The 57,671-nt window shown below is 41.2% G+C and carries 43 protein-coding genes and 1 pseudogene (1 of these 44 only partly in view); 27 read left to right on the top strand and 17 right to left on the bottom strand.

The window, feature by feature from the left end:
• Positions 1-216 carry the start of an amino-acid N-acetyltransferase gene (gene argA, locus SJY39_RS26770; RefSeq protein WP_010438993.1) on the bottom strand. 1,122 nt of this gene lie to the left of the window's left edge, so the window shows 216 of its 1,338 coding nt (coding positions 1-216); its start codon is at positions 214-216; its stop codon lies beyond the left edge, outside the window.
• Positions 217-377: 161 nt separating this feature from the next.
• Here argA and SJY39_RS26765 point away from each other — a divergent pair, with 161 nt between their 5' ends.
• The 4 genes from SJY39_RS26765 (at position 378) to csdE (ending at position 3,438) form a co-directional block, all read left to right on the top strand.
• Entirely contained in the window at positions 378-851 is a 474-nt protein-coding gene (locus tag SJY39_RS26765) for a DUF2850 domain-containing protein (RefSeq protein WP_010438996.1), read from the top strand.
• A gap of 81 nt (positions 852-932) precedes the next feature.
• Positions 933-2,045 (top strand): murein transglycosylase A, encoded by a 1,113-nt coding sequence (gene mltA, locus SJY39_RS26760; RefSeq protein WP_016784792.1) that lies wholly within the window; start codon positions 933-935, stop codon positions 2,043-2,045.
• Positions 2,046-2,158: 113 nt separating this feature from the next.
• Positions 2,159-2,968 carry a tRNA cyclic N6-threonylcarbamoyladenosine(37) synthase TcdA gene (tcdA, locus tag SJY39_RS26755; protein ID WP_016768337.1) on the top strand — a complete coding sequence of 270 codons (810 nt, stop codon included), beginning with the start codon at positions 2,159-2,161 and terminating at the stop codon, positions 2,966-2,968.
• A 41-nt stretch (positions 2,969-3,009) separates the two neighbouring features.
• A complete protein-coding gene (gene csdE / locus SJY39_RS26750; protein ID WP_016768336.1) occupies positions 3,010-3,438 on the top strand; it encodes a cysteine desulfurase sulfur acceptor subunit CsdE in 429 nt (142 codons plus the stop codon).
• Between the two features lie 83 nt (positions 3,439-3,521).
• Here csdE and csdA read toward each other — a convergent pair whose 3' ends face one another.
• The 3 genes from csdA to SJY39_RS26735 form a co-directional block, all read right to left on the bottom strand.
• Complete coding sequence (csdA, locus tag SJY39_RS26745; RefSeq protein ID WP_010439023.1) at positions 3,522-4,733, bottom strand: cysteine desulfurase CsdA; 1,212 nt, start codon at positions 4,731-4,733, stop codon at positions 3,522-3,524.
• An 87-nt stretch (positions 4,734-4,820) separates the two neighbouring features.
• Positions 4,821-5,714: a 2-dehydropantoate 2-reductase gene (gene panE, locus SJY39_RS26740; RefSeq protein WP_016768334.1), complete on the bottom strand. Its 894-nt coding sequence runs from the start codon at positions 5,712-5,714 to the stop codon at positions 4,821-4,823.
• Positions 5,715-5,824: 110 nt separating this feature from the next.
• Positions 5,825-6,616, bottom strand: coding sequence for an outer membrane protein OmpK (locus tag SJY39_RS26735; protein WP_010439030.1), 792 nt, complete (start codon positions 6,614-6,616; stop codon positions 5,825-5,827).
• A 583-nt stretch (positions 6,617-7,199) separates the two neighbouring features.
• Between SJY39_RS26735 and SJY39_RS26730 the strand changes: the two genes are divergently transcribed.
• Entirely contained in the window at positions 7,200-8,546 is a 1,347-nt protein-coding gene (locus SJY39_RS26730) for a DUF4397 domain-containing protein (RefSeq protein WP_016793093.1), read from the top strand.
• 68 nt (positions 8,547-8,614) lie between these two features.
• On the opposite strand, the gene SJY39_RS26725 is transcribed toward SJY39_RS26730, so the two are convergent.
• The 4 genes from SJY39_RS26725 to SJY39_RS26710 are packed head-to-tail and all read right to left on the bottom strand — an operon-like array spanning position 8,615 to position 12,353.
• Positions 8,615-9,973 carry an AmpG family muropeptide MFS transporter gene (locus SJY39_RS26725; protein WP_010439036.1) on the bottom strand — a complete coding sequence of 453 codons (1,359 nt, stop codon included), beginning with the start codon at positions 9,971-9,973 and terminating at the stop codon, positions 8,615-8,617.
• 53 nt (positions 9,974-10,026) lie between these two features.
• Positions 10,027-10,575, bottom strand: a complete 549-nt coding sequence (locus tag SJY39_RS26720; RefSeq protein ID WP_010439038.1) for a peptidylprolyl isomerase — start codon at positions 10,573-10,575, stop codon at positions 10,027-10,029.
• A complete protein-coding gene (locus SJY39_RS26715) occupies positions 10,575-11,144 on the bottom strand; it encodes a YajG family lipoprotein (protein ID WP_010439040.1) in 570 nt (189 codons plus the stop codon). The genes SJY39_RS26720 and SJY39_RS26715 overlap by 1 nt, the downstream gene beginning before the upstream one ends.
• Before the next feature lie 57 nt (positions 11,145-11,201).
• On the bottom strand, positions 11,202-12,353 hold the full coding sequence (locus SJY39_RS26710; protein ID WP_010439042.1) for a methyltransferase: 1,152 nt from the start codon (positions 12,351-12,353) through the stop codon (positions 11,202-11,204).
• Between the two features lie 173 nt (positions 12,354-12,526).
• Between SJY39_RS26710 and bolA the strand changes: the two genes are divergently transcribed.
• The 9 genes from bolA to nqrM all read left to right on the top strand — a co-directional run bounded on the left by bolA (position 12,527) and on the right by nqrM (position 20,643).
• Positions 12,527-12,835 (top strand): transcriptional regulator BolA, encoded by a 309-nt coding sequence (gene bolA / locus SJY39_RS26705; protein ID WP_010439043.1) that lies wholly within the window; start codon positions 12,527-12,529, stop codon positions 12,833-12,835.
• Between the two features lie 519 nt (positions 12,836-13,354).
• Positions 13,355-14,695: a Na(+)-translocating NADH-quinone reductase subunit A gene (locus tag SJY39_RS26700; protein ID WP_010439044.1), complete on the top strand. Its 1,341-nt coding sequence runs from the start codon at positions 13,355-13,357 to the stop codon at positions 14,693-14,695.
• Between the two features lie 5 nt (positions 14,696-14,700).
• Positions 14,701-15,945: an NADH:ubiquinone reductase (Na(+)-transporting) subunit B gene (locus SJY39_RS26695; RefSeq protein ID WP_390243133.1), complete on the top strand. Its 1,245-nt coding sequence runs from the start codon at positions 14,701-14,703 to the stop codon at positions 15,943-15,945.
• Positions 15,935-16,702 carry a Na(+)-translocating NADH-quinone reductase subunit C gene (locus SJY39_RS26690; protein ID WP_010439050.1) on the top strand — a complete coding sequence of 256 codons (768 nt, stop codon included), beginning with the start codon at positions 15,935-15,937 and terminating at the stop codon, positions 16,700-16,702. The genes SJY39_RS26695 and SJY39_RS26690 overlap by 11 nt, the downstream gene beginning before the upstream one ends.
• On the top strand, positions 16,702-17,334 hold the full coding sequence (locus SJY39_RS26685) for an NADH:ubiquinone reductase (Na(+)-transporting) subunit D (protein WP_010439052.1): 633 nt from the start codon (positions 16,702-16,704) through the stop codon (positions 17,332-17,334). Before SJY39_RS26690 ends, SJY39_RS26685 begins: the two co-directional genes overlap by 1 nt.
• A 7-nt stretch (positions 17,335-17,341) precedes the next feature.
• Complete coding sequence (gene nqrE, locus SJY39_RS26680; protein ID WP_009848375.1) at positions 17,342-17,938, top strand: NADH:ubiquinone reductase (Na(+)-transporting) subunit E; 597 nt, start codon at positions 17,342-17,344, stop codon at positions 17,936-17,938.
• Positions 17,939-17,967: 29 nt separating this feature from the next.
• A complete protein-coding gene (nqrF, locus tag SJY39_RS26675; protein WP_010439056.1) occupies positions 17,968-19,194 on the top strand; it encodes an NADH:ubiquinone reductase (Na(+)-transporting) subunit F in 1,227 nt (408 codons plus the stop codon).
• Positions 19,195-19,367: 173 nt separating this feature from the next.
• Positions 19,368-20,372, top strand: a complete 1,005-nt coding sequence (locus SJY39_RS26670; protein WP_010439058.1) for an FAD:protein FMN transferase — start codon at positions 19,368-19,370, stop codon at positions 20,370-20,372.
• Positions 20,373-20,388: 16 nt separating this feature from the next.
• Positions 20,389-20,643: a (Na+)-NQR maturation NqrM gene (nqrM, locus tag SJY39_RS26665; RefSeq protein WP_010439061.1), complete on the top strand. Its 255-nt coding sequence runs from the start codon at positions 20,389-20,391 to the stop codon at positions 20,641-20,643.
• Between the two features lie 94 nt (positions 20,644-20,737).
• Here the strand turns inward: nqrM and SJY39_RS26660 are convergent, their stop codons facing one another.
• A complete protein-coding gene (locus SJY39_RS26660; RefSeq protein ID WP_016793092.1) occupies positions 20,738-21,988 on the bottom strand; it encodes a response regulator in 1,251 nt (416 codons plus the stop codon).
• A 317-nt stretch (positions 21,989-22,305) separates the two neighbouring features.
• Between SJY39_RS26660 and SJY39_RS26655 the strand changes: the two genes are divergently transcribed.
• Genes SJY39_RS26655 through SJY39_RS26640 form a run of 4 tightly spaced genes read left to right on the top strand, consistent with a single transcriptional unit; the run spans position 22,306 to position 29,120 of the window.
• Positions 22,306-23,538 carry a site-specific integrase gene (locus SJY39_RS26655; protein ID WP_390243129.1) on the top strand — a complete coding sequence of 411 codons (1,233 nt, stop codon included), beginning with the start codon at positions 22,306-22,308 and terminating at the stop codon, positions 23,536-23,538.
• On the top strand, positions 23,531-25,783 hold the full coding sequence (locus SJY39_RS26650; protein WP_390243127.1) for a hypothetical protein: 2,253 nt from the start codon (positions 23,531-23,533) through the stop codon (positions 25,781-25,783). The genes SJY39_RS26655 and SJY39_RS26650 overlap by 8 nt, the downstream gene beginning before the upstream one ends.
• A 9-nt stretch (positions 25,784-25,792) precedes the next feature.
• Positions 25,793-28,576 carry a hypothetical protein gene (locus SJY39_RS26645; RefSeq protein WP_390243125.1) on the top strand — a complete coding sequence of 928 codons (2,784 nt, stop codon included), beginning with the start codon at positions 25,793-25,795 and terminating at the stop codon, positions 28,574-28,576.
• Complete coding sequence (locus SJY39_RS26640; protein ID WP_390243123.1) at positions 28,569-29,120, top strand: hypothetical protein; 552 nt, start codon at positions 28,569-28,571, stop codon at positions 29,118-29,120. Before SJY39_RS26645 ends, SJY39_RS26640 begins: the two co-directional genes overlap by 8 nt.
• Positions 29,121-29,195: 75 nt before the next feature.
• On the opposite strand, the pseudogene SJY39_RS26635 reads toward SJY39_RS26640, so the two are convergent.
• Both SJY39_RS26635 and SJY39_RS26630 read right to left on the bottom strand, forming a co-directional pair.
• Positions 29,196-30,022 (bottom strand): annotated as a pseudogene (locus SJY39_RS26635) (integrase core domain-containing protein); the annotation flags it as partial.
• A gap of 345 nt (positions 30,023-30,367) precedes the next feature.
• Complete coding sequence (locus SJY39_RS26630; protein WP_280555340.1) at positions 30,368-31,399, bottom strand: IS110 family transposase; 1,032 nt, start codon at positions 31,397-31,399, stop codon at positions 30,368-30,370.
• Between the two features lie 610 nt (positions 31,400-32,009).
• Here SJY39_RS26630 and SJY39_RS26625 point away from each other — a divergent pair.
• On the top strand, positions 32,010-37,859 hold the full coding sequence (locus SJY39_RS26625) for a hypothetical protein (RefSeq protein ID WP_390243120.1): 5,850 nt from the start codon (positions 32,010-32,012) through the stop codon (positions 37,857-37,859).
• A gap of 379 nt (positions 37,860-38,238) precedes the next feature.
• Here SJY39_RS26625 and SJY39_RS26620 read toward each other — a convergent pair whose 3' ends face one another.
• The gene (locus SJY39_RS26620; RefSeq protein ID WP_390243118.1) at positions 38,239-38,940 is read right to left on the bottom strand and encodes a hypothetical protein; all 702 of its coding nucleotides are present in this window, start codon (positions 38,938-38,940) and stop codon (positions 38,239-38,241) included.
• 1,595 nt (positions 38,941-40,535) lie between these two features.
• Between SJY39_RS26620 and SJY39_RS26615 the strand changes: the two genes are divergently transcribed.
• The 5 genes from SJY39_RS26615 to dinB (SJY39_RS26595) all read left to right on the top strand — a co-directional run bounded on the left by SJY39_RS26615 (position 40,536) and on the right by dinB (SJY39_RS26595) (position 48,786).
• Positions 40,536-41,495: a radical SAM protein gene (locus SJY39_RS26615; RefSeq protein ID WP_390243116.1), complete on the top strand. Its 960-nt coding sequence runs from the start codon at positions 40,536-40,538 to the stop codon at positions 41,493-41,495.
• Positions 41,492-41,884 carry a DUF6375 family protein gene (locus SJY39_RS26610; protein ID WP_390243114.1) on the top strand — a complete coding sequence of 131 codons (393 nt, stop codon included), beginning with the start codon at positions 41,492-41,494 and terminating at the stop codon, positions 41,882-41,884. Before SJY39_RS26615 ends, SJY39_RS26610 begins: the two co-directional genes overlap by 4 nt.
• Positions 41,885-41,887: 3 nt before the next feature.
• Entirely contained in the window at positions 41,888-45,973 is a 4,086-nt protein-coding gene (locus SJY39_RS26605; RefSeq protein WP_390243112.1) for a hypothetical protein, read from the top strand.
• Between the two features lie 581 nt (positions 45,974-46,554).
• A complete protein-coding gene (gene dinB, locus SJY39_RS26600; RefSeq protein WP_390243110.1) occupies positions 46,555-47,604 on the top strand; it encodes a DNA polymerase IV in 1,050 nt (349 codons plus the stop codon).
• Positions 47,605-47,784: 180 nt separating this feature from the next.
• A complete protein-coding gene (dinB, locus tag SJY39_RS26595; RefSeq protein ID WP_029189287.1) occupies positions 47,785-48,786 on the top strand; it encodes a DNA polymerase IV in 1,002 nt (333 codons plus the stop codon).
• A gap of 95 nt (positions 48,787-48,881) precedes the next feature.
• On the opposite strand, the gene SJY39_RS26590 is transcribed toward dinB (SJY39_RS26595), so the two are convergent.
• Entirely contained in the window at positions 48,882-50,816 is a 1,935-nt protein-coding gene (locus tag SJY39_RS26590; RefSeq protein ID WP_010439066.1) for an ATP-dependent DNA helicase RecQ, read from the bottom strand.
• A gap of 145 nt (positions 50,817-50,961) precedes the next feature.
• Between SJY39_RS26590 and SJY39_RS26585 the strand changes: the two genes are divergently transcribed.
• The 3 genes from SJY39_RS26585 to SJY39_RS26575 all read left to right on the top strand — a co-directional run bounded on the left by SJY39_RS26585 (position 50,962) and on the right by SJY39_RS26575 (position 53,974).
• A complete protein-coding gene (locus tag SJY39_RS26585) occupies positions 50,962-51,435 on the top strand; it encodes a GreA/GreB family elongation factor (protein WP_016784781.1) in 474 nt (157 codons plus the stop codon).
• An 87-nt stretch (positions 51,436-51,522) separates the two neighbouring features.
• Positions 51,523-52,299 (top strand): YggN family protein, encoded by a 777-nt coding sequence (locus SJY39_RS26580; protein WP_016793090.1) that lies wholly within the window; start codon positions 51,523-51,525, stop codon positions 52,297-52,299.
• Between the two features lie 313 nt (positions 52,300-52,612).
• Entirely contained in the window at positions 52,613-53,974 is a 1,362-nt protein-coding gene (locus tag SJY39_RS26575; RefSeq protein ID WP_016768331.1) for a sodium-dependent transporter, read from the top strand.
• Between the two features lie 172 nt (positions 53,975-54,146).
• Here the strand turns inward: SJY39_RS26575 and lipA are convergent, their stop codons facing one another.
• From lipA to SJY39_RS26555, 4 genes are all read right to left on the bottom strand, one after another.
• Positions 54,147-55,112, bottom strand: coding sequence for a lipoyl synthase (gene lipA / locus SJY39_RS26570; RefSeq protein WP_010439078.1), 966 nt, complete (start codon positions 55,110-55,112; stop codon positions 54,147-54,149).
• 4 nt (positions 55,113-55,116) lie between these two features.
• On the bottom strand, positions 55,117-55,776 hold the full coding sequence (lipB, locus tag SJY39_RS26565) for a lipoyl(octanoyl) transferase LipB (RefSeq protein WP_010439081.1): 660 nt from the start codon (positions 55,774-55,776) through the stop codon (positions 55,117-55,119).
• Positions 55,777-55,970: 194 nt separating this feature from the next.
• Positions 55,971-56,249, bottom strand: a complete 279-nt coding sequence (gene ybeD, locus SJY39_RS26560) for a DUF493 family protein YbeD (RefSeq protein ID WP_026084358.1) — start codon at positions 56,247-56,249, stop codon at positions 55,971-55,973.
• A 231-nt stretch (positions 56,250-56,480) separates the two neighbouring features.
• A complete protein-coding gene (locus SJY39_RS26555; RefSeq protein WP_010439089.1) occupies positions 56,481-57,662 on the bottom strand; it encodes a serine hydrolase in 1,182 nt (393 codons plus the stop codon).
• Between the last annotated feature and the right edge of the window lie 9 nt (positions 57,663-57,671).

Below are 57,671 nucleotides of genomic sequence, written 5' to 3'. Positions count from 1 at the left end.
TAGCAGCTGATTTATCTGTGGTCTTGCCCCGTGAACGAGAACAATCTTGACTCCTAGGCTGTGGAGTAGGGCTATATCACTAATAATGTTGCCGAAATTTTTGTCAGCAACAGCTTCGCCTCCTAGCATAATGACCATGGTTTTGCCACGGTGAGCATTTACGTAAGGTGTTGATTGTCTGAAGCCTTTTACTAGCGCTGTACTTCTTAATTTCACAGAACAAGTCCATTTTGTTTATTTATTCGCTAATTTAGCATTTAAATTCAAATTTAAACAACATGTTTTTGGAATAAAGCGCAAACTATTCTCATCGAGACTTCATTATACAAACGGTCTCAGTGTAGAATATATACAGCATCTTTATGAGTAGTAACCGAATGCAGCAAGCGCCAGCAAGAAAGAACAAGATCGATGAGATAACGGAAAACCTTTACAGCGAAGCAGAACAACGCAATCAGTCTAAATTGAAGCGTAAGATCATCGAACGTTGCTTGATGGTATTGGCCCTAGTGGGTTCATTTGCTGTGGTTTCTTTATTCAGCGATGTGCTTTCACGAGTACAAGATGCAGCAACGCCTGACCACTTGTTGTATGGCACTTGGGTAGAGCAGGACGTTGCACATTATGTAACGGACGAATTTGTGCTCAATGCCAATGGTGTGTCAGTACGAGGATCTGTTGTGTCGACTAGTTTTGATTTCGATGGGAACTACTTCGAATATAAGACGGGAGATAGAGCCTATCGTTTTCGTATCACTAACTCTGACAACACAGAGATGGTGCTCGATTCAGACGCTCACTATAATCCTGTCTTCCGTCTTAAGGGACATATGGTTAATTCAGTTCGATAGGTTATCTTACTGTAAACTCTTACAATCTAAGATTGTGTTATCTGACCGTTTTTGTCATCCTCGATGCATAGAATTTTTAGGATGACTCTTGTGATTAAAAAATGGCTTCCCCTTGTTGCTGCCTCTTTACTATTTGGCTGTGCTCAACCCACCGATCGTGCTCAACAACACTTTGATGATGAATTTCCTCGTACCTTAAATAAGGTCGATCAGGTTGAATCCAACAAACCAAGAGACTACACCGCATTTGCAGAACAAGCTGAGATGGTGGTTTCTAAATCTCCTTCAATGGCTAAGATCTATGAACCGTTGTATCAGCAACTCAATGAGTGGGCGATGCTGAGTGGCGATCCTAGCGAATTAGCTAATTTCGGTGTTCAAACCGCTCAACTTGGTGGTGGCGATAAGCAAGGTAATGTTTTGTTTACTGGTTACTTTTCTCCAGTCATAGAATTACGCCATGAAGCGAACGAAGAATATCAATTTCCTGTCTATGGGCTCCCTGATTGCGGTAAAGAGTGTCCCACTCGCGAAGAAATCTACAATGGTGCGTTGGATGGGCAAGGCCTTGAACTTGGCTATGCAGCAAACCGTATCGACCCGTTTATGATGGAAGTGCAAGGTAGTGGCTTTGTGCATTTTGGTGACGACGACACGCTCAAGTACTTTGCTTATGCAGGAAAGAACAACAAAGCTTATGTGAGTATTGGTCGTGTATTGATCGATAGAGGCTTGGTTCCTCGTGAAAAAATGTCACTGAAAGCAATCAAAGAGTGGGTATTGGCGAATGAGCCTGAAGTGGTAAAAGAGCTACTTGAACAAAACCCTTCTTTTGTATTCTTTAGTTCTAGAGCAGATTTGTCGGTAATGGGAAGTGCTGGTATTCCATTGTTACCAATGGCTGCCGTTGCTGGAGATCGTTCGATATTACCTATGGGTACACCTATTTTGGCTGAGGTTCCATTGTTGAATGCCGATGGCACGTGGAGCGGCGCGCACCAACTAAGATTGTTACTGGTTTTGGATACGGGCGGCGCAGTTAAGCAGAACCATTTAGATCTCTACCATGGTATGGGGCCAAGAGCGGGTACTGAAGCGGGTCACTATAAGCACTTTGGTCGTGTATGGAAACTTGGCCTAGATGGCTCTGCAACCGAAGCGCCTTGGGCTTTGCCTCCTGAGAAGTTTGAGTAAACGACGATAAAATAGGGCATTGAAAGCGAATCGCTAATCCCCTAGACTTTTAATTCAAGAGTGCGTATAAAACGCACTCTTTTCTTTTTCTCAGAAATAAATTGGCGGCAATAATGCGTGAATTGACCACACCAGCTTCAGAAAACTATGACCAACGATTTGGTGGCACTCGCCGTCTGTATGGCAATAGTGAAGTCGACATACTTAGAGCGGCACATGTGTGTGTGATCGGTATTGGTGGCGTCGGTTCATGGGCGGTTGAAGCGCTTGCACGTACTGGTTTAGGTGAGCTAACGTTGATCGATATGGATGACGTGTGCGTGACTAACATTAACCGTCAGATCCACGCTATGTCGGGTACGGTTGGCAAGAGCAAAATCGAAGTGATGGCTGAGCGCGTTAAGTTGATTAACCCTGAGTGTAAAGTGAACCTGATTGATGACTTTATTGGTCCTGACAATCAGGCTGAGTATTTGTCGAAAGAGTTCGATTTTGTTCTCGATGCGATTGATAGCATGAAAGCTAAAGCTTCGCTGTTGGCGTATTGTCGTAGTAACAAAATCAAAGTGATCACCACGGGTGGTGCGGGTGGCCAAGTCGACCCAACTCAAATCAAAGTGGCTGATCTGACTAAGACGATTCAAGACCCGTTAGCGAAGAAATTGAAAGACACATTACGTCGTCATCACAATTTCCCTAAGAACCCAGCACGTAAGTTTGGCATCGATTGTGTGTTCTCGACTGAGCAACTTAAATACCCTCAAGCTGACGGCAGTGTATGTGCTGCGAAAGCGACCGCAGAAGGGCCAAAACGAATGGATTGTGCGACAGGTTTTGGCGCAGCAACGGTGGTAACGGCTACGTTTGGTTTTGTGGCGGTTTCACGTATCGTAGAAAAGATCGTTCAAAAGCATACTAAGTAACTCGTTACTTTGAGCTTACTAAGAATTTACTGGATATAAAAATGACGTCATTTCCAAGTTCTCCATTCGGCCAAGAAATTACCAGTGATGATATTGTCGCAAAGATGCAGACTTTCAGCGGTTGGGAAGACCGTTATCGTCAAGTGATTCAATGGGGAAAGAAACTGCCAACCATGCCTGACGAGCTGAAAAATGAGCAGGTTGTTGTTTCTGGTTGTGAAAGCCAAGTCTGGCTAGTTTCTCAGAACATCGACGGTGTTTGGTACTTTTGTGCTGATTCTGATGCTCGTATCGTTCGCGGCCTTATCGCATTAGTGATGTCTGCTTTTGATGGAAAAACATCAGCACAGATACAATCGTTCGATATTGATAGTTACTTTGAAAACATCGGTCTAATTACTCATCTAAGCCCATCTCGCGGTAATGGATTAAAAGCGATTGTTGCTCAAATCCAAGAGCTAAGTGCTTAGCATCTCTTAGATACACAGAAACAAAAAGGGTTGGCGCTAAACGCCAACCCTAAATAATTTCGCTACTCGTTATTCTTTACTATCTATAGCATATCAACGGCTTTTTCTATCGCCGCAACGAGCTTTTCAACATCATCCATGTTGTTGTAAATACCAAATGAAACTCGAACCGTTCCTTTTACATTAAGCGCATCCATCAATGGGTGAGCACAATGATGTCCTGCTCGAACCGCAATACCTTGTTGATCCAACAGTGTCGCAATATCTTGATGGTGAACACCGTCCATCACAAAAGTAATCACACTTGAATTGGGTTTGTAGCCAAGAACCTGGATATCATCCAATTGGTTGAGTGCTTGGTAGGTTTTCTGTTGTAGCTGGTGGATGTGAGTTTCCACATCGTGCTGCTCAAACTTATGTAACCACTCTATCGCTGTACGTAATGCGATGGCTCCCGCCACGTTTGGCGTGCCAGCTTCAAATTTACCAGGCAGTTCAGAAAATGTGGTGCCAGAGAAAGAGACGCGCTCGACCATTTTGCCACCACCATGCCAAGGTGGCATTACTTCGAGCAATTCAAGTTTGCCATAAAGGACACCGATACCTGCAGGGGCATAGAGCTTGTGCCCTGAGAAAACATAGAAATCCGCATCTAAAGAAGAAACATCAACTGGCTCATGAACGATGCCTTGTGCGCCATCGACCACAACAATCGCATTCTTCATGTGGGCTTTTTCTATGACAGCTTTAATCGGCTGACGAGAACCGGTAACGTTGGTTATCTGAGCTAATGCAACAATTTTGGTCTTATCATTAAGCAGATGATCAAAAGCTTGTAGATCAAATTCACAATCTGATGTCATCGGTACTTTAACGACTCTAGCGCCGGTTTGTTCTGCCACAATTTGCCAAGGTACAATGTTGGCGTGATGCTCCATTTCGCTAACCAAGATCTCATCGCCGGGCTGAAGCGTGCTTCTTGCGTAGGTTTGAGCAATTAGGTTGAGCGCTTCGGTGGCACCGCGAGTCCAGATGATCTCTTTTGACGATGTCGCGCCAATAAACTGAGCGACCTTATCTCTTGCTGCTTCAAACTGACTGGTCGCGTTCGCTGTTAAGCTGTGGCTACCACGATGAACATTGGCATTTTGCTTGGAGTAATACTGGCTAATGGCATCAATAACCACCTGAGGTTTTTGTGTCGTTGCCGCGCTGTCTAAGTAAATCAACGGTTGTTGGTTGATGGTTTGTGATAGCGCAGGAAACTGCTCTCGGATGTGATTGATATCAAGCATCTATTTTTACCTAAAATCTTGGAAATTGGTGCTAGCGTTATGCTGAGCGGTATCGTTATTTTATCGCGACTTGTGAACGGTTGCTGACTAATCTTGCTGATTCCAACTATTTTCTCGTTCTTTAACCTGATCGAAGAGCTTTTGGTTAACAGGAACATCTATCTGATGCTTAAGTGCCGTCTTTATTAGGTGTCCGGTAATGAAGTCGATCTCTGTCTTTCGTTGGTAAAACATATCTTGCTTCATTGAAGAGTTGTTCTTTGCTGTCGCTTGAATAACCTTGTTGACACTTGTCTCTAATTCGTCGAATGAACAAGTAATGCCTTCTGCCAGCATCACTTGTGTGATTTCTCTAATTATAGAACTCAAAACTTCGCTAAATCTTTGGTCAACAAGCTCTCCGTTTGTGATTTGTTCCAGCCCAGTCAATGGGTTGATGGCACAATTGATGGCGAGCTTAGTCCATAGCGCTGTTTTTATCTCTGGGTTCCAACTTACAGTAGGTAAGGCATGTTCCAACACATCGACTAAAAAAGTGCACTGTTGACCCTTGAGGTTAAAAGTCCCCAATTGTGTTTGGCCGATTCCTGTGTGAGATACATTATTGCGGTCGGGTTTGAATGCAGCTTGGGTGGTAGTCGCCAATACTACTGGGTGAGCATCAATTTGAGTTGCTATCTGATCGACCGCACCCATTCCGTTGTGCAGGAACATGAGAATGGTGTCGGGATCGAGGTGTTGAAGTAGCGGAGTGGTTGCTTCTTCTACTTGCCAAGCTTTGACCGTGAAGATGACTAAATCACTTTCAGATAGCTTTTCGATATTGTGATTACTGAAGGAAAGAGAAGCTTGCTCATCCAATGATAGTTCCATTGAGTTGTTAGCAGAGCGGCCCCACAAAGAGACATTATGACCCGCTTGAAGTAGTTTTATCGCCCACAAAGAGCCAATAGCCCCAGGCCCAACAATAGTAATGTTCACAGCAATACCGAGATAAGAAAGTGGTGCTGCAAGGATAGCGAGGCATTAAATGAAAGCAATAAAAAATGGCACCCGAGGGTGCCATTTAGGAAACTTTCTTAGAAGTTCGATTAGAACTTGTAAGTTACCGCTACGTAGTGACCGAAGCCTGTCGTTTTACCTGCTAGGCCGTCATCTTTAAGACCGTAAACGTCTTTGTAGCCTTTAAGGCCGTAACCAACAGCAAAGCGATCTGAGTGCCAGTAAAGGCCGTTGAACATAACGCCACCATTTGATGTATTCAACGCTTTGTTATCATCATCCATGCCGAATTGGTAATCGATGTAACCTTGGTAAGAGATGAATGAACCATTCTCGAAGAAGTAGAATGGTTTGAACCAGTTAGTCGAGATTTGGTAGCCGTTCCAATCTTTGTTGTTTGAATCGTATGTACCGTATAGGTTTAGGCCAATTTTGCCCAACCAAGGAACCATCACGTCAGAGCCAAGACCAACTTTTTGAGTGTTAACGCCAGAGTTTCCGCCCCATTCCATAAGTGTAGAAACATAAAGCTCTTGGACTGGACCGAAAGATAGATCTTTGCCAGTTAGGCCGTCAAGAGACATACGTGGCGCAAACTTCATAAAGATTTTTTCTTGGCCATCTTTATCACTGCCTGGATCAGAAGTTAGGTTGAATACATCAACGTAACCGTATAGGTCGAAGATTCCAGAGCGACCACCAAATTCCATCTCTAGGTAATCATGAGTTGATTCGCCTGGAAGTTCATCAATAGCACCCATAAGGTTGAACTGCATCCATTTGTAATCGTTCTTATGGATGTCGCCGTCAGAATAATCAGCCGCCATTACTGGAGCAGATGCTGCTGCAAGTAGGCCAAGAGTTAAAAGTGATTTACGCATAATGGAACTCTCTATGTTTGAAATAAGTAACCCGCTAATCCGTGCGTGTTTATATGTCCGAATGCCGAGCATAATAGCGATTTTGTTCTCAAATAAAAGTGAGACGGAGTGAAAACTATAATTATTATGGTGAGGTTGATCACACTAATGATCTAAATGACGGAACTTTAAGATGGCAATGCATCTTGATGCACCACTAATTCTATTGGTTTTGTGAAATTTGATTATTTTGTGGATAAATTGGCTAAATACCATCCTAAGCAAACGATTCTACTGAATAGAGTGACATGCATATCAAAATCAACAGTATTCCTTTCTAAGTTTTTTCTTCCCCAAAATGGGTTAAATCGTCTGTCTCGTTTTCTTTGCTTTGATCTATTTTTGACCGACTCCGTAATGAAGTTGGAGTTATTTAATGAAGAACTCTGGTGACGAGTAAATCGGATTACAAACCCTGTTGCTTACCACTAAAAAGAGATAACGAGACAGTTCTTTGCGCTATACACAGATTAAGTGTTGACAGACTTTTAAGAAACTTCCTTTTGTGCGTTGAGCTGTTCTAAATGTTTTGGAGAGAAGACTAATGAAATATTCACCAATTTTAGCAGTAGCAATTTCAGCGCTTTTTATTGTCGGCTGTAATGACGACGATGAGCCCACAACGCAAATTCAAGCGGTACATGCGTCACCAGATGCGCCGCTTGCGAATGTTTTGATTAACAGTCAGGCACGTTGGACGGGTGTCGATTATGCCAACGCATCAGGGTATACATCAGTGACAGCTGGGCAGACTTCCGTTCAAGTTGACGTTCAACTCCCTGGCGATGCCGTTCTAACTGTATTACCTCAAAACCAATTTGAATTGAGCAGCGATACTGATTATACAGTGATGGTAGTTGGTGATGCTGACGGTTCGAATAATCCAGTTGAAGCGTTAGTCGTGACGAGACCTGCGAGTGGTACAGCAACAAGCTCAAGTTTAGATGTGCAGGTTGTTCATGCGGCATCTGGTGTTGGGGTTGTGAACTTATACGTTACAGGTCCGAGTGATCCTCTAGGCACACCTCTCGGGACGTTAGGGTATAAAGATTTCACAGACGTTCTGAATATCCCTGCTGGGCAGTATCGAGTGAGACTAGAAACAGTGAGTGGTAGTGCTATTGCTTTTGATTCTGGAGAAATTACTCTGTCTGGCGGTAGTGAGTTGACTATAGCGGCGGTACCTAGAGCTGATTCAAACAGTGCGTCTCCAGTGAAACTTATGGTGATGGATGGTAAAGGCTCATCTTTGATTTACGATATGGCAGAAACCGCAGAAGTAAGAGTGGGGCACCTTGTGGATGGTGCACCAAATGTAGATGTGTATGTGAATTCAACCCAGTTTGCTCCGCTTGATGATTTGATGTTTAAAGAAGTTCGTGGGTTCTTAGATCTAGCGGCAGGGAGCTACGATATTGACATCTATGAAACTGCGACGACGTCTCCCACATTTATTGATGTTGATGGTTTAGCTGTGTTTACTGGTATGGATTACAGTGTGTATGCAGTAGGAACAGTATCGAATCTTAATTTGGAAGCTCTGGTTGTACCGGAAAATAGACGCCCTGTTGCCACTAGTGCGGTATTGAATATTACTCATGCAGCGGCTAACCCAATCGCAGCGTTAGTTGACATTTACTTAACCGAAAACGTGGGAATTTCAGGAAGTACACCGGCATTGAGTAACGTGAAATTCAAAGATTACGCGAATGGTATTTATGTGGCAGCGGGATCTTACTACGTGACGATTACTGTAGCAGGAGACCCAACTACTGTTGCCATTGACTCTGCGCCTGCAACCTTAGCTGATGGTGTCGTTTATCAAGTTGTGGCGATTGATGATGTGGCGGGAATGGGCTTCAACTTATTAGTGAGTGATACAACAGACTAGATCTGTGATGTCAGTAATCAGAAAACAAAAGAGGGCAGCTCAATGCTATCCTCTTTTTTCTTTTGCTCTTATTCTTGGTTGGTTTTAGCTTTCTCTAATAAATCAGTGAAAAAGTGGCGTAACGAATAAAGCATGATCAAGCTTGGAATGACCATTAATGAGGTCAGTATAAAGAAGGTTGACCAATCATTGAGGAAATCAACCAACTCACCACTGAAGGAAGCCAGCGTGGTGCGACCGAAGTTACCCAAGGATGCGAGTAATGCATACTGGGTTGCAGAGAAGGCTTGCCCAGTTAATAGTGTTAAGAAAGACACGAATGCTACTGTCGAGAATGCCGTTGTAAAGTTATCGACAATAATTGTTGCCAAGAACAGAGTTTCACTTGGGCCCGCTTTAGCTATCCATGCAAACATCAGGTTACTGGCTGCCATTGCTATACCGCCAATCATCAACCCGCGCACAATACCGAACCTGACATTGAAGATACTGCCTAACAAGGTGAAGAATATTGTTGCGCCCCAGCCAATTAGCTTGGAGTAGTGACCAATTTGTTCGTTGCTAAAGCCTATCTCTTTGTAGAAGGGGATCGACATTCGCCCTAAGAAAGCTTCGCCTATCTTAAATAGGAATACAAACAGCAGAAGAGTAATCGCTACCTGAACACCATTCCGCCTAAAGAAATCATAAAACGGTTCTAATACTGTGACACTGAACCACGCCACAACTTTTGAACCCACCACTTTATTATGACGTTGCAGAGCTTCTTTTTGTAGTGCTTCACGTTTGGTAATCGGCTCACCAACAAACAGCGTGAACAACATCAGAACGACGACGACACCAGCCATACCGTAATATACACCGTTCCAACCTATAGAATCGGCATTGATAAATGCCAGATAACCCGGAAGTGAGTAACCTGTCCACCATCCGACAACGGCCATAGCAGAAGCTTGTGGCAATTTTGATGATTCTGATTTTGGAAATGAATCAATACGGAAAGCATCAATCGCGATATCTTGAGTAGCAGAAGCAATTGCAATTCCAAGCGCAAGCATGGAAGTGAACATCAGATCATTGGCTGGGTTCACTCCTGCAATTAATAATGTGCAGATCAATACAAAGCTTTGACATAAAAATATCCAGCTGCGTCGTTGACCTAGAATGGAGTGCAGGATTGGCAACTTGACTCGGTCAACCAAGGGAGCCCATAAAAAATTAATGGCGTAGACTGCAAATACGCTACCAAAATAGCCGATTGCAGCGCGAGTTAAGCCCGCATCTTTAAGCCATCCAGACATGTTGGAGCCAATAAGAACCCATGGGAAGCCACTCGAACAACCTAACATAAACACCCAAAGTAAGCGTTTATCTAGGTAGCTGCGGAAAGTCTGCATCCAAGTAAGAGAGGGAGTGCCTGATGACATAGGGCGTCCTTGTATAGAAAAACGCCCTTAAGAAATAAGGGCGTTTGATGAGGTTACTTAAGAAGGGTTACGTTGGTGATGACGATTGGGTCGGTTGGGATGTCTGACATACGTCCCATTCGTTTAGTTGGAATGGTGGCCATCTTTTGAATGACATCAAACCCCTCAGTCACTTTGCCAAATACAGCGTAACCAGGATTACCGCCTTTCGCGTTTAAGAAATCATTGTCAGCAAAGTTAATGAAGAACTGACGAGTCGCAGAATCAGGCGCATTAGTGCGAGCCATAGCGATCGTTGCTGTATCATTCTTTAGACCGTTACTGCCTTCGTTCTTGATTGGAGCATAAGTCGCTTGTTGATTCATGTCCTGATCGAAGCCACCACCTTGTGCCATAAAGCCCGGAATAACTCGGTGGAAGATAGTGCCTTCGTAGCTGCCGTCTTCAACGTATTTTAGGAAGTTCTCAGCACTAATCGGTGCTTGTTCTTGGTTTAGTTCAATAGTGAAGTCACCTAATGTTGTTTCAACGTTCACTTTAGGACCAGCCCAAACGCTCACGCTCACCAGCATTAATGCGATAGAAGTAAGAATGCGGCTCATTAGAAACGTTCCTTCATGTAGTTTTGTAGTTCAGGGTCATTCGCGATTTCAGTAAGAACCAAGTTGATCACATCGTTAAGCACCATTGAGATGTCGTCGTTTGATGCGCTTAGTGCTCCGGTACGAGTCGCTGTACCGTTGAATGTTTTAACTAGCTTACCTTCAGGTGTTTCAGCAGTTACTTCAAGCGTCACTTTACCGTCCATTTGGTTTTCCATAATGGTGTGCTTGACGGTAACAAGTGCTTCTTGAATTTCTAAAACCACAGAGTTTTCACTGTTTACGCTTGCACGAAAACCTTGTGACTCTAGCTGTTGTGCTAAAGCATTTTCCAGAGAAATACGCATATTTTGCTTTGCGTGAATTGGTTGGATATTTGAACGTCCACTATCAACCAATGCAACATACTGAGCAGCACGTACATCTTTACTGGTTAACGTGTATGTTTTGCCTTGCACAAGGTTGCTTGAGCTTAATGAAGCTTCTGGCATTACGTTGATCTGTTCTTGCTGAGGGGCTGAACATGCTGTTAAAGCCATAATAGAGGCAGCCAAAATCAGTTTTTTCATTCCTTTATCCTTTCTAAATTCACACAAGAAGCTCGGTATTTTAAAGCGGTCTACTGCCTATTTGTTAAAGTTAGCAGGTTCTCTTGTTGCTTGTAATATCTCAAATTTTTGGTTCAATTCAAGCGTTTCAACGTTCGCTTCACCAAATAATCTCGCTAGTTTTACATCGTATCCGAGGTGACGGTTACCAATAACAATTAATTTGCCCCCATTGCTTAGAACATGCTTTGCATCACAGAACATTTGCCATGCAATGTGATCAGTAATCGCTTGTTGCTGGTGGAATGGAGGATTACACATAACCAAGTAAGTGCTGTTTTTCTTAAAGCCATCTAAACAGTTGTTAGCAATGAACTGAAAGTTGCCTTCTTCACCTAGGTTATCTATTACATTTTGTCGTGCTGATTCCACAGCCATAAAGCTCTCATCCACACAAGTGATACGAGCTTGTGGGTTTAATTGGCCTGCTTTTACACTCAATACGCCATTACCACAGCCTAAGTCGATGATATGACGTAGTTCAGGATCTTGAGGGATGTGCTCTAGCATATAACGAGCGCCTTGATCGAGTGCTTCCCCTGAGTAAACATTTGGTAAATTTTTCAGACGGATATCTTCACCGTCTACATCCCACTCAACGTAAGGTTCGACTTTTTGAATCGGCTGGCAATTTGGAGAAGATAAGACTAAGCGATGTTTTTTCTTTGCTAGCGATGTTTTTGTTTCGCCTAGATATTTTTCAAAAATGTTAAGCGTTGAAGTGTGTATCTCTTTCACTTTATTTACCCCAATGACTTGGCAGCCTTCAGGTAACGCTTGACGTAATTGGCTTAACTGCCAAATCAGGTGACGGTTTGTTTTCGGCAACTGCATAATCACAAGATCAATCCCGTGTGGGATCGCATCCATTGTGTTTAAGAAACTCACACGATTACTTTGATTACGTTGTAAGTTTTTCAGTGCGCCACGATGGGAGATAAAAGAATCACTCATCATCGTGACATCATGATCTTTGGAGAACCAAGTAGATAGAGCACCAAAGCTATCGTTCATGATTAAAATGTGTTTACCAGGTTCAAGATTCATCTCTTCAACATGGTTGATAATGTATTCGTCGCCCGCATCCCAAGCTTGAAGAGTTTCATTTGAACGTTTAGGGAAACGATGTAAGGTCAAAGTTCTATCGAGAAGGGTAAGATCGGTTTTCATACTTGAGGTGCTTATAATAAGAAATAACAGAGATATTGTCTCAAATGCAGGCTAAACAAGATAGAAAAAACTCAACCAAACCGATGCCGTCTGCAATGAAATACTCAGACAGTCGACCTGTTAGGGTTTATAATCACCTCACAGTAATGCCAATACGTTATTAAGGAATCACAATGATCCAAGAAGTTATCGAAACAAAATTGCACAATGAGTTTTCACCAAGTCATTTAAGCGTGGTGAATGAGAGCTATATGCACAATGTTCCGGCTGGTTCTGAGAGTCATTTTAAAGTGATTGTTGTCAGTGATGTGTTTGAAGGTTTGCGTCTTATTGCTCGTCATCGAGCGGTAAATAAGGCACTTTCAGAAGAGTTAGCCAATAATATCCACGCACTGTCTATTCACACTTATACAAAAGATGAATGGATGAAGCAGCTAGATAGCGTGCCAGACAGTCCAATGTGTATGGGTGGCGGAAAGTAAGAAGGCCTATATACAGAGAAAAGCGCCATGGCGCTTTTTTTGTCGTCAAACTTATGTATTTTTCGTTCTTATATCACCCAAACTGATGTCAAATTGAACGGGCTCAAATACCTACAATGAGTAATGTTTTTATTAACAGTGTTTCAACATAACTAGTAAAATATTAGTTTGTGACAGAGTATTAATCTCTTGTTTAAAACACGATTCAAAAGCCATTTTATCTGTGCGGCTCGTCAAATTTATACATATTTGAGAGGCCATATGCTTCAAATCTCACCAAATAAAGGCTGTATTCAAGTTATTGGTCATGGCATCGAGTTGTCAAAAAATGCTAGAATATCGCACCTGATAAATCTCACATGATTCGTGTGGTGATTTTATTATGAAAATGTTGCGATTTTGGTATCTCAAATTTACCAAAACCGGACACTGTAATGTCGTGTCTAAGGGCGAGTTTAAAACGTCCTGAATTTACGCAATTAAAAGAATCTTTTTCCCGATAAAGTAGTGCAAGTGCGTATGATTACAATAAATAAGGGTTTGGATCTTCCTATCGCAGGAACTCCATCCCAGGTGATTAATGATGGTAAGTCCATCACTAAAGTCGCCTTGCTTGGCGAAGAGTACGTTGGTATGCGTCCTACGATGCATGCTCGCGTTGGTGATGAAGTGAAGAAAGGCCAAGTTCTTTTTGCAGATAAAAAGAACCCAGGTGTTGTATTTACTTCTCCAGCAAGCGGTAAAGTTATTGAAGTGAACCGTGGTGCTAAGCGTGTTCTTCAATCAGTAGTGATTGAAGTAGCAGGCAATGAGCAAATCACGTTCAATAGCTATGAAGCTAGCCAACTAGCAGGTCTTGACCGTGAAACGGTTAAATCTCAGTTAGTTGAGTCTGGCGCATGGACCGCTTTGCGAACTCGTCCGTTCAGCAAGGTTCCAGCCATTGATTCTGAAACTCAGGCTATTTTCGTAACTGCTATGGATACTAATCCGTTGGCAGCTGAGCCAGAATTAATCATTAACGAGCAGTCTGATGCTTTCGTTGCTGGTTTGGATCTTCTTTCAACTCTGACTAACGGTAAAGTGTACGTTTGTAAAAAAGGTACTAGTTTACCTCGTTCAGCTCAGTCTAACGTTGAAGAACATGTTTTTGATGGCCCACACCCTGCAGGTCTTGCAGGCACGCATATGCATTACCTATACCCGGTAAATGCACAAAACGTAGCGTGGAGCATTAACTACCAAGATGTTATCGCATTCGGTAAGCTTTTCCTTACTGGTGAGATTTACTCTGAGCGTGTTGTTTCTCTGGCTGGTCCAGTAGTTAACAACCCACGTCTAGTTCGTACTCAAATTGGTGCTAGCCTTGAAGAGTTAACGGACAGCGAGTTGATGCCAGGTGAAGTTCGCCTGATCTCAGGTTCAGTGTTATCTGGTGTTCACGCTTCAGGTCCACATGCTTACCTTGGCCGTTACCATCAACAGGTTTCGGTTCTTCGTGAAGGTCGTGATAAAGAGCTGTTTGGTTGGGCAATGCCTGGTAAGAACAAGTTCTCTGTTACTCGTTCATTCCTTGGTCACGTGTTTAAAGGTCAGTTGTTCAACATGACAACGACAACAAACGGTAGTGATCGCTCTATGGTTCCAATTGGTAACTACGAGAAAGTAATGCCATTAGATATGGAGCCTACTTTGCTGCTTCGCGATCTATGCGCTGGCGACGTTGATAGTGCACAAGCACTTGGTGCGCTAGAGCTAGATGAAGAAGATTTAGCACTGTGTACCTTTGTATGTCCTGGTAAGTACGAGTACGGTCAGTTACTTCGTGAATGCCTAGATATAATTGTGAAGGAAGGGTAATTTTCATGGGCCTTAAAAAGTTTATTGAAGACATCGAGCATCATTTTGAACCAGGTGGTAAACACGAAACGTGGTTTGCGCTTTACGAAGCTGCAGCAACACTGTTCTACACACCAGGTACAGTTACAAAGAAAAGCTCACATGTCCGTGACAGCGTTGACTTAAAACGTATCATGATCATGGTTTGGCTTGCGGTATTCCCAGCAATGTTCTGGGGTATGTATAACGCAGGTGGTCAAGCTATCGCAGCACTAAACCACATGTATTCAGGTGCAGAGCTGGTTTCTATCATTGATGGTAACTGGCACTACTGGCTAACCGAAATGTTAGGCGCCTCCTTAGGGGCCGATGCAGGTTGGGGCAGTAAGATGCTCTTGGGTGCGACTTACTTCTTACCTATCTACGCAACGGTATTTATCGTTGGTGGTTTCTGGGAAGTACTGTTCTGTATGGTACGTAAACACGAAGTCAACGAAGGTTTCTTTGTTACTTCTATCTTATTTGCGCTTATCGTTCCGCCAACACTTCCTCTATGGCAAGCAGCATTAGGTATTACCTTCGGTGTTGTTGTTGCTAAAGAGATCTTTGGTGGTACGGGTCGTAACTTCCTGAACCCTGCGCTTGCTGGTCGTGCGTTCCTGTTCTTTGCATATCCTGCACAGATTTCAGGTGACGTAGTTTGGACTGCAGCTGACGGTTTCTCTGGTGCAACTGCGCTTAGCCAATGGGCTCAAGACGGTGGTAGTGCACTAATGAATACAGTATCTGGTGAGACGATCACTTGGATGGATGCGTTCATTGGTAACATCCCAGGTTCTATCGGTGAAGTATCAACGCTTGCACTTATGATCGGTGCTGCAATGATTGTATACATGGGCATTGCTTCATGGCGCATCATTGCTGGTGTAATGATTGGTATGATTGCTGTATCAACATTGTTTAACGTGATCGGTTCTGACACTAATGCAATGTTCAGCATGCCTTGGCACTGGCATCTAGTTTTAGGTGGCTTCGCATTTGGTATGTTCTTCATGGCAACAGACCCTGTATCAGCGTCATTTACCAACGGTGGTAAATGGTGGTACGGCATCCTAATCGGCGCAATGTGTGTAATGATTCGTGTAGTTAACCCTGCATACCCAGAAGGCATGATGCTTGCGATTCTATTCGCAAACTTATTTGCTCCTCTGTTTGACCACGTTGTAATCGAGAAGAACATTAAGCGGAGACTAGCGCGCTATGGCAAGTAATAACGATAGCATTAAAAAGACGCTGTTTGTTGTTATCGCATTGAGCCTAGTGTGCTCAATCATCGTTTCAACAGCTGCAGTTGTTCTTAAACCTAAGCAACAAGCTAACGCAGTTCTGGATCAGCAAACTAAGATCCTTGAAGTTGCGGGCATTGAACTTGCAGGTGATATTCCAGCACTGTACGCAGAGAACATCGAACCTCGTTTAGTTGATTTCGCTACTGGCGATTTCGTTGACGGCGATGCTGCTGCATACGACCAACGTAAAGCGGCAAAAGATCCAGCTCAGTCAATCAAGCTTTCAGCTGAAGATGACATCGCTAAGATCATTCGTCGTGCTAACATTGGTACGGTTTACCTAGTGAAAGATGGCGCTGAAACTTCTAAAGTTATCATCCCTGTTCACGGTAACGGTCTATGGTCAATGATGTACGCATTCGTTGCGGTAGAAACTGATGGCAACACAGTTTCTGGTATCACTTACTACGAGCAAGGTGAAACTCCTGGACTTGGTGGTGAAGTTGAGAACCCAACTTGGCGTGCTCAATTCGTTGGTAAGAAGTTATTCGACGACAACCACAAGCCAGCTATCAAGGTAGTTAAAGGTGGTGCTCCTCAAGGTTCTGAGCACGGTGTTGATGGCCTTTCAGGTGCAACACTGACCAGCGTTGGCGTTCAACATACATTTGACTTCTGGTTAGGTGAAATGGGCTTTGGTCCGTTCCTAGCAAAAGTTCGTGATGGAGGTCTGAACTAATGTCTAGTGCAAAAGAAATTAAAAAGAGCATCTTAGCGCCAGTGTTGGATAACAACCCTATCGCGCTACAGGTTCTTGGTGTGTGTTCTGCTCTTGCGGTAACCACTAAGCTAGAAACAGCATTTGTTATGACTATCGCGGTAATGTTTGTTACTGCTCTGTCTAACTTCTTCGTTTCTTTGATCCGTAACCACATTCCTAACAGTGTGCGTATCATCGTTCAGATGGCAATTATCGCATCATTAGTAATCGTGGTAGACCAAGTGCTTAAAGCATACCTATACGATATCTCTAAGCAGCTATCTGTATTTGTAGGCCTAATCATTACTAACTGTATTGTAATGGGTCGTGCTGAAGCATTCGCAATGAAGTCTGCACCAATCCCATCTCTAATCGATGGTATTGGTAACGGTCTTGGTTACGGTTTCGTTCTTATCACTGTTGGTTTCTTCCGTGAGCTTCTAGGCTCTGGCAAACTATTTGGTATGGAAGTACTACCTCTAGTGAGCAACGGTGGTTGGTATCAGCCAAATGGCTTGATGCTTCTAGCACCTTCTGCGTTCTTCCTAATTGGTTTCTTGATTTGGGCAATTCGTGTGTTCAAACCAGAACAAGTAGAAGCGAAGGGGTAAGGTAGTCATGGAACATTATATTAGTCTGCTAGTTAAATCGATTTTCATCGAAAACATGGCGCTTTCTTTCTTCCTAGGTATGTGTACATTCCTAGCGGTATCTAAGAAAGTTAAAACTTCTTTTGGTCTTGGTGTTGCGGTAGTTGTAGTACTTACAATCGCTGTTCCTGTAAACAACCTTGTTTACACACACATCCTAAAAGAAAACGCGCTTGTTGAAGGTGTCGATTTAAGTTTCCTTAACTTCATCGCATTCATCGGTGTTATCGCGGCACTTGTACAAATCCTAGAGATGGTTTTAGACCGTTTCTTCCCACCTTTGTACAACGCACTAGGTATCTTCCTTCCACTGATCACAGTTAACTGTGCAATCTTTGGTGGTGTATCTTTCATGGTAACTCGTGACTACAACTTTGCTGAGTCTGTTGTTTACGGCTTCGGTTCTGGTGTGGGTTGGATGTTAGCTATCGTTGCTCTTGCGGGTATCCGTGAGAAGATGAAGTACTCTGACGTACCTCCAGGTCTACGTGGCCTTGGTATCACGTTCATTACTGTTGGTTTGATGGCGTTAGGCTTTATGTCTTTCTCTGGTGTTCAACTGTAGGGTAAGCACCCAGTAATAAGGAATAACAAATGCAAAGCATTATTCTTGGCGTAGCGATGTTTACCATTATTGTACTGGCTCTAGTTCTAGTGATTCTTTTCGCTAAGTCTAAGTTAGTACCATCAGGTGACATCACTATTTCAGTAAACGGCGACCCTGAAAAGGCGATCGTTACTCAACCTGGTAGCAAGCTACTTGGTGCCCTAGCTGGCGCTGGTATCTTCGTATCTTCTGCTTGTGGTGGCGGTGGCTCTTGTGGTCAGTGTCGTGTAAAAGTTAAGTCTGGTGGTGGCGACATCTTACCTACTGAACTTGATCACATCACAAAAGGTGAAGCTCGCGAAGGCGAACGTCTTGCATGTCAAGTTGCTATGAAAACTGACATGGAGATTGAACTAGACGAAGATATCTTTGGTGTTAAAAAGTGGGAATGTACTGTTATCTCGAATAACAATGAAGCTACTTTCATCAAAGAATTGGCTCTAGCAATCCCTGAAGGTGAAGAGGTTCCGTTCCGCGCAGGTGGTTATATTCAGATTGAAGCTGAACCACATCACGTGAAATACGCAGATTACGATATTCCTGAGGAATACCGTGGTGACTGGGATAAGTTCAACTTGTTCCGTTACGAGTCTATCGTTAAAGAGCATTCGATCCGTGCTTACTCTATGGCTTCATACCCAGAAGAGAAAGGCATCATCAAGCTTAACGTGCGTATCGCAACTCCGCCGCCAAATAACCCTGATGTAGCTCCTGGTGTGATGTCTTCATACATCTGGTCTCTTAAAGAAGGCGACAAATGTACTATTTCTGGTCCATTTGGTGAGTTCTTTGCTAAAGACACAGACAATGAAATGGTATTCATCGGTGGTGGTGCAGGTATGGCGCCAATGCGTTCACACATCTTCGACCAACTTAAGCGTCTTAACTCTACTCGTAAGATGTCTTACTGGTATGGTGCACGTTCTAAGCGTGAGATGTTCTACATTGAAGATTTCGACGGCCTAGCGGCTGCAAACGAAAACTTCGTGTGGCACTGTGCACTGTCTGATCCTCAACCAGAGGACAACTGGGACGGTTACACAGGTTTCATCCATAACGTATTGTACGAAAACTACCTGAAGGATCATGAAGCTCCTGAAGATTGTGAGTACTACATGTGTGGTCCACCAATGATGAATGCTGCTGTTATCGGCATGCTTAAAGATCTTGGTGTAGAAGATGAAAACATCCTACTAGATGACTTTGGTGGTTAATCCATTTAAGTGATTGATATTATGGCTGACTCCTACGAGTCAGCCATTTGTTTTTCTAAGATAGCTTTTGACAATACAACGGCTTATATAAGAAAGAGTAAGGTGTTAAAAATACCTATTTATTCTCTTATTTTTCCTTATATAAATCCTCAACATTAAATAGGAGTAAGCAAGTGAGAATTTGGCTTGTTGCATTAACTTCTTTGATTTTTCTTGCTGGCTGTGAGCAGCCAAGAGAGCAAGTGCATTTAAGTGGCCCAACAATGGGCACCAGTTATAACATTAAGTATATCAATGGTGATGAGTTTCCTGAGTCAAATGAAGTTCATACCGAGATCGATCGTCTGCTTGAAGAAGTGAACGATCAAATGTCGACTTACCGTGAGGACTCTGAGCTGAGCCGTTTTAATCAACATCGTGGTGCTGACGCTTTCGAAGTTTCTGAACAAACTGCTCTTGTAGTGAAAGAAGCAATTCGTTTGAACGGTCTTACTGAAGGCGCGTTGGATGTTACTGTAGGTCCTCTGGTTAATCTGTGGGGTTTTGGCCCTGAAGCTCGCCCTGAAGTAGTACCAACAGATGAAGAATTAGCGGCTCGCAAGGCAAAGGTTGGTATTCATCATCTTAGCGTTGAAGGCAATAAACTGAAAAAAGACTTACCAAACTTGTATGTTGATCTTTCAACTATTGCAAAAGGTTGGGGCGTTGATGTTGTTGCAGATTATCTGGATTCAATTGGCATTCACAACTATATGGTAGAAGTGGGCGGGGAAATCCGCTTGAAGGGTTTAAATCGCGAAAGTGTAGGCTGGCGTATCGCTATCGAAAAACCAAGCGTTGAAGAGCGTAACATCCAAGAGATTATTGAACCAGGTGATATGGCGATCGCGACATCTGGTGATTACCGTAACTATTTTGAGCGTGATGGTGTGCGTTACTCTCACATCATTAACCCAGAAACAGGAAAGCCTCTTCACCATAAAGTGGTTTCTGTGACAGTTTTAAACCCGTCTTCAATGACTGCAGACGGCTTATCTACTGGCTTAATGGTCTTAGGTGAGGTTAAAGGAATGGAAGTCGCAAACCAACATGACATCCCAGCATTCATGGTGGTAAAAACAGCAGATGGCTTTAAAGAAATTGCTTCTGAAGCATTTAAGCCATACTTAGGTAAATAAGGTAAGCGAGAGAATTATGAATACATTTCTGATTACATTTGGTGTTTTTCTTGCCGTAATCACAGCAATGTCTATTGGCTATATAGTCCAAAAGAAAGTTGTGAAAGGCAGCTGTGGTGGCTTAGGTGCTGTTGGTATCGATAAAGTATGTAACTGCCCAGAACCTTGTGATGCGCGTAAGAAACGTGAAGCGCGCGAAGCATACCGTGAAGAAAAACTGGCTGAACGCCAACAAAAAGAAGCGTCTTGGAATAAAGACCGTATTGCTTAATTTGCGATATTGATTCTGGAGCTGGTGTCACCGAGCTCCTTAAAATGCAAAGAGCTCAAGGCCAATGGTCTTGAGCTCTTTTGTTTTGGTTTAGTCAGTTTAGTTGCGATTTTTCAATTTGTTGGTTGTTGCGAGCGAATATGAGCTGGTTTCTACCTTGCTCTTTTGCGGTATACAACAATTCATCTGCGGCTTTGATTTGTTCATCCAAACTGCCAACCAAGTCAGTAACACCGATACTCATGGTTACTTTAATCGATTGTGAATCATGCATTACGTTTTGGCTTTGTATCGCAACCCTCATTAATTCTAACTTCTCGACAAAGGCCTCAAATGGGCCACATGATTGAATACAAAACTCTTCACCACCGAAACGAACCGCTACGTCATCTTTAAAGTGGTCTTTGATGATCTTTCCTACTTCAATCAGCACTGCATCGCCACCGTCATGGCCGTAGGTATCGTTCACTTTCTTGAAGAAGTCGATATCCATCATCGCGATGCTTCGTTGCTCGCAACCTTTACATGTTTGATTGAATAGGTAACGACGATTCCAAAGGCCAGTTAAGGCATCTTCGTTGGCATGTCGAAATAGCTCGTTGGTCGCTTCTTTCATATCTAGCAACTGATGGATACGACAGAAAAACTCTTCTTGGTTAAAGGGCTTATAAAGGAAGTCGTTCGCGCCAGCTTTGAGGAAGCGTGCTGTCATGGTGCGGTCATCACTGCCAGATAGACCTAGAATCGCGAGTTGATTACGGTCGTGGTGAACTCGAATATCGCGGGTCATCGAAATACCATCTTTGTTTGGCATATCGTGATCAGTAACGACAAAAGTAATATCAGGATCGTTTTGGAGAAGCTTTAGTGCTTGTTCTCCGTCTTCGGCCTGGACCGTTTGAATGTATTGATGTTCTAAAAGTTGCACGATATACCGACGAACCACAGTTGAGTCATCTACGACCAGAGCTTTGTGATGTCGATTATTCGAGATTCTTTTGACGAGAGGGAGTAAATAACTTACCGATGACATGCTGTCTTTGAGGATGTAATCAAGCACACCTTTAGCGAGCACCTGCTCTCGAAGTGTGTTGTTGAACATGCCAGTGAGCACTATGATCTTTTGTTGGTAGCCAAGTACTAAATCAATGATCTCGCCATCTTGACCGTCGGGTAAGCAGTAATCTAATACCGCACACAAGAAGTCTGTCTCTTGCTCTAAGATAGCTTTCGCTTGTGCCACTGATTCGGCTAACTTTACGTCATAGCCATCGTTCTTAAGTTGTTGGTAAAGGTAGTTTCTGAATGCACGGCTATCTTCTACCACTAGTATTTTTTCACTCAAAAGCGATCCCTACTTATAGACTAAATACTCGTTAACAATACTATCAGAATTGTAGGTGGCTATTGAAGTGAAACCTGTTGAGCTGGACTCTATATCATTTTAAATTTGAGAATAATTGATTATACTGTTCATAGATACAGTTGTAAGGTTGAGTTATTTCTAGATGCGTAGTGCGGACCAAGAGAAAGTGAGAAAAATAATCCATGTTGATATGGATTGTTTTTAAACTTGAGGGTGTTAATTTATAATAAAATTTGTAAGTGTTTTTATTGTCTACTACCTTTTACTTATGGGTGGTAACTGTATGGTAAAAACGTATGCAAAGAATAAATGACAAAATTCATAACCAACACTGGATTTATCTTGATGATAACGATGTGCCACTTCTGTTACCTTGCCTTTATAATCGCTATACCAATTTGAATGGGCTGTCTGTTGTCCATGAAAAGCTAAAGAACCCTCAGACTGAACAATATGATTTCCAATTTAAAGAGGTTGAAATTGGTGAAGACGCTCAATATGTCCGAGGTGAGAAATTGGGCGTTTTTCTTGAGTGGTTAGAAGATTATACCAAAGGTTCAGTTCACCCTTTACTTACACTCGATAACCACACTGCTCTTCCTGCTGAATATATGAATACATTCATTAATGACCATCTAATACAAGCTATGGAAGCTAGTGAAATTGTTGTTAATCGAGCGGTGATGTCGCTAACTAGTTATTACAATTGGCTCTCTTACTTCTTTGACATGCCATATAAGAAAATCTTCATCTATTCAGAAAATAGAGAGTTAGTTCGCTCAAATAGCAAATCAAAACTCATCATAAAATATCTCCTTCCAGCGACAAGAGAATTGTTGTACAGCAACACTAAAACTATTTTGGAAGAGGTTGTTTTGCGTAATGGTGGAGAACTTGGTTGTAGAACCAAAGAGAACCAAGGGTTTTACGTAGATGATTTTAAAGCTGACGGCTCTACTCAAAAAGGTTTGTTGACTCTTTTTAAAGATATGGTGGACAACCCAGATAAAGAGGAGTTCGAATACCATCTAGCTTCTTTTCACGCAAAATATGGTTCAAAAAGAAAGCTTTATATTAAGCGCAACCACCTTGCGTTAATGAAGCGATATTATGATTTGGAGCGACCTGAAACTGAGTGTAATCAGCTTTTAGTATCAAACTCAACCAATAGTAGCCGAGGTAGAGCTGTATCCGAGCGATTTGGAAGCGATGTTTTTGCTGATGTATTGGAGAAAGTTCGACAATTAATGCAAGGGAGTCCAGAGGCTTATTTGGGTTATCAAGATCTGGACAAGGCATTAAGTTACCATCATTTAAGACACTCATTTGGCACTGATATTTTTTATGAAGGCTGCCAAAAAGCAAAGAAAAATTACGAATCAATCACCACCGAATCAGCGGTGTATATTGAAACCGCAAGGCGTTTGGGACACAAGGTAGATAGCAAGTATTCAAACCAAACCACCAAAGTTTACATTCATGCGTGTGGTCAGAGGGAGCAGTTACTAAAAGAGGTGGTCCATGGATAATTTAGAGACGCTTTCAAGCGCTGAGATAGAAAAGGCACTATCTAGAGACTTTAAAAAAAAACAACCAGTTGCTTCACTAGAGTTACCATTCTCAGTTAGATCAATTTCTATCCCTAAAACAGAGCACCGCACTGCTGCTTACACTCTATCCATGACCGATACTGAGGATGTCGATAAAACGATTATCTATAAGGCGGTGATTGCGGCTTATAACTACGTTTTTTTTGATAAAAGTGCTCGGATTTCTACAAGTAGTCTATTTGCGATTACTGCTAAACCATTCATTGCATGGCTTAATACCCACAATATTGAAAATCGCTACGAAATACTAAAACTTTACGAAACCGACCGCATGGATGAGCTAGATAATCATGGTGGTCAAAGCCCATTAGCTTCATTAAAAACTGTATTGGGTTATGGCATTGAGTCTGAATCATTAAGAAAAGAATTAAGTAGTGATGAGTATGCTTATCTCATTGAACTTCGTAAAACAAAACACACCCCTAACCTGAATAGGTCTCAAAAATCCATAGCCAGTTATTTTGGTGCATTAGACTGGTTAAGAAGAGACGATATTGGTATTGGAAGTGATATTTATTCTGCTCTCGCTTCCCCAAAACTGGCGGTGAATTCATTAAGCTTGACCTCTGCTACTGTCATTCTTGAACTGAAAACCTATAAAGATGAACTACAAACGCTGATTAGGAGTATTAAACCGCAATTAAGTCCTTGGTTAGTTATTGAATCGAAAGATAAAACTCATGTGAAGTGTAAAGCAGTCGGTAATATCATCTATTTGATGCTGTCTATTTATCACAAGCAAGATAACCCATCGAACGCACTTAAAGCAGCTTTGAGGACTTTCATTCTTTTTAATTCAAGTAGTTTAGCTGCGTACAGTACTATTTCTTCTGCATTAAAGAGTCAGGAAGAGTGTGATAGCCTTTTTCTGAATAAAGTACGTGAGAAGGAGAAAGTTAATGCGAATTTCACAAACTTTCATTTTTCTTCATTGCTAGATGGCTCCGTTTTCTCTATCGAATGGATAAAGAGGGTCTTAAAGGATGACTCATCAAAAGCATTGACTAATGTAGAGGAGTTAATGTTCGCTTGGTTGATGGCAAGCTTAACGGTGCAGCCATATGACATACCCAAACTAAGGCACTCTGATTTTAGATTGATGAAAGTTGGCGGGAGAGTGGTCGATATTGAGTGTGAGTATTTTAAGGGTCGGGCTAAAGTGTTTCATACAACCCGTTCTTTATCTACACGAACACCAGAAGGTAAGGCGCTTTTAACGCTACTAGAACAGCAAGATGAAGGCTTACCTTTCTTTGTTAACCAACTCTTGGTAATTAGTAACAACACCACCTCACTTTTAGGTGCTTTTAATGCACTGCTTCAAATAAGCGATTTATCAGAAAAACTCAGGGCAGCACACGAAAAACAGCAGTTACCTAATTTAATTCCTCAAGCATTTTGTGCCCTGATATCCCACGGTATCCATCCTGAAAATGTTGTATCGAACCCCAAAAAAATAACGATAGGAGAGAAACGTAAGTTAGTTGCTCAATCACAATCACCTTGTCAGAGATCTATTATTGGTCTTCAAGCTATTAAAAATAGTGCGGTTCATGCAGTTAGTGACCCATACACCTTGAATTATCTCATTAACCGTAATTCTCACTCGAACCAAACTGAGAAAGTAAGCTACTTAACTGAAAAGAATGAAGAATGGATGAATAGCTCTGGTCGAATCACTCGTGAGGTGATGCAGGATTTGATTCATAATGTTTTCAACTTAAATTTTAAGCCTGAGAATGAAAAGCAAGTTGCAGCCTTTAATAGTGAGTTCATGGCGGTCACAGATTTGATTGCATATAAGCATGAGGAGATGAATTCAAGGCTTCGAGTTGTGACAGGGCAAGAGAAAGGGCGTATCGATGAAGTGGGCGTAATGGCGTTGAGTGACCAAAAAGAAAACGAAGTGTTAGAGCCAATCTATGTTTCAGACAACCCTATTACTGTTTTGAAGATGCACAATTACCTCCATGAATTCAAAAAGAATTATAAGAAGCTCCTTTCTCATAATCCTGATCACTTATTTAAAACCGTGATACCGACTGTGGAATGGCTAGAAGACACCCTACCTAAGATGAGTAAAGCGTCACAGCGTAAAGGTAGGGAGCAGTTTGACTTAATGATAAAAAATGGCGTGGTAATGAGCGTCTTTCATTCGATGTAAGGGAAAACTATGGCAGTAACAGTATTAAAAAGTCCAATTGATAGTTTTTGGTATGACCAGAATTTAAAGTTGACCGCTAACCCATTTTTCATAAGTGATAAAGACGATATTTATTCTGACACTTGGCACTTCAAAGCTAAACAAAATGGCAGCACCACAACGTTAGATTTCTCATGGTTTGATCTTCCTGTTTTTAACCATGAATCCATATCAACCTATTTAAAAGATGGGTATGACTCCCCTCTAGATGCGAAGGAGTATGCAAAATTAGTATGTCTGAGTGTTATCAGTCCTACGAGTGTTGAATACGCTCTTCCTGCTTATCAAATGATGTTGCACCTTTTCGCCTTTCTTAAAGAGAATAGTGAAACAAGCCTTACTGCATCGTTATTGGAATCTTTTTGGACATCGTTTATGGCGAGAACGGTCAACCAGTATGGATTTGTGAACCGTATATCTACGCCTTCTTATCGAGGGTCACTAGCACCATTTCGGTTTCATACAATAAGAAACAATCTCAAAGCTCTGGGTGTGGTTGGTGTTATTGATTTCTCTCTAACACAAAAGAAAATAGATAAAAGCTTAGATGAAATTTGTCAATCACAATACAGCACAACGCTCTCTGAGTTTAAAAAAGGCGGTAGCTTGAACTTTCTTGGGCTTGAGTTGGGGCAGTATTACGTTGACTATCTTAAACAGGTTTATCAAAACGACTTTCTGTACACCACCGTATGTAGGTTGGTATTTGAGAGTATCGGCACTAAATATGGGATGAAGAGTTTAGATAGTAGTCCATCGAATTCCCTTCGTGAAGTCATGCTTACAGCAGTATTAGAGAGTGTTGAATACAAGTCGACAGCCCATAGGGCAGGGGTTAACTTTAATGCTCTTACAGTGGAAGTGAAAGATGCGCTCTTTGAAGAGTACTCGAAGCGATTTGAATTGGTAACGTCTTTAAAAGACCAATCCATTGAAGCGTTAGTTATTGAGTTAGGATTATCCTCTCGAAGTGATTCAGTGGAGTTAATTCGAATATTAATGCTGCAAAAATACTTAGGTTTGGAGGGACATAAGACCCCGAATGAGGTATGGCAGGGCTACTTGCTTTCATTAGATAAAACCTTTTTAGAAGCTGAATCGTTAAGCCAATTATCCGTAGATGATGTGTACGGAAAAATGCAAGCAATTGTATCTGAAAAAATATTGGGGAGAGGGCAGTTTCTTACTGATATTGGCGCTTGGGCAAATAAACAATTGTCTAATTCAGAGTTAAAAACGTATGAAAGCTTTAAAGCAATTTTGAATATTCCACTTTATGCGATGGCTAACCTTGTTGTGGCTTGGACAGGCTACCGACAATCGGAGTTTGGTTTTCCATTGAAGTCCATACAGTCTGAAGCAAACTTGGATATTCTCGACAATGCTCATGTGCCATTTCGCTTTAAGCTTAAATGGCTAGTCCCTAAAACGGGCGGCTCTACCAAAATTAATCGAGAAGTTACCTCTCAATGTTATCAAGTTGCTGCGCAATTAAATGAGGTGTTTGGGCATGAAGGTGATGATCCGTGCCTGTATTCTTATGCAGGAAACGCTAAAAAAGAGAGAGTTAACCAATCAGAAGCATACATTGAAAATAGAGTGAAAGCCAATTGGGCAGGCTTTGTCAGAGCGTACCAGCCTTTTAATGATGTGATTAAGCTCGATATCTTAAATAGTAAACACACTGCTCAGTTTACGGTTGATGAGCAAAAAGAATTAGAATTTCTGTCAGCCAAATATAGTATTGGCAGTGCTCGTTATAAGAACTTGCTTTCTTGTGCTCAAGAGGTGAAAAAAGATTGGCTGAGACTGTCTTGCTCATCATTTAATGGCGATAAAGCTCAAAAAGCACTGAAAGCCTCTCTTGTTGAATTCTCTAAAGGTGAGCCTCTTGTAAATACAAAGCATCAAGAAGTCATCGAAACTTATCTTTCCGATGAAACTAAAGTACTACTAACTAGTGGCTCAGTGGATTTGAATGATAAGAAAACAATGATGGATATTTTCTCTGAGTTATTAGAAGGTGTGCGCTATCCTTCTCCTCACGCTTTTCGTCACATATGGGCTGAGTCCGTTCTCACTCGTTACCAGGGCGATGTGGGCGCGGTCATTCGCCATCAGTTTGCACACCTAGATAACTCTTTTTTTATGGCATATCTAAGAGATAAAGATGCTAGAGGGCTAATGCAATCAGCGAAGCAGCGTTACCTAAACTCACTGGTTGAGTTGCTGATTATCGAATCAGAACAAGTCGGTGAAAAATACGTAGGTGGTATGGCGCAGTTTGTCAAAAAAGCGACATCGTTAACTCAAGTAAAAAACAAAAGTGAAATGCGAGCATTGAGAGAAGCATTAGGTGGTCGTATCATTGATATTCAGGTGAATACTTTCGCTACCTGTATTCCTCGTGATGGTGCGGATTCTAGAGCAAAATGTTCGAAAATGGGGTCCTTAAACCCACAAGATGCCAAACCTGAGTTTTGTCTGAATTGTACTAACGCTCTTATCACTGAGGGTAATATCAAGGGGATATGGCAAGTCATTCAACCTATGGTGAAAGAGGCATTGCAGGAGCACGCTTTTGGCTTCTTGTTGGAAGCGCACTTGCCAACACTTAAATCAAGTTGGAAGCGCATTAAAGAGCTTAGAAACAAAGGGAACGCTACCAAGGTTGGCCCTATTTTAGCTGCAATTAAAAAAGCAATTGACGCAATAGAAAGCAAGATTACGGAAGAGGAAGCATTGTATGCATAATGAATTTGATTTAGATGAACTCATGTCAGATGAGTTTATGGGTTCGTTAGATGATACCTCAACCGAGCAAAAACAAAGTGAACAACCTTCATGGGTAGTTAGCGACTCAGAGCATACTACTCATAAGGCTTACATTGCCATTCTTGATTTAAAGAAAGAAGCTGAAGAAGCAATTTCAAGCTTTGGTGAGGTAGCAACTAATAAAACTAAGAAGTTCTATCAAATTAAAAAGTCTAACGTCGCCAAAACCGTTGGTCGGTCAGCACAAAGTATTTTTAATGCATCCTCATTCAGTAAAGACATTGAAGCCTTCTTTGATGATGTTAATCAAGAACTCTTAGAGATGCATGAGCTTGAGCAAAAGAAGCAATTAAAAAGAAAGAAAACGGGCATTAGAGTTAATAAAAAAGAAGTTATTGTTCAAAGCCACCAATCTTTAGAAAAAAAGTACAACGAACTTAAAGCTCGAAGTGTCAAAGAAACATTGGATTTAGCCGTTGCCAGGATGCCTTTGGATTTGAAAGCAAAAATGGGACTTATGTAAGTTGTAAGCCGTTTAAAGTGTACTAATTCAGACCTGAACTGACAGTTACCCACTTTAGACTCGGTGCCTGTCAGATTATATCTGGGCTAAATTCTTTTCAGCCCAGATTGATTTTCCATCCTCTAATGTCTCTATTGGCGTTCTGCCACAGCACATTTTTCCTTGATGGATACGATGATTGTTGTAGTCCATCCATTCGTCCAGATCTTTCTGTAACTCTTCTATCGAACCATACAGTTTCTTTCTGAATGTGACTTGGTTGAACTCATTCAATATGGTCTTGTGGAAGCGTTTGCAGATACCATTTGTCTGCGGTGACATCGCTTTCGTTTTCGTGTGGTCGATATCATTGATGGCTAGATAGAGTTGGTAATCATGCTGATCAACACGACCACAGTATTCAGTGCCTCGGTCAGTCAAGGTTCTCAACATTGGCAGCTTATGATTCTCGAAGAACGACAGAACCTTGTCATTCAACATATCTGTTGCCGTTATTGGTGTTTTTGTCGTGTAGATCTTTGCGAATGCTATTTTGCTGTAGGTATCAACGAACGTCTGCTGATAGATACGCCCAACACCTTTAAGGTTGCCAACATAGAATGTGTCTTGAGAGAGCCTAGATAGCCTGGGTGTGCTGTTTCTATCTCACCACAAGCTTCATCATCATGTTTCTTGCGTTCTAGAGCAGCGACTTGCTCTTCCGTTAGAATAATACCGTTCTCAGCAACTTGCTTTTCTAAGGCAATGAGGCGTTTTTTGAAGTTTTCTAGGTCGTTGCGAAGCCAGATTGAGCGCACGCCACTTGGAGAGATAAAGACCCCCAGTTTACGCAGTTCGTTGCTTGTTCTAACTTGTCCATGAGTAGGGAAGTCGATGGCGTATTTTAGGACGGCTTGTTCAGTTTCACTATTGTCGGAGGACAATAAAGATTGTTCAGTTTCAATAAAGTTTGATCGCTTTTGGGCGACATCAAGTCAGGCGGGATAGGTAAGCTAAAACACTTTTGCCCCAAAACGTATATGGAATCCACGTATTTACAAAGTGATTTTGGCAATAAAAGTTAAGATGCGGTCGTATATTCGGCTTCTTATTGAAGGCGCTACCTTCTAGCCTTTGATGTTTTGCGCACCTACTGTCCTCATCGAGTTATCAGCCTCTTAAAGCGTCACATTTTGGTCAGGTTTTCAGTAGGTTGGTCTTACCTTTTATGCATCATCATTTTGTAAAATTTTAGAATTTGTTAGTGCTTAATTAGTGAGTAATACTGGTTTATATTCAGTCTCATACCGAAGCATCGCCCATGCAGTCCGTACCACTTTGTTAGCCAGTGCAATGCAGGCCTTCTTGAAGCCGATACGATCTATGATGCTCCTCAACCAAGCGTCCTTCTGAGTCTTCGGTTTTTCGGGTAGTCGTCCAACGTAAGACATTGCGCCAAGATAAAGAAGCGAGCGTAGCTCCTTCACACCACCGCATTTATCGATCCCAATCATAAACACTTTGCCACCTGAGCTGTGCTGTTTAGGTGTAAGACCAACAAACGCTGAAGCTTGTCTTCCATTCTTGAACTGCTTTCCATCACCAAGAGTTGTATAGAGCATCGCAGCAGTTGTTTCACCAACACCTTCAATGTCCATTAATCGTTGGCACGGTTCTATCTGACGGGTTAAAGCATTTTTCTCTTTTTCGAATGCGATGAGTTTTGCTTTAAGTTCTTTATATTGCTCCCACAGCATCGACAGAACGGATACGACATTGGCGGGTATTGATGTATCGCCATCAAGCACTGTTTGAACCGACGCTTTTAAGCCTTTTTCACCTCTAGGGTTTGCTATCCCGTAGCCCAAAATTGTCCCTCTAATGTGAAGCGCTAGAGAAACAACACTACGAGATAAGAATCTACGGCTAGTTTCTAAAGAATGCATCGATTGTTGTTCAAGTGACTTGGGGCGACTGAACTTAATTCCTATCTGGATAGCTGCATTAGCAATTGCTAGTGCATCATTATGATCGGTTTTATGACCCTCTAAGTAACCTTTTACTTTCTTTGGGTTAATGATCCGCACTTCATGTCCGTACTTTTCTGCCAGTTGTCCCCAATAATGGCAACCACAACATCCCTCCATAGCAACAATTGAGGGCTTTGCTTTAGCAAGAAACTCTTTCATTTTTTGCCGACTAAGAGGTCTATTAGACAGCATTTCACCATGAATACTGATATGACACACTTGAAGAACATTTTTTGCTAAATCGATAGCGATAACATTATTCGTCAACATATTGGAACCCTCGAATTTTCGTGACTCTGCTAAGTGTAGATTGGCAGAGAGGGAGTGGATTCCATACATCATGCTAGCAACAGGTAAGAAATCCTTACCTGTTGACTCATCTTTGCCCATCATTGAGCCAGTTCTTTACTGGCTCACCTTTGCCCCAAATAAGATACGAACGCTAGATTATCAGCTCCCCAAAGCACAATTTGAGTTACTTTTAGTTATTCTAAAAATGTGGAAATAGAGTCAGACAATACCGCTACCAAAACGGCCTACACTTTGTAATTGTTTGAATTGAAGAGATTTATTCATCTTTTCTGTAAATAATGTTACTTTGTCTTGTTTTTTCAATGCATTAGCATGTAATAGTTTCTGTACGTTAAATTTTGGATAGTAGCTAATTTAGCAGATGTCCAAAAATTGTTTGCGGAACAGAACCAATGACTTTTCCGTCTATTCCAGAAATCAACGATAATTTGGATAAAGCCATCAATCGTTCTAAAGCAGATTTGAATTAAGTCAACGACGCATGGAGTAGCAACACACTCTGCTCTCCGCTGGGGTCGCGCTAAGCATCCTAGTGAACAATGAGAAGCACAAAGGAATACCAACTCACATGAATCCTCCAATCAAAAGCACTCAGTTAACCCGTCTTGGGTATGAATATCAGGACCTAGTATGTATAAGGATATTGGTTAACTGGTATCACGATAGGGATAAATATCAGTGGGTAAAAGTAGAAAGTACCTCATTACCTGACGCAAAGGTATCCAGCTTAGATGATGTTATTGCTCTTCGAGCAGACGGAAAATACGAGCTAACCCAGGTTAAGTTCACAATTGATGCGAATAGAGAAGATCTTACACTTAGTTTTGATTGGCTAACGTATCGTACAGGGAATGGCACTTCTCTAATTCAAAAGTGGTTCAAAGACTTAACTGAAGCGGTTAAGAATAGTCAACTGGGAAAAGCCGAGCTAATAACAAATAGAAGGCCGGACACTGAAGTTTCTGCATGCTTGAAAAATGGAATGATCGACCTTCGCAGTATTCCAAATGAGCACCTAAAGATTATTGAATCCCAGTTAGGTGGAAAGGCCGAGGCTGAGGAGTTCTTCAACAATTTCAACTTTATACATAGCCAACCAACGATTGATAATCTAGAGAATCAGCTTCATGACTCTTTAGTTCCAGACCATACTAACGAAGAGGGCTGGCACAGATTTTTAACCAAAGTAAAGAGATGGGCTACTAGAAAAGGAGAGCCTTCGGCTGATGGATGCATAAGGTTTGAGGACTTACACAGCTTATTGAGTCTAGGAGTCAGCCGGGATCTCTCTCAGTATTTTGATATACCTGAAAAATACCTCCCCCCAACAATGAATTTTCATCAAGATGTTACTAATAAGCTAGATACGGGGGGAGCTTGGGTTGTGTCGGGCGCTCCTGGTATGGGAAAAAGCACCTACCTCTCCTATTTGTATGAAAATCTACAGGCTAAGAATGTTGCTGCAGTGCGACATCATTATTCACTGGGCCTTCAAAGTCTGGACGATAGGATTTCTTTCTTTAACGCCGCATCATCAATTATTAAGCAAATCAAAAACTCCCCAATGATTTCGTGGGTTGGGCTAGATGAATCACCAGAGAATATAGATAAGTGGCTAGTTCGTGTAGGAGAGGAGGCAAGCAAAAAAGGGAAAAAATTTATACTAATTGTGGATGGATTGGACCATGTATGGAGAGAGAGGTCTGATATATCTCAATTAGAACATTTAATAAATAGAATTCTACCAGTTCCAGAAGGCGTAACAATTGTCTTTGGAACTCAGCCGGTCAGTAGCTCTAAGTTGCCTAACAGGTTGCTAAGCAATTGCCCTGTCGAAGGTGATCGGTGGTTGGATATCCCTTATATGGATTTGTCTGCAATTGGGTCATGGCTTGAAGGCTTACGTGATTCCGGTGTCGCCAATATTGGAGGAAGCACATCTGTAAGCTCTATTCCTGAAATAGCTCTAGCATTACAACAGATTTCAAGCGGATATCCTTTGCATGTGATTTATTCGTTGCGTACATTGTTAGCTAAAGAAAAGAATGTGTCCGTTTATGATATCGAGAAGCTGGATAAGTGTCCGGATGGTGATATTAACACTTACTACTGGAATATTTGGGCAAACCTCTCGGAACTAGCTAAGGAAATTCTATACTTAATGGCTGTGACAGAATTTCCATGGCCAGATAAAAATAGCTTTGCAAAATGTTTTGAAGGGACACAAACATTTTTAGAGGCGTATAAAGAAATTGAGCATTTGGTGGAACACCGCCGGAGCGGTGTGTTTCCGTTTCACGGAAGCCTATTAGTAAATATCCAGAAGCGGAAAGAATTTGAAGGCGCTAAAAGAAGGCTATATCCGGTTGTAAGTAATTGGCTTAGCAACGACGCTCCATCATTTTGGAGGTGGGCCTGGGATTGGATTGTACAATCGGAAATGAAAAACATTGATCCGCTGCTTAAAGGTGTTACTAAAGAGTGGGTTATAAATTCGTTATGCGATGGGTATCCGTTGGGGCATATCGAACATATTATCTCTAGTGCTGAAAAAGTAGCTTTTTCTAATAAAAATTATACTCGCCTAGTTGATTTGCGTCTGATGAAAACTAGGTTTATCAATGGTCCTGAATATCAGGTTCAGGATTTTTCAGAATTTTCTCGCTCGGCTATGAAGCATTCTGATGATGAATATGGATTGCTTTGGAAATCGGACAATATAAGAACATTAGATATCGAGGATATCGTCGCTGTTGCATCACTCTGTAGGAAAAAGTATCCAGAAGTTGTAGAGAACTGCTATCAAGAACTATACAAAAGGGCAGTATTTTACGCGAATATATATGAAGGAACTGAAAATAAATTTAGCTTAACAGTTGATTCGTTAATTCAAGTTTTGTGTGATTGTGATGACCCAGATGTGGGCAGAGTTATTGATTTAATTGACCGGATTACCCCTAAAGATGGTTTGTATGAAATGCTATTTTCATCCTTGTTAAGAAGCGATAATTCAGAATATATTTTTGATATTGACTACTTTAATCTCCCTGAAGAAAGCAAACCGATTTTTTTAGAATACTCTATAACTGCCGCTTGTATTTCAGGTATTGATCTATCTAGCAGAGATTATCGAGATGAGGTATTAGCTTCTTCGTTTGGTGTGTCTTATTATTTATTAAAAGATCAGCTACCAGTACATAAGAATTTTATTGGTCCGGTATATTTTAGGCATAGGGATGTGTCAGAAAGTGAGTTGCTTGATTTCTTCTTTCATACATTGAATGATCATTTGGCTTTTGATGTATTAACTTTAGATAAAGAAATTTTAAAACTCCAAATCGATGATAATTATGACTTTTCGATTTGGTTTGGCTTTTATATTGCAGGTGTGAATACAGCGAAGTTAATCCGTAACGGCGAAAAGTTAAACCCTTTAGATATCTACAAGTATATAGAAAGTTCGGGTTGCAAAAAGCATATTGGGTACGATTATGAACTTCATTCTAAAACATTATCTGTAATACATGCCATTCCTAATGCATGCATCAAAATTGCTTTATTGCTGAAAGAAAAAAATCTTTTTGAAAATATTGATAAGAAATATCTTGATGAGGTTCAAGACTATTCGTGGTGGAGTCCAGTCGTTTTCTTTCAAAAGTCAGTAAAACAGTCTTTCGTTCCTGTCGATAATGATAGTGCTAATAATTACTGGTGTGATTCTTTAAATGACCTTAACAATAAGGAAGGTAATACAGCTGAACTAGGTGATGAGTGTATTGATATTGTATCAATTTCATCTTCACTCGGTTTAAAGGATGCCGTGAAAACTGGTTTAGAGCAGGCTTGTAAGTACATGCTTGGCTACGGGTATAGAAAAGATATTACATTTCATGAGGTGTTTGAATCAATTCAGGCATGTTCTGATGCTGATATTGGGGATGTTGCTGATTATTTGAAGAGGGTTTCATGTTTTACAGTAGACATGTTCTCATTCACGGAGAGGGAAATAAGGCATATACCATTCTGGTATATGCAACTGTTGAGCAAGCATTTGCCTAGCAGAATATACGATGAGTTTTCCTTTCACCTTGAAGAGCAGAATTGGTATGTACTTGAAGATATTTTAATTGCTTATATAAAGAACGGTGACATCAGTTTGCCTGGTGTACTAGATTTGATTGGCTGCTTTTATTCTTATGGTTTGGTTGAGGCTATTAAAGAACGATCAAATGAAGATTCTTCTCTTGACCCAGTACTCCAAGAAATTGTTGAATATTATGGTACAGAGCCACCTAAGCCAAGAGATAAAGATTCTAGTAGCAATATAGATAAAGAAGAAATAAAAATTCCTTTTGGTTCTTATGTGCCAGAGTATTTAGGTGATTTAATAGAGAGAATAAGAAAAGAGTATAGATACTCAGATTCTAGTTATCTTTCACAATGGATAGAACATTGGGTTGATCTTGGAGAAGGTCTGCGAGTCATAGCTGAATATGAAAACTTCTTCAAGGACGATGAAGACCTCCCTTATTTATCTGGGCTTAAGGAAAGTATCGATGCTATTTATCAAGCGAGCAAGAAGCTTCAAGGTAAAAGGAGGGCGTATGTTTGGGCACTTAGAAGTATTAGAGCTAATAGTTATTGGAGTAGATATTCTGGCTCAAAATCTGAAGAAATGATTTGCTATTATGCCCGAGAGTATAGAGACCGATGGGAGGAATTGTTCGCTGATTCAACTCATGGTGAGCACCTTCAATTGCGTGGCGATGAGTGGTCAATTGTACCAACCAGTAAGCTAGTAATGTTTTTAATAGCTGTTGGTCAGAATGATTTAGCGACGGATGTCACTGACGTAATCGTCCGTGGTTTGGAAAGGGATATAGAGCACTTGCCAATTCGAGAGTCCTATTGGTTGCACGATACAAAATCTAAAGAGGTATGGGCCTTTAGTTTTCTCTTAAAATTTTATCAATGGCCAGATAAAGCTGTAAAGAAAAAAACAGCTATGAAGATAGCCCATATCATTGATAATGACGATAGTGGCTTGTGCAGAAAAGAGTTTATAGAATGTATTAAATCACTCCCTAATGAAATGTCTGTCGTTGAATATTTATCAATACTTCAGCTTGTTGAAAAAAATCATTTTGATGCAGACGAACTTATAGAGGCGGTCCCATTTCACTCCTTGTTTTTGAAATATCTATTTGAAGATTTGGGGTTTTACTACGACGAGAAAAATCTAGCTAATTCATATTTGGATAAATCTATATATATTGGAATTAGTGAAAGGTTGAAAAAATCTTTAAACGGAGTGCCTGGCTATATCTCAACATCTATAAGTACTTTGGGCAACAATGTTGGTGCTGACCTTCTTGGCCATATGTCCTCAGAGCTGGAATACATTAATAGTAGGGAGAATTATTCTTACTTTGATCCATACAGCTTCACCGGCGGCATGTTTTGGTTGCGGGATCATCTGATGTGTAGTTTATCTTCAGCTACAGAGTCGGCGGTGATGTCGGCTTATGTACGAACTATTTTATATGCGGCTAATAATTACTCTATTGATCAATCTGAAGTATTTCACTTGGTGCAACAGGCCAATCCTTTCTCTGAGTTGCTTCATTCTGTTGGTCCAATATCTAGACCTGCTTTTTGGCCAGATACGTCAGAAATCATACAGAATGAACAGTTACCCGCTGAGAGGAAACTGAAAAGGATTTTGGACAAGCTTGCATGTAATGATGATGTGGTGCTGGGTGGTTCGGGGCCTGTTGTGCATCAAGTTAATGGTATCAATGTTGATCTAGAGGTATTCGCCGTGAGCATTGCTGAAGGCTACGAACTAAATGCTTCAGAAAAATTTAGCGCAATTGAAAATAATCAAAACCCAATTTTTACAGGTGTTTACCCTTTATCAATATGTTTGCATGAAAAAATCGCTAGTAGATTTGAACTTGATAAAGCTGTAAGAGGATTATATGCGCCGCATTTATCTCTGGGAACGGGTACTCCATATATTGAAAGCAATACTGATGGAATCAGTTTTAAGGAAGGTGATATAAATATAGCTAAGTGGGTCTTCTGGTATCAAGACTGGTACCCGGCTCGTTATTATGGCTTAGGTCCTTCTTTGGGGGTAGCGACTATAGCAAGTCCTAATCTAAGGTTTATTCTTGAGTCTTCGGATGAGCAATTCTATTTAATTGGGCGATTTAGTGTGGTTAATAAAAGTGGATTTTCTACGGATAATGCGAATACAGAGCATTTCTACTTTGAGTCTAAGCTGAAACCTGGTCAATTAGAAGTATTGGATACCAATTATGTTTCACCAGTAGTATCTGAGTATATGAAAACTTACATTGCAGGCAATCGGCTACCCAGAGGGAAAATGTTTCGAAATATTCACATTAAGTAGTAGGTAGTTGATATGGGTTTATTAGGTGGTTGAATTTGCTCTCTGAGTTAGATGTTTTGCAATATCCTATTTAATCCGTTAAATGCTAATTTAGTAAACTCACTGACTCATTTCTGTCCAGAGCCATGCTGACTGCGCGGCTGACTCGGACTGCCCCAAAGCTTGTTGTGAACTATATGTGAAGGTGGCAGGTTTGAAGGTAAGAATCTTAGCTTTTCTAATATTCAGATACGACATGATCCACAGCTAGTGCCTCTTGTTGTGCTACCTGTTGTCAATAGTCTTCGAGCGAAGGAAAACAGAGCTGTCTATGCCCTCAAGTACTACTTGGCAATTACACCGTAGGGTAATGGAACATTGTTAACTTTAAAAAATCACATTATTCAATTTTTGTAAGCGTTCCCTGCACCGCTCTGAGTTGAATTAGGCGCAAAAACTTCTCCCATGAATCACTCATAGATAGCAGTTCTTCTATGTCGACTCTTTCGATGGTTTTCCCTGTTAATGACTTAAGTGCGCTTAAGCTAGCTGACGAAACCTCATCACTGGTGATATCTGGTAACGTGATTTTCTCAACACCCTTCAACCTATCGAGAAACTTAGTTCCTTCATTTGTCAGAAGTAACGGTTTTATTTGGGCTCTTTTAGCAGTGTAGTCCAACCAGAACGTCAGATAATCAGGAACAGAACCATTCAAACGAAAGCAGAGTAAAACTTCTTCATCTAATAATGAGAGGAGGTTACCACAGTCATAAAGCCCAATATCAATCTTTCCATGGTTCTTTAGCTGATTTAAAAAAAGTTCTCGACGAGACTCTTTTTGAGTATGTATGTACTTTAAAGTTGTTGCTTTATCTTTTAAAGCGTAGCGATAAATCGTATCAATGCACTGGCCAATATTCGAACCATCTAGCTCTATGGATAGGCATGTTATCCTTAATTGCTCTTCCAATAACAATTCAAAATCTGGGTAAAACGTACCGTTCCAATCACTCACCTGGCAATGCAAGGGAGTGTATGACTTTTGATTAGCCCAGGAATGTAGTGGTTGAATGACAGTTGAGGGGATCCAGAAAATCATTGTTTATCCTTTAGTAGTCAACCAGAACAAGAAGTTATGGTAGCAAAACAAGCACTCCTAACTTAATGTACCTTAGAGTTCCATTCTTTTATATGCCTGTCTCTTTGTCCGCTGGGGCACCTTTTAACTACACCTGAGTATAAAAATTCCAATACCTTAGGTCATCTTAACATCCCATAAAGTAAGTGATTATTATTTTATTAATAACGGCGCCCTCTTTATTCATGCTATTCCTGAACCATTTGTTAAATGACGTCTAACTAAAAAAACTCTTTAGGGAGGGTTACCACTCCAATTAAGACAAATTTTATATCACTTTGGGATAGAAGCTTAAATCTGGACAAATTTGATATCACTTTTGGGTAGAAGCTTGAATCTGGACAAATTTGTTATCACTTTTAAATAGGGAGTCTTGCTCGTATCGTAACCTTGGGGTAAATGACAAACTCTACATCTTGTTGTTTGGTACTCTGGTCTAAACTTAGAATTCAAATCTTTTCCGGTATCAAACGCTATGGAAGCTTTATCTATCGTAGTTGGTTAGTTAGCCCATGCGTTTGGTATCAATATGCAAACACCTTGAGTTTTGACAATACAACACCCTTAGAAGTGGTTATTGAGTACGGGAAAAAGTATCTAGTTCAGTACCTAGATCATAAAAGACTTGGTGGGTATGAATAGGCTCTACCACGAATACTAATTTTAATTTTTACTAGCAAGTTGTTGACCAATCATGTACTCGCAAAGTGAGCAGACAAGCATCAGCCTCGAGATGTTTTAAGAAGTATGTTTTAGTTGATAAGCTCTGATTACGATTTCAGGCTCTAACGCTAATTTGCTAGACTAAGTAAGACTGTACATAAAGGTGGACGAATGAACTACTTTGCAGAGGACCCCTTCTAGGTAATGTAAGCCTGGAGGGTAAATGAAAAAACTAAAGCAACAGTACCGAAGCCATATCAAAGCTAATGGCTGTATTATATGGCATGTGTATCCTTGTGTTCGTAGTGGGACTCATAAGCACTTTTCAACTAAGCAGGAAAAGAGTTATTTTTTCCTTCATGAAGTTGAGTATCGTGAGTACCCAATCAAACTGCGAGCGGCTAGAGGGAAAATACTGGCTAATCCTTGGGATGATTATCCTGCATACATATATGACGTTGCTAAGTGCTGGAAGCATAATTCGAAAAGACGTCACCAGTATTACAAATAACTATTATTAAGCCTCGCGAATGCGAGGCTTATTTCTATCCGTCGATATACTTATTTGAATTGGTCTGAATGTAATCTGTTAGTTTCGTTTACTCTATGTGACCATTTCTGACAGGTTGCGCTAAATCAGTTCTGCCCCATTCTAAGCTTGATCTGTTCTGTACCTCATTTCTAAGCGAGGTTATTTGCCCTATTTTTTCTTATGTCACAAAGTGCCTATGAATTTGGTGGCAATTCAATGTACTCGCCATCTGTAGGAGTGTATTTTATAGGTAGGGTTGGCATGTTTGAAGTGACTAAGAGTAACCCTTTAGTTATTAGTTTCATCTTGTGCTGATATTGCACTGCGATCTAACCTAACCATTTAAGGTATTGGATAAACTTTGTATATAGAGAATAAAAATGGCGTCACCCAACAACACGAGTTCAAGATTAGAAAGGGGCCTGATGGTATCCACTTATTTAACCGTCAAAACGGGCTTAACATACTTTTAGATGATGCAGTTACGCCTGAATCCGATTGGACGAATAGCCCTAGACAAGTATCCATAGCTCTTACTAATGACTGTGACTTGAGGTGTGCGCATTGTTATGCGCCAAAGCATCGCTCAACTCTGGAAAAAAGTAGAGTAAAAGATTGGTTGCTTGAAATGGATAGTATGGGTGTGTTTGGTATCGGCTTTGGTGGAGGTGAGCCAACATTGCATGAAGACTTGGTTGAACTTTGCCAGTTTGGACAGGAAGAAACCAAGCTATCGATTAGCTTTACGACGCATGGTCACACTTTAACTCCTGAACTAATATCACAGCTAAAAAGTCATGTGAATTTTATTAGAGTAAGTATGGATGGGACTTATAGTAATTACGAGTCTATAAGGAAAAGACCATTTAAGGGGCTGTTAAGCAATTTAGAATTATTGAAAGGACGTATCCCTTTTGGGATAAATTACGTGGTTAACAGTAAAACCATTGAAGACTTGCCAAATGCCTTGGAACTGTCCAAGGAGCTAGGCGCTGACGAGTTTCTGATTTTACCAGAGGTACCAGTGGGGTTTGGTAAAAAAATCGATGATGTAACACTAAGTAAATTAAAAGAAATCGTCGACAATCGAAGCTCAACGATAAAAAGCATGAGGGTATCTATAAGCTCTGATTACAAAAATCAATTTATCACTGCTATCGGTCTTCAGAAAGAGAGCGACCTACAAGGCTTTGCGCATATAGATGCGTCAGGTGTTCTTAAACTGAGTTCGTTTGACAAGAATGGAGTTCCTATAGGTGGTGGTTCCCTCACTAATGCTTATCGTCAGTTAACAAATACTATAAGGGTTGAATTAGAATGAAAATTTGGCAGGGCTACGGTGCGGAGCACTCTTTAAATCTAGTAATCGTTGGTGAGTTCAAGGATGCAGAGAAGGCTGAAAATTTTGAGCAATTAGTATCAACGATTAGTTCTTTTCTATGTAGTGATGAATCGAATTTTGACGTGGATGCAGATAGATATGGTGATGAAGTGCTTGAGTTCCTTAGCAAGCAAAATCTGTTTTGTCTTTCTCCCCAACAATTAGCGCAATTTATGTATGATCAAAGTCTCGAGAGAAAAGGTTCAAAGATAACCATATCGTCAGATGACGATCTGAATGCATTCATCTCTTTACTGATTCATGAAGGAGCGAAGGTCGAATGCTTTTCAGCACACGATTATCCTGATTTGGTTAAACAAGAGGATTAAATAGTGCTTGATTGGGCTAAGTTTGAACATGTAGCTGGAGAGCATCCTAACGCGCATGCATTTAGTTTTGAAAGCTTATGTAGAGGAATTGTCGTTCGACAATTTCGAAATCATGGGCCAATTAAAGAGTTAAAAAATCAACCAGGTGTGGAGTTCCATCTTGAGCTCAATAGTGATGACCCTAGATTGGGAACAAAAGGGTTAAAGGTTGGATGGCAATGCAAATGGTTCCAATATAGAAGTGATGGTGGCTTAACTACTGAGGCAAAGAGCCAGATTGAACACTCGCTGAATACAACGAAAAAACATTTACCAGATTTAAATGTATGGATTCTTTGGACACATAAAACCTTAGCGAAGGCTGACCAAACTTGGTTCTATGATTTACAAACAAAATACGGATTTACATTACATCTTTGGAATGAAAACGACTTAGAGTCTTATCTCTCAGGACCAGCAACAGAGTTAAGGGCTAATTATTTTGGAGAGCTGGCTTTAACACCAGATATGTTAAATGAGCAACATACGAATTCAGTGGCTCCGATTAGAAGTCGTTGGATTCATGAAGTTCATCAATCTACAGGCGTAGAGCGAGATATAAGAAGAGTGCTCGGTGAACCTAGCGCATGGTCTGATATATATACTGCAAAAGTTAAACTAGACGCTTATTTATCAACTATTTCTGAGTTAGCTAGGCATGAGGATTATGTAGATTTTTCGTCTGATTTAGAAGGGTTCATAGCCTTTTGTAAACAGGTTATATCTAGCTGTAAGGTCTTTGAGTCTACAGTGTCAGGCAGAGAAATAGGTAGAATTGCGAACTTTGCTCAATCTTCAGAGCAGACAAAAAACATAAGTCAGTTACTAAGGTTAACAAGAAGGCAGAACCTACCGCTTTCTCTTTATTTAACCAATGCTAATGCAGTTATCAAAGACATTAAGAAGCTGTTGTCAGAAGCTTTAGAACTGTTCTCTCATCAACTAATAGCTGTTATTGGTAAAGCTGGCAGAGGTAAAACACAATTAGCTGCTGAAGTTACAAGCCAAAATGATGACAGGCTAGCTGGAATATTTCTTCACGGAAAAAAACTTCGTAAGGGAGGAACACTTGATTCTCTGGTTGAAAATATGTCCTTTGCCTCTAACAAAGTTAGATTGTTTGAATCGTTGCTTTCGGCTATAGATTCTGCAGGAGAAAGAAATCGTTGCCGAGTTCCAATAGTTGTTGATGGATTAAACGAGGCTGAAGACCCAAGAGAATGGAAGAACTTATTGGCAAGCATAGAGACTGTACTACCACGATATCCGAATGTAGTACTCGTCTGTACATTACGAGATGGATATCAGTCTCGGAAACATGTAGGTGCTGTCAGAGCTAATAGTTCATCAAGAGAAGGGTTTGCGCAGCAAGCGCTCCCCAATGATTGCTTTGAGTTACTATTAAAAGGGTTTAGTGACGAAGTAACTGTCCAAGCTATAGATGCATACTTTAGATATTATAAGATTAGTGCTAATCCCATTGCAGCTCCGCAAAGTTTCTTCAGCCACCCGTTAAACTTAAAAATTTTTTGTGAAGTTACGAATCGATCAAGGAAGACTCGAGTGGTGGTTCAAAGTTTTCCATCATCCATATACTCATTGTTTAAAGAGCAAGTCACACATATCGGAAAGACTATATCTGAAATGACCAACCTGTCTATCAGGTATACAATTACTGAGGTAGAAAACGCAGTCTACTACTTAGGCGAAGCTCTGTGGGAGGCTAACGGTAGAGGTGTTTTAGAAAGAGACTTTTTGCAGAAGTATAATCCACAGTCGACAGATTGGGACAGTAATATTGTAAACTTGCTATCTCAAGAAGGTTTTATATTCAGAGATCTGGTTCGTCGTGGAGAATATCGCTTAAGCCCAGCGTATGACCGCCTAGGTGGATACATTATAGCTTTCTATTTAATGGAGCACTATTGTCTAAATCGAGACGTATCGCTATTCAGTTCACAAGAATTTTTAGAGAAAATTTTCGAAGATGTGACTTTGCAGCATGAGCTGTCAGAGGACATCCTACATGCACTTGTCGCTATTGCACCGCAGTATAATCTGCCACATATTTGGCAAATAGTTCCTTCAACTTACAAACATGAAGCTCTAAGTTTGTCGCATTTGATTGAACCTAATTACATTTGTGATGAAACAGTATGCGAATTGAAAAGCTTAATACTAAATGAAGGGTTGAAACGAAAATACATTGAATCTTTAGGAGACGTACGATTCGCAATATCTCACCCTCTAAACGCAAAGTTTCTAAGTGATGTATTGTTAGACATGTCGATGGTGGACAGAGATCTTTCATGGGGAGAGTACTTTAGAAGAAACCATGATGAATTGATAAAAGGCATTCGATTTAGAGCAGAGCGTTGGAAAAATAGAGAGTTTTCAGATCCAGAAATAGAAAAACTAAGGCTAATTACAACGATTTGGTTCCTTAACTCAGTCGTAACTGAGCTAAGAGATATTTCAACTGAGGCTTTAGTCTACTATGGAGTGCACAACACTAAGAGTTTCCTAGAAATCGTCCAACCTATTTTAGCGGTAGATGATGAATATATCTTAGAGCGGATAATTGCCGCATGTTATTCAGTAATCTGTATATCTTTGGACAAATCTGAAAACTTAAGTGAGATAGAAGCGTTTAGTAAACACATAGTAGCTAATTTCTTCAGTCATGATTCGAAGTACGCTACAACAAACATATTAGTCAGAGAGTATGCGTCATGTTTGGTAAGGCGTACGAAATTAGAACCTCAAATTAGAATTAATGAATCAGAAGTTAAAGCGGCTACTGAACCTTTTGATCAAATGCCCAGAAGTCAATGGAATGAAGAAAGCACTGATGGCCTGAGCGGACATTTATCACCTCTTAAAATGGATTTCGAGAACTATACTATTGGTCGCCTAGTTAAAGATCGTAGTAATTATGACTATGAACATGAGGCTTACGCGAAAATTCGTAATCAGATATTGTGGAAGGTATATGATTTGGGATGGAGCGAGGACAAATTTGGTAACTTAGACAATCAAATTTCTTCGAGCGGTTATCACCGCAGACACGAAACTGCAAAAGTAGAGCGCTATGGGAAAAAGTACTCTTGGATAGCGTACTACCAAATGGCAGGAAAACTACTCGATTCGAAACAGTTGGAGTTCTGGGGGGGAAGGTTTATAGAAGGAATTGACCCTTTCTTTCCTAGTAAAAGCTTAAAAACCTACCCTCTTAGCAAAAAAATGTACTTGGGTGATGAAGTATTAACTACAGAAGAATGGATTAACCATTCGGGAGAGCCAACTCTGGCTAATCTCAGCGATTGTACAAGTATTGAAAATGAAAACTGGATTTTGGTTGATGCCTTCATAGTCGAGGAGTCTAAGGAATCAAATCGTCATTTCTATGCTTCCATAAAATCATTTTTAATCTTCGAAGAGTCATTGAAAGACTTTGATTTTGACAGCGAGGAATCTAGCAAATTGAGGTTCCCAGAAACCGCCAAATTATCTGACGTTTATCTGGGAGAGCTTTATAGTTCGTGGAGTAAAAGCCTCGAACCTCTAGTTATCGAGGAAGAAGATGGTGAAGAAGAAATAGAAGTTGAATCAAACGTGTTTTTTGATGGAAGTGCTTTTGTAAGTACAACTGGAACCCATACAATGACTGTTCCTAAATACAAGGAGCATTCGCTAAAAGATTTTATCATCGAGTATAGTTGGGAACATTCAAATGGTAGTTTTTCTATGCCAATACTTGCGCCTAGTTTTGTTAATGAGCATGGGCTTAAGTTTGATTGTGAGCAGCTTTGTTACTTCAAAGATGGACATCAAATCTCAAAGTATATAGTTGAAGATCTAGATGGATATTCTAACTCTCGGCAAAGATTCTACTTGGAAAAGGAATTTTTAACTGCTGCACTGAAATCTAGTGGCTTAAGAATAATAACTCGGATTCAGGGTGAAAGAAGAGTTTCTGACGTCGGGTATAATGGGGATTTTGCGTACAAAGGTTTTGAAAGTATAGACTTTCTGAGAGCTAATTATTGATTGGAGAGGGAATGCGTAATACATTCCCTCTGCTATTTTTAGTGGATGAACAAAAATGTGCACTAAGATCGAGGTTTTGCTGTACCTCAGGTAATCCGCGAAATGCTAATTTAGCAAAGTCACTTACACGTTTCTGTCCAAAAACGAGCTAGAGCAAACACCAAAAGGTGTGCCCAGTTTTTGGGTTAGCAAGGAAATGCATCCCCCTCGACTTCAAGCATGTTGCCATATGAGAGAACCAAACAAGCCTCAGATTCCCATTCAGCGTAATGCCTCTAGTAATTCCTGCTCTTTGCTGTTGGCTGAAGAGAGTAACTGTTCGAATGTTACTTGGGGAAGTAACGGTGCTCATGTCTATGAAGATGGTTTCGGAAGGAGCCTAAGAGTACTTGATGAACTCCAACTTGGGGCATTAAGGAAAAGGATTATTTCGTCTTTTTCATATAGATAGTTGAACAATGGCATCGTTAGATTCTTTTGCTAGTACTGTATTTGAATTGCTATAATGCTGTACAAATACACAGTGCAAAGGTATTGGAAAGGTTTATGCACCTAAACCATTCAAAAACATCGATTAAAGTATGCGAAAAATAATTCACATTGATCTCGACAGTTACTATGTCTCTGTAGAAGCAAGGGACAACCCCTCTTTACGTGGAATTCCTCTAGCTGTTGGAGGGAAAAATGGTCGCGGCGTTATTGCAACGTGTAGCTATGAGGCGAGAGCTTTTGGTGTGCGTTCGGCTATGTCTACAGCAAAAGCATTACAACTTTGCCCAAGCTTAACGGTAGTGTCTGGAAATATGGAAAAGTATAAGGCGGTATCTAGGCAAATCCATGAAATATTTAGACGGTATACGGATGTAATAGAGCCACTGTCGTTAGATGAGGCATATTTAGATGTCACTGGTTCTAATTTGTTTCAAGGTTCAGCAACTTTAATTGCAGAAGACATACGTAAATCTATTCAAACGGAATTGAATTTAACGGCTTCAGCAGGAGTTTCCCCATTAAAGTTTGTTTCTAAAGTCGCTTCAGATGTGAATAAGCCTAACGGTATATGTATTGTCCCACCTTCTGAAATCCAAACTTTTATAGACGAATTAGAACTAGGGAAAATAAATGGTGTTGGGAAGGTGACGTTAGAGAAATTAAACAAACTTGGCTTGTATAAAGGGGAGGATATTAAGAATTTCGATAAAAACACTTTGATTTCAAAATTTGGTAAATTTGGGCATACGCTTTGGCAAAGGTGCAATGGTATTGATGATAGAGATATTGTTGTTGAAAGGGTAAGAAAGTCAGTAGGGGTTGAACGGACATACCTAAATGATATTCATAGCCTGGATGAATGCATACTTGTAATAAAGCCTTTGTATGTCGAATTAGAGCAAAGGTTAGAAAAATCGCTTGCAGATAAAGTGATCACGAAACTCGGTGTGAAGTTAAAGTTCAACGATTTTCAACAAACAACGGTTGAACATAAGTATGATGAAATGGATATGCAGTTTTTTATCAAGTTATGTGAAGAAGCCGTTGCTAGAAGTCATGGACGAAGTATACGTTTAGTCGGACTAAGTGTTGGTATTGAACCCAAGGAATCAACTGATCAATTACAACTCCCTTTGTGATTTTTGTAAGTGGATTTTTAAGAAAATGCCCATTTTTTACATAAATTTCTCAGATTTTTTTGTAAGGGGGAGTTGTAAGTGAAAATTTGTATCTAACTCTATGTTATAAATGCTTATTCACTAACTCAGCTAGTTAAACTTACATTTTTCACCCACAAGTTAAATACCGCAGCTGTAGAAATGCGAGATAACCCGTCTTATCGGAATCGACCGCTCGCAGTGGGTGGTCATGAAAAACAGCGCGGTGTTTTGAGTACGTGTAATTACGAAGCGCGAAAGTTTGGTGTTCGTTCTGCAATGCCGACAGCTAAAGCTCTACAACTGTGCCCTGGTTTGCTAGTTGTTCCAGGAAGGATGCCGGTCTATGTAGAGACCTCTAAAAAGATTCGTGAGATATTTTCTCGATATACATCCATCATTGAACCTCTGTCTTTGGATGAAGCCTTTCTTGATGTTACGGATTCGAAGCAGTGTCTTGGTTCAGCAACATTGATTGCGGAGTCGATTCGTCGTGATATTTGGAATGAACTCAACCTGACGGCTTCTGCTGGCATTGCCCCAATAAAGTTCTTGGCGAAAGTGGCTTCAGATCTGAACAAGCCCAATGGTCAGTTTGTTATTCCGCCTCAAGACGTACAAGCTGTTATTGACGAATTACCACTCGAAAAGATTCCCGGTGTTGGTAAGGTGAGTATTGAGAAGCTGCATCAATCGGGTTTCTTTACTTGTAAGGACATTAAAGAATCTGACTATCGAGACTTACTACTGAGGTTTGGCCGCCAAGGTGCATCACTTTGGAAGCGTAGCCACGGCATTGATGATCGAGAAGTTATCATTGAGCGAGAGAGAAAGTCGGTAGGCGTAGAACGTACCTTCACTCAGAACATATCAACATATGCTGAGTGTTGGCAGGTGATAGAAGATAAGCTATTTCCTGAACTTGAAACTCGTTTAGAAAAAGCCAGTCCAAGTAAAGCGATTATCAAGCAAGGAATTAAGCTCAAGTTTGCTGATTTTCAACAAACCACTATTGAACACATCCACGCCTCTTTAGATCGCGAACACTTCAAAGAACTGTTAAGTGAAATACTGAAAAGACAACAGGGGCGAGAAATACGCCTTCTTGGTTTAAGCGTAATGCTGCAACCCAAAGACCAAATGCGTCAGTTGAGTTTCTTTTAGGGGAAGGCGTTGAGAGCTTGAGTTTAGAAGTGCTGGTGTTTGAATACCGACTAGACTTCACAGCCTAATCGGTTTATCTAAATATGGAAGTTGGCTTACCTAGGAAGCTGTTTAACTCGCGCTAAGGTATCACTGAATGGCTGTTGTTCTAATTTTCCGTAACCCACCATTTTATTGGCTTTAAGCTTGGTTGAAAGCGGGGTGGCGATTCCGCATAGAAAACGAGTAATGGCTTCGTCGGTAATCAATTGTTGACTCTTAGATACGAACTCATGAATCCATGTCATCACAGTCTCATCGTCAACCGATTCAACATCGACAGTTGGTAGTATTGCAATTTCTCCTCGACATACAGAGCAGTGACCACAGTTTGTTGGCGCTTTGTCATCGGCAAAATAGCTCGCAAGACGAGAGCTTAGGCAAGTATCGCCTTCAAAGAAACTCAGCATTTGGTTAAGACGGTTGATTTCACTGTTTTCTTTCGCCTTAAATAGCTCAGTTAGACGTTCCGACAGTTGCATCATATCTTCAGAGGTATTGTGGATTGTATACACATCCGTGATCTGCTTACTTTCTAGCTCAATCCAGCCTTGTTCATTAAAGTAATCGATAGCCGCAACAACACGCTGACGATCAGCCTGGAAGTGTGTCCACAACGCATCGAAATCAACTTGGCACCAAACTCTCGCTTGAGGAGAACATTGGAAAATTGCTTCTACGAAGTGTCGACGTTCTCCTTGAAACTGCTCCGTGATCTGCTGCTTAGGGCGAATGAACTTAAACTTATAATCAGCAAAGTAGCTGTATTTAGGCTCAATCACACCTTCAATTTCGAGATACACCAGTAGTGTTTTGAGCGGTAACTGACGAATGTTGGACTCTCGCGATAGTTGGTTGAGCATGATTTCCCATTGGTTCGTGCCAGAAGCACCAATGTTCTGGTTTTCGTATATCTCTTTTAAGACCGCTTGAATGGATATGTTGTCTGGCGTGTCGCCAAAGACAAAGTTCTCTAGAGTACTTAGGCCATACTTGTTGGCGAGTAAAATACATTCAGATGGCTGACCATCTCGTCCTGCTCGTCCAATCTCTTGCGAGTAATTTTCTATCGATTTTGGTAGGTCGAAGTGAATGACTCGTCGAATATTTGATTTGTCGACACCCATTCCAAAAGCAATCGTAGCCACAATACAGTTCACTTCGTTATTCATGAATTGTTGTTGAATCGTATCTCTATTTTCTGGCTTAAGACCCGCATGATAAGCTACGGCGTTAATGCCAGCATTACGAAGCTGTTGAGCTACCATTTCTGCCGTTTGCTGAAGAGTGACATAAACAATGGTTGGCGCTTGAGATACCTGGTTAACGACATTACACAAGGTTTCTAGCTTATTAGTTTGCTCACAAGGTTGAATCGATAGGTCGAGGTTTTGACGATAGAAACCCGTGACCACAACACGCTCTTCAGCGATCTCAAACTTAGATTTCATATCTTGGATAACAGATGTTGTTGCGGTTGCTGTGAGCAGCAATACTTGAGGAATATTGAGCTGTTTTTGGTATTGAGGCAGCTTCAAGTAGTCTGGTCTGAAGTTGTGCCCCCATTCTGAAATACAGTGCGCTTCGTCGACCACGAGTAACGAGATCGGTACTTGGGAAATAAACTGACGAAAGCGTTCATTCTTCAGGCGTTCGACCGAGATCATCAGGATCTTGGTGTCTCCGTTACGTACCGACTGCATCACTTGTTGGGCGGTTTGCCTGTCTTGGCTTGATTCGATGGCGGCCGCGCTTATGCCTTTGCTGTGCAAGAAGTTGAGCTGGTCTTTCATTAAGGCTAACAGTGGAGATATCACTAAGGTTAAGTGTGGTAGCTCTAGTGCTGGTAATTGATAGCAAAGCGACTTGCCTGAGCCTGTAGGGAATATCGCGGCAGTAGAGTGTCCAGATAGAACATTATCAATGACTTGCTTTTGCCCATTACGCAGTGAGTCGAATCCGAATACTTGTTTTAACTTCTGCTCAATCATTTATGCTCTACCTGAGTTATTAAGTGTCGTATTGATGCTAAAGCGGTCACCTCTCGATGATAGCGCTGCTTTATGAATCAAATGTCTTGCACCTGATTGTACCTAATTCTATTCTGTAGCTCCTATAGAAAAGCACTTCAAAAGTATGAATAAGTCTGAGCTTCTACAAATAATCATAGAGCAACTTGAATCCCGATTACGTATCGCACAATCTGCGACTCAACGCGCCATTGACGCTGCGACAGATGAAGAGACAGTACCTGAGCATAAGTACGATACATTGGCACTAGAAGCTTCATATCTTGCCCATGGTCAAGCGATGCGAGTGCAGGAGTGTGAAGATGATATCCAGTGCTACCGAAATCTCGTCTTACGAGACAGTGAAAAGATTGCAGTAAGCAGCTATGTTGTGGTTATTGACGAAAATGATGAATGTAAACACTTTTTCATTGGGCCAAGAGTCGGAGGACTTTCTGTCGCGTGGAATGATAATGAGGTTGCTATCGTAACGGTGAACGCACCTTTTGGTCAGGCTCTAATGGGTAAAGAAATCGGTGATGAGGTTGAGTTCATGGTTGCTGATAAGCGATTTTTCTATGAAGTGGTATCGATTGACTGAATATTAGACCAATAAATATAAACGTTTCTCTGACAAAGAAGCATAAACCAAGGGTATAGTCATTAGTCAGATTAATGAGAGGATGTTATGAAAAGCAATGTATTTACGAAAAACAATGTATTAATCGCATCGTTAACAGCGGTAATCTCTTTTGTGAGCCTGCCAACTTTTGCTGCCCAGTGTCGAGTTGATTTGAAGAATGAATTACGAATTGATGATCAAAAAGTCGAAATCCATCAAGTAAACGGTGATACAGCGATTCTCGATGGCAACAACGATCTTTATATTCATGGTGAAAAGGTGGCACTTGATGCCGTTCAACAAGCGGCGATTGAAAAATACCGCGACAGCATGAATGAGTATTTGCCTCGTGCAAAACAAATGGCGAATGACAGCTTAGCCTTGGCGAATGATGTTATTGATGACATCGCTGCCAGCCTAGATTCTCCAGAGTCGTTTGATAATGTAAAAGAATCAATGAAAACGTACTTTGCTGAATTAGAGTCTCGTTACTATAAAGATGGCGAGTTAGTCCTGCCGGCTGACAGTTTCGATTCTATGGCCAATGGCTGGTCTGAAGATTTCGAAAAGGCTAAGGAGATCTTTAACCAAGAGTTTATCTCAAGTGCCTTTAATGCGATGTCTGAAAAGATGAAGCAAGACGGTGGTTTAAACCTTACCGAATTGGCTGATAGTATGGCTGAATTAAAGCTTAAAGTTGAAGAGCGGATGAAAGAGCATGCTCAACAAATGGAAGAGGAAGGCACTGAGTTCTGTGATTCTCTTGATGAGATGGCAGAACAAGAGAAAGAATTGCATGAAATCATCCCTAACCTAAAAGACTATCAAGTATTCACTATTTAATCTGAATTTAACGATGAAGAATAAGAGCACCGGTTGGTGCTCTTTTTGTATGTGTGTCTTTATGGATGTAGGTGTTTATGGAGCTATGGGTTCAGCCGCACGAGCAACTAACTCGAGATACTCTATTTTTCTTAGCCCGCATCTCGTTTTGTCGTTATCCAGTAAACGATAAGACCAGTTATTTGTTAACTATGTGGTTATAAATAGCGTATTGATTGTAAAAATTAGAGAATTGTTCATTTATTAGTTGTGCCTATCATTGCTTTTTATTACTGTACTCCTCAACTAGTTCACTGATTTTTGTGCGGGCAATATGGATCAACAATCATCCTCTTCAAGAGAGCATTTCAGCTCTCGTTTAGGTTTTATTTTGGCAGCGGCGGGGGCAGCTGTTGGTTTGGGTAATATTTGGGGGTTCCCAACTCAAGTTGCCAGTAACGGTGGTGGTGCCTTTCTTCTTGTCTATTTGATCATGATCTTCGTAGTTGCCTTCCCTATGCTGGTGGTTGAGATGGCGATTGGCCGTCATGGTCAAGCAAATCCTGTCGATAGTATGCGCTCGTTGACCACTAGCCCTTTGGGTAAGAAAGTCGGTGAGTTTGTCGGTTGGGTCGGATTGAGTGTGCCAAGCGCCGTGTTGGCATTTTATAGTATTGTTGGTGGCTGGTTGATCTGCTTCCTAATTGGTGCTGTCGCTGATCTGATTGGTCTGGAGGCTGCTGCGGATTGGTTTAAAGGCTTCAGTGTTGAGCGAAATGTATTTGGCACTGTCGCATTCTATGTGCTGACTATTTTGATTGTTCAGGGCGGTGTTAAGCAAGGTATCGAGAAATGGTCGACTCGTTTGATGCCTGCGCTGTTTGTTTTGTTTGGTTTATTGTTTATTTACATCATGACGCAATCTGGCGCGATGGAAGGTCTAAAACATTACCTAGTTCCAGACTTCGAGAAAGTGTGGGATAGAAAACTGATTCTGGCGGCAATGGGACAGGGGTTCTTCTCGCTCACCATTGGTGGTTGTTCAATGTTGGTTTATGGCTCTTACTTAAGCAAGAAAGAGAATTTACCAAAAATGGCAATGAACGTTACTTTAGTTGATACAGCTGTTGCTTTTATTGCGGGTTTAGTTGTGATGCCAGCAATGTTTGTTGCGATGCAAAAAGGTGTTCAAATCTACGCTGAAGATGGCTCATTATTAAGCTCTGATACGCTAGTATTCACGGTTCTGCCTTTGATGTTTGACAGTTTAGGCGTACTTGGTCAGATCTTCGCGATTGTCTTCTTTTTGTTGCTAACGATTGCCGCGCTGACTTCATCGATTTCGATGCTGGAAGGGCCTGTAGCGCTAGTGAGTGAGCGTTTCAATACCAGACGAACACCAACGAGTTGGGTGATTGGTGGTGTTATTGCACTGTTCAGTGTGGTGATTGTTTACAACTTTGCCGCGATGTTTGGAATGGTTGCGATGATAGCGACTCAGTACCTTCAACCGGTTGCTGCACTGATGTTTTGCCTATTTGGTGGTTGGGTATGGAGCCGAGCTTCAAAAGTGAAAGAGCTTGAGCAAGGTTGCCCTGACTTCCAATTGGGTTGGTTTGGTAAGGTTTGGCCAATGTATGTGAAGTTCGTGTGCCCAATCTTAGTGGCGACGGTTATCTGGGCTTCATTTGGTTAACGCAGAGCTCATCTGAACCTAAACACTCAGAACTTGAAATGTTAAGCACAAAGCCACTCATAGGGAGTGGCTTTGTTGTTTCGATATGAAGGTATAGCTGAATTTGCAAGATAGAAAAAAGGCGCTGAACATAATAGTCAGCGCCTTTGTATTTTTAGTTAAGTAATCGTGACTACTTAATTTCCATACCTTGTGCTTGTAAGTCTGCATGGTAAGAAGAACGTACAAACGGGCCACAAGCTGCGTGAGTGAAGCCTAGTTCTAGAGCAATTTCTTTCAGCTCATCAAACTCTGAAGGTGGCACGTAACGTTCAACGGGTAAGTGGTGACGGCTTGGCGCAAGATATTGGCCAAGTGTTAGCATCGTTACACCATGTTCACGAAGGTCTTTCAGCACTTGAACGATCTCTTCTTTCGTCTCACCAAGCCCCATCATCACACCTGACTTCGTTGGAATGTCTGGGTGCTGCTCTTTGAATTTTCTCAACAGATCGAGAGACCACTTGTAGTTCGCGCCTGGACGAGCTTTACGGTATAAGCGCGGCGCTGTCTCTAGATTGTGGTTAAAAACATCTGGCGGGTTGTCTTTCATTAGATCAAGTGCAACGTCCATACGACCACGGAAATCTGGAACCAGTGTTTCAATGCGAATGTTTGGATTCTGTTCGCGAATTTCACGGTTACAGTCAGCAAAGTGCTGAGCACCACCATCACGCAGGTCATCACGGTCAACCGAGGTGATTACTACATACTTCAGTTTCATATCTTTAATCGTCTTAGCCAGTTTCTTCGGCTCTTCTGTTTCAGGAGCAACAGGACGACCATGGGCAACATCACAGAAAGGGCAGCGACGAGTACAGATAGCGCCAAGAATCATAAACGTTGCCGTACCGTGGTTAAAACACTCGGCTAGGTTAGGGCAAGACGCTTCTTCACAAACTGAGTGCAGGTTGTTTTTACGCATTGCTGATTTGATTTCTTGGATACGATGGCTGTCTGAAGGAAGTTTAATCTTCATCCATTCTGGCTTACGTAAAACTTCTTTCTGTTCAGCAGGCATATTCTTTACGGGAATTAATGCCATTTTGTCAGCGTCACGATATTTAACGCCTTTTTCCATTTGGATTGGTTTGCTCATGATTTTATGCTTCTGCTGTAATGTTACTGGTGGCCTGAATGTCTACTTGGTCATAGCCGAGTAGCTCTACGAGCTCTTGTATTAACTGTTGCTCAACGTTTTCTAGTTCACTTGGCCCGCCGAGTTGGCTTACCTGCGCCATTTCCATCCCTTGGTAACCACACGGGTTAATACGAAGAAATGGAGACAGGTCCATATCGACGTTGAGTGCTAGCCCATGGAACGAACAGCCACGTCGAATACGCAATCCAAGTGAACAGATTTTCTTGCCATCGACATAAACACCAGGAGCGTCAGGTCGGGCAGATGAATCTATATTGTAAGCTTTCAGAGTATTGATTACGAGGTTCTCGATATGAGTCACCAAATCGCGAACTCCAAATTTCTTGCGGCGGATGTTAATCAGAAAGTAAGCGACTAACTGACCTGGACCATGATAAGTCACTTGGCCACCGCGATCGCTTTGTATCACAGGGATATCACCAGCATTTAATACATGCTCAGCTTTACCTGCTTGTCCTTGAGTGAAGACAGGGTTGTGTTCAACCAACCAAATTTGGTCTACGTCTTCTTCCGTGCGTTCGTCTGTGAACTTATGCATGGCTTTCCACACAGGTTCGTAATCCTGACGGCCTAATTTTTTTACGATTAGCTTATTTTGCAAAGCAGCACTCCCTCAAGGATTAATAAAGTGAACGCATTATAAACGCGAAACATGATTCTAACTACAGACGGACTGCAAGGTTTTTCAACTTTCTTTGTATTTATTGAAAATTAAGTTGAATGTTTTGGGTGCTGATAGGTCGCTTTAAACAAAAACAGCGGCAATAAGCCGCTGTTTTCATGTGTAATCGAAGATTACAGAACCATACGAACGATTTCGATCTCGCCCAGTTCTTTATATAGCGTTTCTACTTGCTCAATTGATGTCGCTGTAATGTTGATAGAAACAGAGTGGTAGTTACCTTTTGCACTCGGTTTTAGCGTTGGGCTGTAGTCACCAGGAGCATGACGCTGAATCACTTCTAGCACTAGCTCAGTCAGTTCTGGCTTCGCGTGGCCCATAACTTTATAAGTGAATGAACAAGGGAACTCTAAGAGATCTTTTAGTTTTGCATCAGAATTGATGTTCATGATTAGCTCCAAAAGGCTAGAATCTCGCAAATAGGCGAAATGTCGATAAAAAACGTTTTCGGTCAACAGACACGAATAATAAGGCGGAATATTACGTGTAAATATCACCGAACTCAAGATCAACAAAAGCCGCACAGAGCGGCTTTTAGTTCACTAATGAGTAAATCATGAACTTACTCATTAGGTTAGCTATACAACAAGTTCGGTTTTACTTAGAACAAACCTTTAGCTTGTTTAGAATAAACCCTTGAACAGAAGAACTAGGTAGTCCCATAGACGGCTGAATAGGCTGCCTTGGTCGACATCTTCAAGTGCTAGTAGTGGGTATTCAGCTACGTCTTCACCGTCGACTTGGTAGAATAGTTTACCAACTACATCGCCTTTGCTGATTGGTGCTTCAAGTTCTTTTTCAAGAACGAAACTTGCTTTCAGGTTCTTAGCTTGGCCTCGAGGTAGAGTAACGAATGTATCTTCGTCTACACCCAGTGCCACAGTATCTTGGCTACCCATCCAGATCTTTTCTTCTACGAAGGTTTCTCCAGCTGTGTGCGGTGCCACTGTTTCGAAGAAACGGAAGCCGTAGCTTAGTAGCTTTTTGCTTTCTGTTTTACGAGCGTTAGCATTTTTAGTGCCCATAACAACAGCAACTAGGCGCATTTTGCCTTCTGTCGCTGAGCTTACTAGGCTGTAACCTGCGTTACTTGTGTGGCCCGTTTTGATGCCATCAACGTTCATACTTTTATCCCATAACAGACCATTACGGTTGTATTGGGTGATGCCGTTGTATGTAAATTTTTTCTCTGAGTAGATACGGTACTCATCAGGAACGTCACGAATGAGTGCCTGACCAAGTAGAGCCATATCGTAAGGGGTAGAGTACAGATTCGGGTTATCTAGACCGTGCACATTAGCAAAGTGCGTGTCTTTCATGCCGATAGAGCTTGCCCATGCGTTCATTAGGTCAACAAATGCATCTTCAGAACCTGCAATGTGCTCAGCCATTGCAACACAAGCATCATTACCTGATTGAATGATGATGCCACGGTTCAGCTCTTCAACCTTCACGGTTGTACCCACTTCCACGAACATCTTAGAAGAATCAGGGAAGTTTTTAGCCCAAGCATTTTCACTGATAACAACGTCATCGGTTAGATTGATGTTGCCACGATCCAGCTCTTGGCCGATCACGTAGCTCGTCATCATCTTGGTTAAACTTGCTGGAGAAAGCTGAGTGTTCATCTCTTTCTCTGCTAGTACTTTGCCTGAATGGTAATCCATCAGAACAAAACCCTTAGCGGCGATTTGAGGTGCATCAGGAACAACAATAGGAGCGGCGAATGACGATGTAGCTATCGTTGCAGAAAGAGCAACAGAAGTAGCAAAAATCGATTTAACAAGTTTATTAGATTTAATCATTTTGAATGC

Origin of the sequence: Vibrio sp. R78045, assembly GCF_042466085.1 — a bacterium.
Taxonomy (GTDB): domain Bacteria; phylum Pseudomonadota; class Gammaproteobacteria; order Enterobacterales; family Vibrionaceae; genus Vibrio; species Vibrio cyclitrophicus.
This window is presented reverse-complemented; position numbering and strand designations above follow the sequence as displayed.

Coding starts and splice junctions, on each gene's coding strand:
- csdE (WP_016768336.1), top strand. CDS start 3,010: ATGACGTCATTTCCAAGTTCTCCATTCGGCCAAGAAATTACCAGTGAT.
- SJY39_RS26580 (WP_016793090.1), top strand. CDS start 51,523: ATGAAAAGCAATGTATTTACGAAAAACAATGTATTAATCGCATCGTTA.
- SJY39_RS26765 (WP_010438996.1), top strand. CDS start 378: ATGCAGCAAGCGCCAGCAAGAAAGAACAAGATCGATGAGATAACGGAA.
- SJY39_RS26630 (WP_280555340.1), bottom strand. CDS start 31,399: ATGTTGACGAATAATGTTATCGCTATCGATTTAGCAAAAAATGTTCTT.
- SJY39_RS26645 (WP_390243125.1), top strand. CDS start 25,793: ATGGCAGTAACAGTATTAAAAAGTCCAATTGATAGTTTTTGGTATGAC.
- SJY39_RS26625 (WP_390243120.1), top strand. CDS start 32,010: ATGAATCCTCCAATCAAAAGCACTCAGTTAACCCGTCTTGGGTATGAA.
- SJY39_RS26720 (WP_010439038.1), bottom strand. CDS start 10,575: ATGAGCCGCATTCTTACTTCTATCGCATTAATGCTGGTGAGCGTGAGC.
- SJY39_RS26585 (WP_016784781.1), top strand. CDS start 50,962: ATGAATAAGTCTGAGCTTCTACAAATAATCATAGAGCAACTTGAATCC.
- SJY39_RS26575 (WP_016768331.1), top strand. CDS start 52,613: ATGGATCAACAATCATCCTCTTCAAGAGAGCATTTCAGCTCTCGTTTA.
- SJY39_RS26725 (WP_010439036.1), bottom strand. CDS start 9,973: ATGTCATCAGGCACTCCCTCTCTTACTTGGATGCAGACTTTCCGCAGC.
- SJY39_RS26735 (WP_010439030.1), bottom strand. CDS start 6,616: ATGCGTAAATCACTTTTAACTCTTGGCCTACTTGCAGCAGCATCTGCT.
- bolA (WP_010439043.1), top strand. CDS start 12,527: ATGATCCAAGAAGTTATCGAAACAAAATTGCACAATGAGTTTTCACCA.
- SJY39_RS26620 (WP_390243118.1), bottom strand. CDS start 38,940: ATGATTTTCTGGATCCCCTCAACTGTCATTCAACCACTACATTCCTGG.
- nqrF (WP_010439056.1), top strand. CDS start 17,968: ATGCAAAGCATTATTCTTGGCGTAGCGATGTTTACCATTATTGTACTG.
- SJY39_RS26695 (WP_390243133.1), top strand. CDS start 14,701: ATGGGCCTTAAAAAGTTTATTGAAGACATCGAGCATCATTTTGAACCA.
- nqrE (WP_009848375.1), top strand. CDS start 17,342: ATGGAACATTATATTAGTCTGCTAGTTAAATCGATTTTCATCGAAAAC.
- mltA (WP_016784792.1), top strand. CDS start 933: ATGACTCTTGTGATTAAAAAATGGCTTCCCCTTGTTGCTGCCTCTTTA.
- nqrM (WP_010439061.1), top strand. CDS start 20,389: ATGAATACATTTCTGATTACATTTGGTGTTTTTCTTGCCGTAATCACA.
- SJY39_RS26730 (WP_016793093.1), top strand. CDS start 7,200: ATGAAATATTCACCAATTTTAGCAGTAGCAATTTCAGCGCTTTTTATT.
- SJY39_RS26555 (WP_010439089.1), bottom strand. CDS start 57,662: ATGATTAAATCTAATAAACTTGTTAAATCGATTTTTGCTACTTCTGTT.
- csdA (WP_010439023.1), bottom strand. CDS start 4,733: ATGCTTGATATCAATCACATCCGAGAGCAGTTTCCTGCGCTATCACAA.
- SJY39_RS26650 (WP_390243127.1), top strand. CDS start 23,531: ATGGATAATTTAGAGACGCTTTCAAGCGCTGAGATAGAAAAGGCACTA.
- dinB (WP_029189287.1), top strand. CDS start 47,785: ATGCGAGATAACCCGTCTTATCGGAATCGACCGCTCGCAGTGGGTGGT.
- SJY39_RS26690 (WP_010439050.1), top strand. CDS start 15,935: ATGGCAAGTAATAACGATAGCATTAAAAAGACGCTGTTTGTTGTTATC.
- tcdA (WP_016768337.1), top strand. CDS start 2,159: ATGCGTGAATTGACCACACCAGCTTCAGAAAACTATGACCAACGATTT.
- SJY39_RS26700 (WP_010439044.1), top strand. CDS start 13,355: ATGATTACAATAAATAAGGGTTTGGATCTTCCTATCGCAGGAACTCCA.
- dinB (WP_390243110.1), top strand. CDS start 46,555: ATGCGAAAAATAATTCACATTGATCTCGACAGTTACTATGTCTCTGTA.
- SJY39_RS26655 (WP_390243129.1), top strand. CDS start 22,306: ATGCAAAGAATAAATGACAAAATTCATAACCAACACTGGATTTATCTT.
- SJY39_RS26710 (WP_010439042.1), bottom strand. CDS start 12,353: ATGAAAACCGATCTTACCCTTCTCGATAGAACTTTGACCTTACATCGT.
- SJY39_RS26715 (WP_010439040.1), bottom strand. CDS start 11,144: ATGAAAAAACTGATTTTGGCTGCCTCTATTATGGCTTTAACAGCATGT.
- lipA (WP_010439078.1), bottom strand. CDS start 55,112: ATGAGCAAACCAATCCAAATGGAAAAAGGCGTTAAATATCGTGACGCT.
- SJY39_RS26610 (WP_390243114.1), top strand. CDS start 41,492: ATGAAAATTTGGCAGGGCTACGGTGCGGAGCACTCTTTAAATCTAGTA.
- SJY39_RS26685 (WP_010439052.1), top strand. CDS start 16,702: ATGTCTAGTGCAAAAGAAATTAAAAAGAGCATCTTAGCGCCAGTGTTG.
- SJY39_RS26590 (WP_010439066.1), bottom strand. CDS start 50,816: ATGATTGAGCAGAAGTTAAAACAAGTATTCGGATTCGACTCACTGCGT.
- SJY39_RS26640 (WP_390243123.1), top strand. CDS start 28,569: ATGCATAATGAATTTGATTTAGATGAACTCATGTCAGATGAGTTTATG.